The sequence below is a fragment of the Paenibacillus macerans genome, assembly GCF_050565405.1.
In the GTDB taxonomy this organism is placed as follows: domain Bacteria; phylum Bacillota; class Bacilli; order Paenibacillales; family Paenibacillaceae; genus Fontibacillus; species Fontibacillus macerans_B.
On the sequence record NZ_JBNYYG010000027.1, the window covers coordinates 1 to 57,671 of the forward strand.

Sequence of the window (57,671 nt, forward strand, 5' to 3'; positions counted from 1 at the left end):
TGATCGCCATGAAAAATGCACCCCTTATATTTCATCGGTTTACCCAAGGGGGGTTTCCAATGTCTAGTATAAGGGGTGCACTCCAAGTTCTTGAAGGTGTTTTTTTGTTGGCATCCTAGAGGAGTGAATAAGGGAGTAAATGCCCGTGCAATCTTCCCAATCAATGAAACCGTTTCCCAATACGGTGCAAATGACTTATATATTTTGGCTCACTAAATTATAATGGGCTCGAAAGCGCTTCAAAGTCTGATTGTATGTAACTTAGAAAGGGGAAGTCACCAGCATGGATGACAAAACATTGGCCCGGCAGATCGTAGAGCTATCGGGGGGCGCCGGCAACTTTGGCAGTCTTACAAACTGTATGACGAGAGTCAGGATCAAGTACAAAGACAACTCGAAGGTGGAACTGGAAAAAATCAAGGAACTTAAAGGCGTATTGGGAATTATCGAGGAGGATAGTACGCAAATTGTCGTCGGACCCGGTCACAGTAACAAAGTTAGGGAAGAGATGGAGAAGATTATCAACTTATCATCGAACGAAAATCAGGTTACGGATTCGGAAGAAAGCAAGGAAAAGAAAAAAGGCTTTCTAAAGATGATATCCAATATCTTTGTTCCGATTCTGCCGGGAATCATCGCCTCTGGAATTATCCAAGGGGTAAACAATATGATTACAAACTCCGCTGCACAGAAAGCAACGGAATTAGGGATCAAGGGCACGGATACCTTAACGGCTCAACAAGTCGTTTTAGACTCCTGGCATATTCTGCAATTGAGCACCTTATTATCCATCCTTGGTGCGGCCACATTTTCGTTTCTCGCGATTTATACCGGTATCATGGCTGCCCGGGAATTTAAAACGGATATGATTCTTGGAGGAGTCTTGGGAGCGGTTTCTATCTCGGGATCGTTTCTTGGAGTCTTGGGACTTTCCAGTGGAGAAGGCGGGCTCTTTGGGGTGATCTTCGGCGTCTATCTCCTGTCGGTCATTCAAAAGCTTCTCAGAAAAGTAGTCCCGAATATCCTGGATGTCGTCGTCACGCCAACCTTAACGTTGCTAATCACCGCAGCGATTTTCCTGCTAACCGTAATGCCCCTTGCCGGCATCCTGTCCGACTGGATTATTCAAGGAATTCTTGCTTTGCTGGAGTTTAGCGGAGTGTTAGGCGGGTTCGTTCTAGCGGCGTTATTTCCTTCCTTAATTGCAACGGGACTTCATCACAGTCTATCGGCGATCCATGCGGAATTGCTTAACACGCTGGGTACCGACCCTGTATTCCCGGTGCAAATTATGAGCAATTCCGGTATGGTCGGTGCAGGCCTCGCTATCTATTTTTTATCCAAGAACAAGAAGATGAAAGAAATCGCCAAGGGGGCTATTCCGACATCCTTCCTGGCGGTAGGCGAACCAACCATGTATGGGGTGGTGCTTCCATCCGGATTTGGTTTCATCACCGGTTCCATTGGGGCGGGAGTCGGCGGAATCATGATTCGACTTTTCGATGTACATTCTACGGCCTTTGGTTCCGCGGGCATGTCGGCCATTCCGTTAATCGCTAACGGCGATTATTTGCAGTACTTGATTAGTTATGCTATTGGATGCAGTGCGGCATTCGCCCTTACCTATTTTGTTGGAAAAGCAAAGCGGTATAGCTAGTTTCCTTCTATAGATAAAAGGAGTGGAGCAAAAATGAAGGTCATTCAAGTCATGTTTGATACCCTAAGAAAGGACGATCTTACTCCGTACGGCGCAACAGATACGATGACCCCGAACTTTGACAGGTTGGCGGAAAAATCCGTACGGTTTGATCATTTTTTTACCGGGAGTTTACCGTGTATGCCCGCACGCCGCGAGCTTCATACAGGCCGGTACAACTTTCTGCATCGGGGCTGGGGGCCGGTTGAACCGTTTGATGATTCCATGCCGGAAATTTTAAAGGCAAACGGGATTTATACCCATTTAGTCACCGACCATAAACATTATTGGCGCGATGGCGGATCAACGTATCATCCTCGCTATTCCTCTTATGAATTCATCAGAGGCCAGGAGGGGGACAGTTGGAAGGCAAAGGTAGATAAAAACGTAGATATAGCCGGTTTGGAAAACCTTAACGCCGAACAAAAGAAGAGGAAATTAACCAGTATTTCGCAAGATATGGTCAACCGGCGTTACATGCCCCGTGTAGAAGATCATCCTTTACACCGAACCGTGGAAGCCGGACTGGACTTTTTAAGGGAAAATAGAAATGCCGATCGATGGTTTTTGCAAATTGAGTGTTTCGATCCCCATGAACCCTTTTTTGTGCCTAAAAAATATCTGGATATGTATCATGTCCCGGAAGAATTTGATGGTTGGCTAACGTACACTTATGATGATTTTTCACCTGAGAAAAGGGCTATGATTTTGGGTTACTATAAAGCCTTAATTACGATGTGCGATGATTATCTGAGGAAAGTGCTGGATTTCATGGATGAAGCGAACTTATGGGAGGATACGATGCTCATTGTAAACACCGACCATGGCTTTATGTTGGGTGAACATGAATGGTGGGGAAAAAACATTATGCCCGTTTATAATGAGATCGCCAATATTCCGTTTTTTATCTGGGATCCTCGTCATAAACAGCAAGGGATCAGCAGAGATCAGTTGAGTCAAACCATCGATATCCCGGCAACCATTCTTGAATTTTTTGATATCGACCGTCCTGAGCATATGAAAGGAATACCATTAGGCCCTACTATAAAGAATGCGAAATCCAACCATGAAGCCGTATTGTTCGGCTATTTTGGCAGCAACATCAATATTGCCGATGGCGAGTATGTGTATATGCGGGCCCCCAAGCCGAATGGAGAAGAGCTTTTGCATGAGTATACATTATCGCCGATGCGTATTAATCGGCGCTTTACCACGAAAGAATTGTCCAACTTATCATTGGAGGATTCCTTTACGTTCACAAAAGGGACCAGCGTCTTGAAAATGAGATCAAGCGACATTATGGCTGAGAATTATCAAAGATTCGGCAATAAGCTTTTCAATTATAAAAACGATCCTAAACAACTGCAACCTCTCGATGATTGTGGCAAAGAGTTTGAGTTAATTGTAAAAATGAAGCAGTTGATGGAGGAAAATGAGGCTCCGCCAGAGCTCTATGCCTACTATGGCTTGGATCAAATTCATTCAATTGAAGATGTAATAAATGAGCGCAAGCTTCAAGAAGCGCAGGATCAATTATTGGTAAATGGGCTAACCTTTATGAACCGAAGTTCGAAAGAAGGGTATCTGGTGCTGGAAAAATGGCTGAAAGATCCGTTACAGCAAGAGGACTTGAAAAGCCATTTTTCCGGTCAAAACCAACCGATTTCTGCTGACGATTTGCAGAAATGGGTCGGCGATCATATAGCCAAGAATGAGCAAGCTTTTATTTATTATCAATTGAACCTGGCTATGAGGATCGATTAATTTCCTGGAAATGTCATGAGTGGAGGAATGCATCGTGTTATCTTGGATGAAAAAGAGTAGAAAGAAAACCGAAGGCTTGGTGGTCATGGCGCCTTTAAACGGACGTGCGGTGTCGCTTGACAGAGTTCCGGATGAGGCGTTCTCGCAACGTATGATGGGTGAGGGAATAGCCATCGAGCCAACGGAAGGCAAGGTCTTCTCGCCTTTTGACGGAGTCGTAGCCCACCTCATCAAATCCAAGCATGCCATAGTCCTTGAACATGATTCGGGCGCACAAGTCCTGATCCATGTCGGGATGGATACCGTTTCGTTGAAGGGAGAGGGCTTTACTCCCCGAGTGGAAACAGGAGAGCGGGTCAAGACCGGCCAAATTCTCTTGGAATTTGATATCGATCGCATAAAGGCGGCCGGACTTCCGGTAATCACCCCTGTCATCGTCCCCGGCGGCATCGATGCTGTTCTGGAGGTTGAAACGCATGAAGGACCGATTTCCGCCGGCAATGATCCTGTTCTTACCGTTAAACTGGCTTGAGCGTGTAGTCTCTAAATAAATACGACAGGTATGTCACGCTCGCAGTATAGAGCGGAGATATACCCGTCGTTATTTATATAAATCAGAGGGAGGTTTATTATTATGAAACCAAGCAAGAAAATTGTAAGAGCTTCAAGCAGGCTCTCAATACGCTCGGGATAAATTCAAATCGTTTCTCCTATACGTTCCCGGCACATTCACTGACCGCATTTAAATTTAGCAAGCGTACAAAATAGGTACGGCTTGAAATGGATGGAATGGAGTGTATAACAGATGAGCAAGGCGGAAATTGCTTTCCCGGAAAACTTTTTGTGGGGAGGGGCCGTCGCGGCCAACCAGTTGGAGGGCGCATACAACGAAGGCGGCAAAGGCTTGTCCGTGCAGGATGTGACGCCCAAAGGGCTGTTTGGCCCGGTGACGGAAGCACCGACGCCCGATAATATGAAGCTGGTGGGCATTGATTTTTACCACCGTTACAAGGAAGATATCAAGCTGTTTGCGGAAATGGGCTTTAAAGTGTTCCGTACGTCCATTGCCTGGTCGCGGATTTTTCCCAAAGGCGACGAGACGGAGCCTAACGAGAAAGGGCTGCAATTTTACGACGATTTGTTTGATGAGTGCCGGAAATACGGGATCGAACCGCTGGTCACTTTGTCCCATTACGAAACGCCGCTGCATCTGTCGAAAGAATACGACGGCTGGGTTAACCGGAAACTAGTGGACTTCTATAAGCGTTATGCCGCCACGGTTTTCCGGCGGTACAAAGGAAAAGTGAAATACTGGCTGACCTTTAACGAGATCAACTCTATTTTGGAGGCTCCGTTTATGAGTGGGGGCATCTATACGCCGAAGGACAAGCTCGGCAAACAGGATCTTTATCAGGCTGTACACCATGAGCTTGTGGCCAGCGCTGCCGCGGTCAAGCTCTGCCATGAAATTGATCCGCAAGCCCAAATCGGCTGCATGATGCTGAGCATGCCCACCTATCCACTGACGCCTAACCCGGATGACGTGATTAAAGTCATGGAGTTTGAACGCCGGAACTATTTCTTTGGCGATGTGCATGCCCGCGGCGTGTATCCGGGATACATGAAACGTTACTTTAGAGAGAACGGAATTGAAATCGAATTCGCGCCCGGCGACGAGGAGATTTTGCGGAATACCGTCGATTTTATTTCATTCAGCTACTACATGAGCGTCTGCCAGACGGCTGATCCGGAGAAAAGCGCGGCCGGCGAAGGGAATATCCTCGGCGGCATTCCCAACCCTTATCTGCCAGCCAGCGAATGGGGATGGCAAATCGATCCGCAAGGGTTGCGCCTTGTGCTGAACGCATTCTATGACCGTTATCAAAAACCGCTGTTTATCGTAGAAAACGGTTTGGGTGCGGTAGATGAGCTGATCGTGGGCGAGGCGGGCGAAAAAACGGTCGAAGACGACTACCGCATCAAGTATTTGAACGACCATCTGGTCCAGGTCGCCGAAGCGATTGCCGACGGCGTGGACGTGATGGGCTATACGACCTGGGGCTGCATCGATCTGGTCAGCGCTTCAACTGCTCAGCTCAAGAAGCGTTACGGCTTCATTTATGTCGATCGCCACGACGACGGTTCCGGCACGCTGGAGCGTTATCGCAAAAAGTCTTTCCATTGGTACAAGGAAGTGATTGCGACCAACGGCAAAAGCCTTAAGCGGTAAATGGAAAATAATGAGGAGGACGCAGCCCGAGCGAAGGCAGGGGAGCGTCCTTTTTCTTAACGAAACATGAGAAGACGGATTGAATAGCCTGACGACCCGGGTATACACGAGCCGTATAGGAGATGCAAGCCTGGCTTATTTGTCAGTCAAGGCCATGCCGGGTTTAGCGAAGTACGGATTGAGGGCAGAGAATAAGACGAAAAAATCCAGCAGGGATTCGTTAATCCCTGCTGGATTTTTTTGAACGATCTGTGTTTGAAGTATGGCTCAACCTTGAATTTAGTGCTTAATGGCTGGCAGGCCGGGAGTGGCGGCAGATCAAACAGTACTTGCAATTCCGGACGCTTTGCATGATTATCCCGTTTGATCAGAAACAGCGAAACAGACGAGTATCTATCCTAGCCTCCAACCTAGCCTCCCCCTATCCCCTGAACGAGAGGGATAATCGTGCAAAGCAGCGGGCAGGGACATTAAGGCACTGATTTTGGTTTTTGAGTCTGAAGTTTATTCGCAAATCAGCTGGTGCGCCGCACCATCAATTCCGTCGAAAACACTTCTTCGACCGGCGCGATCGGCTTTCCGTCGGTTTCTATGGATTCAATCATCAGTTTGGAAGCGGCCTCCGATGGCGGAGATGTCGTTTAAACAAAACAACGCTTGGGGCAGCTGGTTGCTTTGGGCCAGATTGACCACGGTATCGTACCCGAACTTCTCCGTCATATCGCCCGTGATGACCGTAGACGGCTTGCCGTGCTGCTGCAGGGCCTCGCTGGCTCCGTTCAACCGATCGTCGAATCCGGGGACGTGTCCGTGCGGATACGTCAAAATGATCAGATTGTCATAGCCGCGAGACAATAGGTGGTTCACCCCGGTTTGACCGCTTTGATAGTCGTTAACGCGCAGCACATGCGCTCCATAGGATAAATTGTGGCGGCCCACCGTAATGACCGGTACGTTGAGGTTCATTAATTTGGGCATGAACTTTTCCGTTTCCATCGTGGCTTTGACGATAATCCCGTCGACCATCTGGATATTCATAAAGATTTCTTCAAAGTCCAGCAGGATGATTTTGTATCCCAAGGTTTTTAACTGCTGCTTGATGACTTTGGCAAAATGGAGGAAGTATAAGTCCTCAAAGTAACCGTCGCCGTCGTAGACGCTATCGGATAAAACAAGCCCGATCGTATGCATTCTGCCGGTAATAAGACTTTTGGCCACAGGGTTCACTTGATACCCCAGCTTTTGGATCGAGAGACTGATTTTTTCTTTCGTCTCCGCGCCCATTTTTTGAAAGTTGCCGTTCAGGAAATGGGAGACCGTCGCGGGCGATACGCCCGCATCTTTGGCGACTTGAACTAAGGTAACCCTTTTATTCGTCATGTTTGAACCTCTGTTTCTTTATAAATTGCGAAGTATGTTCTCTCTCTTGCTTAACGCGGACGTCTTTCCGCCACGCCGGGCAGCTCGGGAAACGCTTGATGCGGTTCGGTCTGATACCAATACGATACGGAACTCACGTCGTCGCTTCTTTCGAATAACGCCTTGCCGTCATGTCCGATCTGTTGAACGGTAACCCGCAAATCCTCTTCAAACAAAATGGGGTCAAGTATATGCCAACGATAGAAGCCTCGCATCGGACAAGCCGCTCCATCGTAAATATGCGCTCTCGTCGTATCTTTTACCGCAAAATGCGGGAAACCCATAAATGGGGTGGAGTACGTCTGCTCCTGCACCGGGTTGCCGTTGTCGGATTTGACGAAGCCCCAAGCGCCGCCGAAGTAATCTTCCGTCCCCGTGCCGCAAATGGTCGGCCAATCCCGGTCGCCGTCGAGCCGGCCCCATACTCTTTCCCAAAACGTGCATTGGGTAATCCGGAAGCCGATACAATTCGGCCTCCCGGTTCGACTATCTTAAAAGCCCTTTCTAAGGTCTCTCCGCCAATTGTATCGTAGACTCCATCATAATTTTTCGCAACACCTGGTCAAACTCTTCCGTTCTGTAATTAATCATTCGATCTGCTCCAAGCGACTTAACCAATTTAGCCCCAGCGTGCTGAATAGGATCCGCAACCTTGGGAAAGAAAATCAAGACCACAAGGAAATCAGTTGTAAAAATTCGATTTTAGGTTTCCCGCGACTTGCTTTGCTCCCATTCCTTTCCCCGCATTATCCCGCAAAGTTTGCTAAAGCTATTAAACCAAAAAGAGAAAAATATATAAAACCGTTATTTGTCCATTTTATAAAATAACGGAGCGTGCCCGGTGACTTGCTTGAATACTCTGCCAAAATGGGTGACGCTGCCGAACCCTACCTTTTTGGCAATCAGGTTGACCTTCAGGGAGGAGTGTACCAAAAGTTTCTTGGCTTCCTTGACCCTAATGCTGTTCAAATATTCCACGAAAGTAAAGCCCGTCGCTTCTTTAAAACAGCGGCTTACATAATAGGGACTAACGTAAAACTTCTCCGCCAGCAAATGAAGCGACAACTTCTCTGAATAATGGTCGTTAATGTAACGAACAATCTCCGAAATCCGTTCATGCATAGGGCTTGGAAATACCGGCGGCTCCGGACTGCTTTGTTTCACATGCCGGCAGCAAATGATGAGAAGCTGCAGCGTTAAAGTTAGCGCATACATCTCGAAGCCGGGTTTCGCCTCGCGCATCTCCAGTATGATTTGCTGCGCCAGCGACTGGATGGATACTTGGTCAAGCTGCGAGCTTCTTATAAGGATATATTCCTTCTCAAACAACGGCTGCAGGATGTCCGGAGAAGAGTTTTTCGCCGGAATCATTTCCTTTTCATGAATATTTACGATAAGCCGTTCGTGTTCGGGTATTTTCGCATTGGTGGTCCGATGCAGCATATTCGGAGGGATGATGACGATATCCCCCGCCTCAATCACGATAGTCCGGTCCTTAATAAAAAAATCCCGTTTGCCGGCCAGCAAATAATAGATTTCGTACGTACTGTGAAAATGGCTGCTCGGCATATGAATACTCAATGCCTTCCGGTGGGATACCGAGAAGGTTCTTTCATCGTTGTCGTATAAAATATCTCTCAAAACGTGCACCGCCTCAAATCCGATTGTCTATTCATTATACCTTCGATTCGCGCAAGATATAAGAAGAATTCATGGTTTATTGCAAATAATGTACATATTATCGTGCTAGTATGTGGCTTAAGAACATAAAAGGAGGAATGAGAATATTGAATTCAGCACAAACCGATTTCGGGAAGACGAAGCAAGAAGCGCCGACTCCCCTTCAATGGGCGGAGAAAGCCTGCGAAGCGTTGATGGCCAAATACGAGCCGGAACAGCTTCCGCCGGACTGGTTCCATTATCATCAGGGGGTTTTTCTGTCCGGCATGGAGAAATGCTGGCGGGAGACCGGGAAGCAAAAATATTTCGATTATATCAAGCGTTGGGTGGACAGCCAGGTTCTCGAAGACGGCGGCATCAAGAAGTGCCACACCGGAGAATTGGACGATATTCAGCCGGGCGTACTGCTGTTTAACTTGTATGAGCAAACGGGAGACGAACGTTATAAAAAGGCCTTGGATAAGCTGGTCCCCTTGCTGAAATCCTGGCCGACCAACCCTTCGGGAGGGTTCTGGCATAAGAATCATTTTCCGAATCAAATGTGGCTGGACGGATTGTATATGGCCGGGCCCATTGCCGTCCAGTACGGCAAGACTTTCGGTGCAAGCGAATATTTCGATAGGATGACCTATCAGGCCATTTTGATGGCGGAGCGCACCAAGGACCCCGAGACCGGCTTGTTGTACCATGGCTGGGACGAGACGAAGGAAGCTGAATGGGCGGATCCCGTTACCGGCTTGGCGCCTGAATTTTGGGGCCGCGCGATGGGGTGGTACCCTGTGGCTCTGCTCGAAATGTTCGAATTCCTTCCTGAAGATCACAAGGACAAGGCCAAGCTGATCGACATCCTTCGGGATTTGCTCGTCTCTCTGTCCAAATACCAGGATGCAACCACCGGCTTATGGTACCAGGTCGTCGACAAAGGCGACCGGGCGGATAATTGGGTGGAAGTCTCCTGCTCTGCGATGTACGTTCTGTCTATTGCCAAAGCCGTGCGCCTGGGTTACCTTGACGCCAAGTACTTGGATGTTGCTCGGAAGGGCTACCAGGGCGTGATTGATACTTTAAAATTCGATGAGCACGGCAACATGATCCTCGGCCGTATTTGCGTCGGGACGAACATCGGCGATTACGCCCACTATATTGACCGCCCTACCAGCGAGAACGATTTGCACGGCGCCGGGGCCTTTACTCTTATGTGTATGGAGATGAACCGGGCCACGCTGTAAGCCCGACGGGAAAGGGAAGCGCAAAAAAGGACGCGAGCGAATTCGCGTCCTTTTTCTGTACGCGAAAAACAAAAAAATCTATAGAAAAAACTAGAGATTCTTAAGGTATGCACCGGAGGGACTGCGGTACAGTATACACATCAGCGAAAAGCATTCAACCAAGAAAGAAGGTTAGAACATGCCAACTACACCTGCGACCGCCGGAACGGACAGCGTGCCGAAGGCCAAACAAGCCTTTTACGAGACCAAGAGGTTTCGGCAGAATATTCCGCTGTTCCTCATGCTCGTACCGGGGATCCTGTATTACGTGATATTCCGGTATTTTCCTATGGGCGGGCTTGTGATCGCTTTCAAGGATTACAACTTCCGCGATGGCATTTTGTCCAGCCCCTGGGTGGGACTCAAGTATTTCAAGATTTTATTTCAGTCCGACGCTACGCTGCAGATTATCTGGAATACCCTCGAACTTAGTATTCTGAATCTGATCTTCGGTTTTCCCGCGCCGATCATTATCGCCATCGCGTTGAATGAGGTTCGAAAAAGATGGCTGAAGCGCTGGATTCAAACGATTATTTATCTGCCTCATTTTCTGTCCTGGGTCATCATAGCGGGGCTGGTTCTCACCTTGTTTTCGATCGACGGCGGCACCGTCAACAAGCTGCTGGAGCAATGGGGAATGGAGCCGGTGCCGTTTCTGTACCGCATCGAATCCTGGGTCACGATCTTTATCGGCTCCGGGATGTGGAAAGAAATGGGGTTCGGCGCCATTATCTATCTCGCCGCCCTTTCGTCCATTGATCCCAGCTTGTACGAATCCGCCGCCCTGGACGGCGCGGGCAAGCTGCGACAGATCTGGCATATTACGCTGCCGGGTCTCCGTCCTACGATTATCCTTCTGTTGATCCTGGGCATGGGCCGCCTGATGGAGGTAGGGTTCGACCAGGTTTACAACTTGCAGAATCCCACGGTCCTGGAAAAAGCCGAGGTCATCAGCACCTATGTGTACAAAGTGGGGCTGCAGAAGGCCCAATTCAGTCTGACCACGGCCATGGGCCTCTTCGAGTCCTTTGTCGGCCTGGTGCTGCTGTTGTCGGCTAACGCACTGGCCCGGAAATTCGACCAGGGATTATTCTAGGGGAGGGAAACGCACTTGAGAGAGTCGGCTAGCGGAAAGGCTTTTTCGGTCTTCGTGCACACGGTTTTGGTAATCATTGCACTCACCTGCATTCTGCCTTTCCTGCATTTGATCGCTTTGTCCGTAAGCGAAGGGCATGCGGTGGATCTGGGACAAGTCTGGTTCTGGCCGGTGGGCCTTGATTTCACCGCTTATGAATATTTTTTTCAGAACACGCCGGCCTTGCGGGCGTTTGGCAACAGCGTCATCATCACATTGGGCGGAACGGCGCTTAGCATGCTGACCACGGTGCTGACGGCGTATCCGTTGTCCCGCCGCTATCTGTATGCCCGCAAGCCGCTCACAACGGCCGCGCTCTTCACCATGTTGTTCAGCGGCGGCATGATTCCCACTTATCTGGTGATGAACAGCTTGCATTTGACGAACACCTATTGGTCCTTATGGTTCGTTGGGCTGGTCAGTACCTATAATATGCTGATCATGAAAAGCTTCTTTGAAAACATTCCGGGTGAAGTGACGGAATCGGCCCAGATTGACGGCTGCGGAGAGATGCAACTGCTTTTGCGCATCATTTTGCCTTTATCCCTGCCCATGCTGGCCACATTGACGTTATTCTACGGCGTCGGTTACTGGAACATGTTCGTGAACGTCATTCTTTACATCAATCGGACGGAACTGCAGAATCTCACGGTCGTCGTCCAGAGCATGCTGCAGATTCAGAGCATGGACAACATGATGGCGATGGATATCATGCAGCAGCAGGAGCTAATCTCCGAGAAGCTGAAGGCGGTAGGCGTTATGGTGATGGTGGTGCCGATGCTGGTGGTCTATCCGTTTCTGCAAAAGTATTTCGTTCAAGGAATCATGCTCGGTTCCATTAAAGGTTAGCGGCAACACTTCCATTCATTATAGATCATAGATCGAGAGGAGCTTGCAAATGATTGAGCAAACATCCAAGTGGAACAAAAGGGTCTGGTCATGCGCATTGCTGGCTATCGTGTTGACGGCGGGGGTTGCCGGCTGCAGCCAGCCAAAAGAAGGGGGAGGAAGCGGAGATAAACCCGTCATTACCGTGTCCAACTATGACAGAGGCAATATCCCGGCCGCGGAGGGAACCGTGGAGGAGAACCGCTGGACCCAATGGATCAACGAACATTCTCCGGTCGAGGCCAAGTTTATGCCTGTGCTTCGGTCGGAGGCGGTCCAGAAGTTGAATGTGATGTTCGCTTCAGGCAGTGCGCCGGATATGGTCAATGATTATGATACGGGCTTCCGGGATTCCCTGTACCAGCAGAAGCAACTGCTGCCCCTGGACGATTACTTGCAGTATGCCCCCGAATACGAAAAATTGCTGGAGAAGTATCCTGAGCTGCGCGAGGTGGGCACCAAGCCGGACGGCAAGCTTTACGAAATCGGCAAAATTAACGAGCCCCATCTGCAAAGCGTGGCGTTTATCCGGGTGGATTGGTTGAAAAAGCTGAACCTGGAGGTGCCGAAAACGACCGAAGAGCTGTTGACAGTCTTGAAGGCTTTTGTAGAGCAAGACCCCGACGGCAACGGCAAGAAGGATACGTACGGAACGAATATCAGCTATACCTCCGGCGGCATGGTGGATTCCATGTTCGGCGCGGGCGGCTGGGCCATCTCGGCTGACGATAAAATCATCCGCAGCTGGGAGAATACGCTGGAGGCGACGAAATTCAAGAAGAGACTGTTCGAGGAAGGACTGATCGACCCGGATTACCTGGCGGACACGAACGGCTCCAAGGCAAAGCAGGATTATTTGAACGGCAAGGTGGGCGTTTTCCTGCCTCCGCAAATCAATAACTGGTTTGAGAGTACGGTTACCGATATCAAGACGATCAGGAGGGTGGTTCCGGATGCGGAAATTACCCCGATGATGCAGCCCGAGTCGCCTATGGGACGGTTTACCCATCACGTGACCAACCCGATTCAGATGACGACCGTGGTTAATGCCGCGGCCAAAGATCCCAAGGCGGTGATGGAATATATCAACTTCATGCTCCAGCCGGATACGGCGCTGACGCTGAGAAAGGGGCTGGAGGGAGAACATTGGAACAAGGGAGCGGACGGTGCGCCCGTCGTGATTGATCCCGACAAGAATACGAAGGAAGTGGACTGGGCTGCGGACTATACCATGTTCTATTCCCTCCCTCAGAATGAATTTTTGACCTCCGTATCGGCATTTAATGTGGAGGATCCGGATCAGAAGGCGGGGCTGGAGATGATGAAGCAAGCCGACCAGTTCCTGCTCAATCCGGACGCCAAATATCCCGCTCTAAGTCACTACGAGCATATGCCGGTTCTGCCAAGCGACCTGGTCGTTATCAATACCAATGTGGACAAAGAAGTGAAAGACATCATTGTCAAAGGAATCATCGGCGGGTCCAAATATACGGCCGAGCAAGCGATTGCGGATGCCAAAGCGGCCTGGGAGAAAGGCGGCGGCAAGCAGATCGAGGAATATATGAATACATGGTATCAAGAAAACAAAGAAACGGCCTTCCTGGGCGATGATGTACTGGAAATGGTCCGGTCTCAACTAAAGTAAAAGCAAATAAGGACTTGGTCCGGTAACAGCCGGGCCAAGTTTTGTTTTAAAATTACGATGAAAGGGTTTACAATCGGATTACATCATCGTTTCGGGGAGGGAGCCGGACTGAATCCGATAAGCTGGCCGGGGAGAATTGCCGGAAAAATGAAGGGCAGCTTCAAGTTGAAGCTGATTGTACTGCTCTCGTGTATGGTCACATTAGCCTTCACCTTAGCGGGGTGGCTGGTCTACCGCTTAAATGTCCAATTGATGGAGGACGAGATCAGCAAGCAGTTCTCCATTGCCAATGAACAGGCTTTGGCCAGATTGGAACTCACCTTCCAGGAGGTAAGCTGGGTATCCCAATCCATTATCCTGAACCCTTCAATAGAATTGTTTGTCACAGAAAGCCTCGATCCCGGAGGGGATCTCTATACTCAATTCAAGAACCGTAAGTACGTGGAGGAGCAACTGATCACGCTGCAAGTGGATACGCCGTCGATCCGTTCCATCTTTCTGTTCAATGAAAACGGAGACTTGGCTATTCTCTCCCAAAATGGGGCGTCAGGAAAACCCGGGCCTGAAGAAATGGCCATGGTGATGGGCAAGCTGGAGTCGCATCGGGGGAATTTGGTCTGGGGGCGGGCCAGTCTGCCCAGCGCCGTCGATCCCGGCGGACGCCGGACGGTGCTGATCGCCGCCAGACGGATGCTCAATGACAAGCTGATCCCGTATGGAACCATGGTGGTGGTGATGGAGGAAAGCCTGGTATCCAAAGTGCTACGGGATCTTACGGCGAACGGCAACGGCAAGGTGCTGCTGCTGGAGCCTCTGGGAGGAATGCTCTACTCCAATACAGATCAGGAGGAGACGGCGCAGCTCATGCGCTTGATCGATGCCGGCGATCCCCAATATGCCAAGATGAATGGGGTCACCTATTTATTTGTCCGCCATCGTCTGGAACCGGCAGGTTTTACGTTATACGGAGGGGTTTCTCTGGAGGAGATTCAACGCAAAAACAAAGACATCATCCATATCTTTGTGGTTGCCGGAATCGGCGTTGTGCTTCTTAGCGCGCTGCTGATTACGATTTCTACCAGAACCCTGCTGAAGCCTCTGGCGGATCTGATGCGGGGGCTGCGCAAATTGCGTGCGGGGGATTTCTCGGCCCGGATCAGCGTCCGTTCCGGCGATGAGCTCGGGTTTATCGGCGAGAGCTTCAACAGCATGGCGGAGCAAGTGAGCACGCTGATCAACAAAGTGTACCTGGCCCAGATCAGTCAGCGGGAATCGGAATTAAAAGTGATTCAGGCGCAGTTGAATCCTCATTATCTGCATAACCTGTTCAATGAACTGTATTGGAAGCTGTATAACGACGATCAGGCGGAGGCGGCTCTGCTGATCAACGCCATCTCGGAGATGCTGAAGTATTCGCTTCAATCCGTCAAGACCGATACGACGCTGGGAGAAGAACTGCAGCAGGTACGGAATTACATTAAGATTCAGACCGAATTGTTTACCGGCGAGATGGAAACGATCATTCAGGCCGAAGAATCGTTGCTGGGTCTGCGGATGATGAGATGCCTGCTGCTGCCGGTGGTGGAGAATGTTTTTGTGCACGCCTTCCGCGATATGGATGAAGACCGGGTGCTTAGGGTGAAGGCGGCTTTACGGGATGGAGCGCTGCATATCGAGGTGGCTGACAACGGCTGCGGCATGGATAACGACACTTTATATGCTTTGACTGAAGCTAAGGATGCGCTGCCGGAGAACAACAAAACCGGAATCGGCTTTAAAAGCGTGCTGCGGCGCATTGAGTTGGTGTACGGGGCTCCTTACGGAGTAGAAATTGCTAGCGTCAAGGGAAAAGGAACGACCGTTCACATCAGGCTTCCCATTCAGACGATGCCGCAAGCGTATTTAGAGGGGGGAAACGGATGAAAGCCAAGCTGTTTATCGCCGAGGATCAGCCGAATTTTCGCAAAGGATTGCTCAAGCTGGCCGGGAAACGGTCCGACGAGTGGGTGGTGGCGGGAGAAGCGGCCAATGGCCGGGCCGCCCTGTCTTCGATGGAGCAAAACATCCCGGATTTGCTGTTAACCGATATCCGCATGCCCCATATGGATGGGCTCGAGCTGGCCGAGGAAATCAAGGCCCGCGGCTGGGGGACCAAGATTGTGATCATCACGGGCTTTAAGGATTTTGCTTACGCCCAGTCCGCCCTCAAGTTCGGAGTGCTGGACTTTATCACGAAACCTTGCGTAGAAGCGGATATATTAAGCATGCTCGACCGGACCTATGTACGGCTGATCGAAGAGAAGCAGTCCGGGCGGCTGGTGGAGGATTGGAAGCGCCAGCACGAGGACAGCCAGCTTCGCTCGGCGATTATGGGCATGTCCTGCAACAACGGAGAGGTGGAGGCTTTACTCGGGCGGATGAAGGAATGCGAGCTTTACTTTCTCAGCATCCCCACCTATATTTCCGCGGAAAAACACTATTCCGCCCAGGATATGCCGCTATTGCAATTTGCTCTCGGCAACATTGTCAGGGAGCATTTGCAGAAATGGTATGGCGGCGGCTTCCGGCTTTTTTCCTTGAGTTCATCGGAATGGGCTTTATTGGCGGACCGGACGGCTTCCCGGCCGGAAATGCCTTCTCCCTGGCTGCAGACGCTCACCGATTCGATTCAGCATTATCTGAAACTGGCGTTTGCCTGCAGCGGACAAGGACGATGCCGAACGGCGGAGGACCTGCGCCAGGCTTACGAGCGGTATTGCGACGGACCGGGCCGGGAGGCGGCCTCTGAGCGCAGTACGGCCTATGAATCTTTGCTTAACCAGACGGCGCTTTACGAAAAGGAGAAGGAAATCGTATCCTGGCTGATGTCGGGAGACAACGGCCGGCTGAACAAGGAGCTTCTGGATCAAGTGGTGCGGATTGGCAATATGCCCCCGCAAACCGCCAAAATCGAAGCCCTGCTTCTGGCCGCGGCCCTGCTCCGGCTGGTGCAAGTACAGTTTCCCGAATGGCGGATGGCCGCACGTTCCATCGAGTGGAGTTCCGTCTACAAATGCGAGACGCCCGAAGAGATTGCGGCCTGGCTGCAAGTCTACATCCATGAATTCCTGCGTTCCCATAACCATTGGCTTGCCGGCAAGAACGACAATCCGGTCAAGCAAGCCATCCGGTTTATCGAGGAGAAATACATGGACGAATGCGGATTGGCCGAGGTGGCTGCCCATGTTCATCTCAACCCCAGCTACTTCAGCAACCTGTTCAAGAAAGAAACCGGCGAAAGCGTCACCGGCTATATCCAAAACCTGCGCGTACAGAAAGCGAAGCTTCTGCTCAAAAGCACCGACATGAAAATTTTCGAAATCGCCCAGGCCATCGGCTTCAACGATTCCAATTACTTCACGCATATGTTCAACAAAATAGCAGGGCTCTCGCCAAAGGAATACCGCAAACGGACGGCAGAGCCGCTGCATTTATGATCAATACATCCCGTTCTATAAATTTCCTGCAAGCGGCTCTTTCCGAGCCGCTTTTTTTTTCGTTCGACGGGCGGGACGCCTATTGGATGAAGAATTTGGTGCTGCCAAGGTGTCGAGACGTTCATAGTTTCTTCTTTTGTCATAATTCTCGCAAGCCTTTATATGAGTGTGGTTTCCGACAGATACGCAGCACAAATCTCGCCTATATCTCTCATAACTAAGATATTTTAGAAAAATATAGCAGGAACTATGGAGAAATATGTAAAATATATCAATGGCAATCTCTTTTTTAGGGGTATTTTACGAGATTGACGATCTATGGAAAAGGAGGCCGACTGACAGACCGATAGTTTCGGTTCCCTGGTTGGGAGCCGCAATATTAAAACTGCGGGGAGGAATAAACATTGACTCAGGCAAAAGTATTCCGTAAATCAAGTATTTGGTTGCTCGCTATGGCTCTTATTGTTCCGCTATTTTCGTTTTCCGCATTTGTTGACGGCAAGCCGGCCGGAGCTGCGGGAGACCGCAAGCTGGTTGGCTACTGGCACAATTTCGACAATGGTTCCAGCAATATTCGGCTGCGGGAGGTTTCCCCGGATTTTGACGTCATTCAGGTAGCGTTTGCCGAGCCGACAGGGGGATCGACAAGCGGAAATATGGCGTTTCAGCCTTATAACGCTTCCGTAAGCGAATTTCAGGCCGACATCCGTCAACTGCAAGGGCAAGGCAAAAAAGTGTTGATCTCCATCGGAGGAGCCAACGGAACCGTAGACTTGTCTTCCGATCAGGCTCGGCAAAATTTCGTCAGAACGATGAAGGGGATTATCGACACTTACGGCTTTAACGGTTTGGACATTGATCTGGAAGGAAGCTCGTTGTCCTTGAACGGCGGCGACGCGGACTTCAGAAACCCGACGACGCCGAAAATCGTGAATCTGATCTCCGCGGTGCGGGACATTCTGAACAGCTACGGTTCGGACTTCATGCTGACCATGGCTCCGGAAACGGCGTACGTGCAAGGCGGCTATGTGGCGTACGGCGGTCCTTGGGGCGCTTATTTGCCGGTGATCTACGCTTTGCGCGAGCAATTGGATTATCTGCATGTTCAGCATTACAACTCCGGCCCGATGACCGGACTTGACGGCAAATCCTATGCTCAAGGCACGGCGGATTTTCAAGTGGCCATGGCCGAAATGCTGCTGCAGGGATTTAACGTAGGCGGCAATGCGAATTATAAATTCCCGGCGCTTCGCCCGGAACAGCTGCTCATCGGCCTTCCGGCCACGCAAGCGGCGGCGGGCGGCGGTTATACGACGCCGGCCAATGTGCACAAGGCGCTAGATTATCTCATGAAAGGCCAATCGTTCGGCGGCAGCTACACCTTGCGCAATCCGCAAGGCTATCCCGGCTTCAAAGGTCTGATGACCTGGTCGATCAACTGGGACAAAGTAGCCAACTATGAATTTTCCCGCTCTCACCGGGCTTATCTGGACGGTCTCGGGACGGACCCGGGACCTGGTCCCAACCCGAATCCCGACACGACGCCGCCAACCGCTCCGAGCCAACTTCGCGTGACTGCGACTACGCCGAATAGCGTCACTTTGGCGTGGAACGCTTCCACGGACAACGTGGGCGTCGCCGGATACTCCGTCGCCTACGGCGCAGGCAGCGTGAACGTCAACGGTACCACGGCGACCATCAGCGGCTTGTCTCCGAATACGACGTACACGTTTACCGTCACCGCCAAAGACGCCGCCGGCAACGTTTCCGCGGCCGCCTCCGTCCAAGGAAAAACGGCAGCACAGGACACCCCGGGCGAAGCTCAACCATGGCAGCCCTGGGTTTCCTATAGCGTAAATGACCAGGTAACCTACAACGGCAGCGTTTATACCTGCATCCAAGCGCATACTTCCCTTCCGGGATGGGAGCCGGCCAATGTGCCTGCTTTGTGGCAGTTGAAGTAGGGGATGGGGCAGCGTAATATTTGATTTCATAAAAAAGAGAGACCCGCGTCTTGGTATAAGACGCGGGTCTCTTGCAGTAAATTCAAACGTGGCACTTCTAATCCAACCGCCGGCATCAAGTGAGCTAGACCCGATGCGTGAATACGGTGTTATCTATGTTATAATGGTGACAATTAATTCTTGAAAGGAGTTGGGCGAATTGGCTATTAGTAAGGAACGACTTCATGAGCTATTAGGTCAGTTAACCGATAAAGACCTTGAGTTGGTCTCTGAGCTTGTAGAACGTCTTTCTCAAACTTCAACGAAAAGGGAAATTCCTTTAGATGATGAGCCAACTACTCAAGATGACTTGGATGCCATTAACAAAGCCCGCGAAGCTTACTTAAAAGGTGAATTAATCAGTCTTAAGGATATTGAACATGAAATACGAAATTAAATTCCTTAAGGATGCCTATAAGTATCTTCAGAGGCAAAATTCTTCAACGAGAAATCGGATTCTTGATCATCTGAAAATTCTATCCGAAAATCCCAGACATCCAGAGCTGGATATCAAAAGAATGCAAGGAGTAGAAAATCAATTCAGACTTCGCGTCGGATCCTACAGAGTGGTTTACTCTATTGTAGACAATGAACTTATCATTATTGTCATTAGAATTGGCTCGCGCGGAGATGTATATAAATCTTAAGGGCACTTGGGGTTCCAGTGTCTTTTTAATTTTTGTGTTCCGCGAATATGGACAAGCCCATTGAGCATCAAACTTGGGCTTGTCTTTTTTCATTTGGCTAGGTTAGTTGAGTCCCTTTAATTTGGTTTTGCATTGATTTCCGTTAAAGTTCATGCATCACGTAGTCTCACCGAGTTAAGGCAGCTTGCTGCCGGCCGCGATGCGGTTAGTCGGTGCGGATGCGTCCCGGCAATTACTTCCTCGTTCCTTGTTTCCGGGATCGAGGGTCGCCCAGACCCGGAGCGTGAATGCGGTGTTTATCTCTAGTAATGTATATTTCAGTTAAGTCTTCTTTTAAACGTCACTTATTTATTACCGAGTTGCTCCGCCAAACCGATTAGAAGTCCTTCATTTCCACGAATGTAGCAGAGCCGATACGAGTCCTCGTACTGAACCACTTCGCCAACGAGCTGAGCGCCATACTTAGTGAGTCTGGATACCATTTCGTCAATGTCTTCAACGGTGAACATGACGCGTAGATAACCGAGGGCATTTACAGGAGCAGTTCGGTGATCTGATATAGCAGGCGGGGTGAGAAATCGCGAAAGTTCAAGTCGGCTGTGGCCATCTGGGGTAACCATCATAGCAATCTCTACACACTGTGAACCCAACCCGGTTACGCGACCAGCCCATTCACCTTCGACAGTTGCTCGCCCTTCGAGCTTCAAGCCAATCTCCTCGAAGAAAGGGATCGCGTCATCAAGGGATTCTACAACGATGCCAACATTGTCCATTCTTAGTAATTTGTTTTTTGCCATAGTTTTATCTCCTTATGTGTACATATTTATTACCTAATCATCTTCATATTTACTCTATCAAGAATTACTAATTCCTCCCAAACGATTAACATCTTGTCACAGTTCATGATAACAGAGATAAGTCACAGGATAGTAAAATGTGAAATTTGGTCTTCGAACATATTTTGGAACGTACGCTATGTTGACTATGAAAGCGTATCCATTAGTTATAGATTGCTAAATTATTTATCAAATTTTACATGGAAAGGAAAGATGGAAATGAATGGTTTGCTCAGAAAGGCAAGCGCAATGATGCTGGCATTTACTCTGGTATTTAGTTTGCTGCTTGGATTGATGACAGCGCCCGTTCATGCAGACAGCGCACTTTTCACGATGGAAAGCGAAAATGCTCAACTCACCTCCGATCTTCAAGTGGCGACAGAAATTTACGGACAACCCAAGCCCGGATTCTCGGGGAGCGGATTTGTCTGGATGCAGAACTCCGGCACCATCACGTTTACGGTAACCGTCCCGGAAACCGGCATGTATGCGATCTCCACCCGATATATGCAGGAGCTGAGTCCTGACGGCAGGCTTCAATATTTAACCGTTAACGGCGTTACCAAAGGTTCGTATATGCTGCCCTACACGACCGCGTGGTCGGATTTGATTTTGGCTTTCATAAGCTGAAGGCAGGAAGCGACACCATACAACTGAAGTCCGGTTGGGGATTCGCTTATTTTGACACCTTCACCGTGGATTTCGCCGATCTTGATCCCTTGGATGTGCAGCCTGTTCTTACCGATCCCGAAGCTACACCGGAAACGCAGGTTTTGATGAATTATTTGACGGAGGTTTACGGCAACCATATAATCTCCGGCCAGCAAGAGATTTACGGAAGCGGCAATAACGGCAATTATGAGTTGGAGTTTGATTGGATCTACAATTTGTCCGGAAAATATCCGGCCATCCGCGGCTTCGATCTAATGAACTATAATCCGCTCTACGGTTGGGAGGACGGCACCACCGACCGGATGATCGACTGGGTGAATAACCGGGGCGGGATCGCGACAACCAGCTGGCATATCAATGTGCCCCGAAATTTCACCGCCTATCAGCTTGGACAGTTTGTGGATTGGAAGGACGCCACCTACAAGCCGACGGAAACCAATTTTAATACAGCCAATGCGGTGGTTCCCGGTACGAAGGAATATCAATACGTGATGATGACGATTGAGGATTTGGCGGAACAACTGCTGATTCTGCAAAATAACGAGGTGCCGGTGATTTTCCGTCCCTATCATGAGGCGGAGGGCAACGGCGGGTTGAATGGGGAAGGCGCGTGGTTCTGGTAGGCGTCGGCAGGCGCGGAGGTATACAAAGAGCTGTGGGATCTGCTCTATACCGAACTGACGGAGACGTACGGCTTGCATAACTTGATCTGGACCTATAACAGCTACGTGTATAGCACTTCTCCCGCATGGTATCCCGGCGACGATCAGGTGGATATGGTCGGCTATGATAAATACAATACGATCTACAACCGCTATGACGGTTTGTCCGGCGTACCCAATGAGGATGCCATTACCTCGATTTTCTATCAGCTTGTGGATTTAACCGACGGCACGAAAATGGTGGCCATGACGGAGAACGACACGGTCCCAAGCGTACAGAATCTGACCGAGGAAAAAGCGGGCTGGCTCTACTTCTGCCCCTGGTATGGCGAGCATCTCATGAGTTCCGCCTTTAATTTTCCGGCCACGCTGAAGACGCTTTATCAAAGCGACTATGTCATCACATTGGATGAGCTGCCCGATTTAACGGTTGAGAATTCAATCCCAAGCGCGTCCATCACACCGACAAGCGTCGAATTTGACAAAAATACGCCGGCTCAAAGCGATAAAGCCATCACCGTGAATTTTAACGGCAATACGCTAACCGCTCTCCGGGCAGGCTCCAATGCATTGACCGCGAATCAGGATTATGCCTTGAACGGAAGTACGCTGCTGCTGAGGAAAGAATTTCTGGCCGGCCTGCCGGTTGGCACGCATTCGATCGTCTTTGATTTTAATCAAGGACAAGATCCCGTATTAAAAGTCAAAGTTGTCGACTCCACGCCAAGCGCGTCCATTTCGCCCGCGAATGCGACCTTTGATCAAGCGGCAAACCTGTAGCAGGATATTTCCGTATCCCTTGCTTTAAACGGGCACCAGCTTGCAAGCCTAACGAATGGAAATGTTACGCTAACATCGGGCCAGGATTATACGGCATCAAGCGCTGCCGTCGTTCTGAGCAAGTCCTATCTTTCCACGCTGCCGCTGGGCCAGCATGCGATCACCTTTCATTTCAGCGGAGGGAATAACGCGGTTCTTACCGTCAATGTAGTGGACAGCAGCGTTCCCGTACCAGCGGGAGACTTGACGATCCAAGCCTTTAACGGCAACACGAGTGCCTCCACCAACGGAATTTCACCCAAGTTCAAAGTCGTCAACACCGGGGATTCGGCGATTCCGTTAAGTGATGTAAAACTCCGGTATTACTATACGATTGACGGGGAAAAGGCACAGAACTTCTGGTGCGACTGGGCCAGTATCGGCAGTGAGAAGGTAACCGGCCATTTCGTTAAACTGGCGTCCCCGGTTGCCGGAGCCGATTATGCTCTGGAAATTGGCTTTACGAGCACGGCCAGAACGCTGAATCCCGGCCAGAGCGCAGAAATTCAAACCCGCTTCTCCAAAACCGACTGGTCCAACTACAACCAGGCTGACGATTACTCATTCAAAGCCTCCGGCAACCAGTTCGCCAACCATGAACAGATTACCGGGTATATGAACGGTCAGCTTGTATGGGGGGTTGAGCCGTAAGGAGGGAAAGAAAAGGGGTTGGAGCAGGGGTTATACCCTGGTCCAGCCCTATTTTGAATGGTGGATGGCCATATGTTCAACAAAATCGAAGGGCTTTTTACTAAAGGAATGTAGCATGTGGACGGTAGGGTCAGCGGAGGGAATTACGATGGATTTTAATGCGTGCCACGAAGACCCGATGCGTGAATACGGTGTTACCTGATGCTATAATGGTTATGATTAGTTCTTGAAAGGGGTTGTTAAAATGGCTGTATCCAAGAAAGATCTTGCTAATCTCATTCAACAATTACCAGATCAAGATATCCCGCTCGTAGCTGATTTCTTAAAACGCCTCATTAGTAATCCCCTTGATACCCATATCCCCTTCGATGATGAAGAATTAACAGAAGATGACCTAAAGGCAATTGAGCAAGCGGAATTAGAGTTCCAACAAGGGAAAACCATTCGCCTCAAGGATTTCGAGCATGAATTACGAAATTGAGTTAAGTACGGAAGCGACCAAGTACCTTCGCAAGCTGGATAAACCAACCAGAATCCATTGTTTAACGGGAGTGAACATCGAGTTTCATGGTCCATGAAGTTCCGGAAAGGCCCCAATAGACAAATCCCAATTTCTGATATAACTTCACGGCGGAAGTATTCTGAGGATCGACGCTCAAGGAAAGCGATTTGTATCCATCATTCGCTGCTTGCTTTATGATTCCATGCATTAAGATTCGTCCGATTCCGGTTCCTCGATATTCTGAATGTACTGCGATGCCTAGCTCTGGCGTATTGCTATCGACGAACCCATAACCTTTATACGTTTCGTTGAACAATCGATACCATACAGCCCCAGCAAGATGATTATTCATCAGTGCAACGAACGCTCTATCTCCTTTTCTGCCCCATTCTTCATGGTATTTTTTAAGATGGGGAGCATTCAAAAGCTCATGCTTTGCCGGTTTCCCCTGCAACATGTGAATAGACTCATAGTGCATATCCATAAAAAAATCAAACTCATGACCTTCCAGTGGTTTAACAGTAATCATATGTCCATCCCCAGCCTTTAGATTTGTTTATACCGCCCATTTTAACATAAGTTATTTTGGAAAAGTCTGGTTTATTTAAACTCTCCAGAATTTTTGTTGAACAAAAAAGGACGCTCCCTCGCTACTAGTATGGTATTAACAACAATATGCAAATATCGCATAAAATTCGGCTTGCTCTAATCGTTTAGGTTAAACTTGTCTGGGGGAGTTTAATAAGCTACTCCTTACTTGAATAAAAACAAAAGAGGGCAAGCTAATGAAGAATATTATAGAAGAATTATTTTACGGCAATCTGAACCCTGAAGAACGTATTGTCCCCACTGATCCCGAATATCGTTCGCTCAATAGAAAGATTTCCGATTTGATGGAGGAAGTTAAACAGAGATTTTCGGAGAGAGATTTCGCAGCCCTTGAGGAAATTTTGGATCTGAACGGTGAGTCTAATTCCATGGTTATAAGTGAGGCTTTTGTCCAGGGGTTTAAGATGGGGGCTTTGGTGATGATGGAGGTGTTTTGTGGGGAGGGGAAGGTAGGGAAGTAATTGTTGGAAGTTGGACTGAAAAAGCTATTAATTATTTTGTGTGAGTCTATTATAGAAAATGCTTTCGCAACTCAAAATAGCGGAAGCTTTTTTATTTTCGAGCAAATAACTATTCAATCGTCATATTATTCCAATTTGTAGTAGAATATGACTATGGGTCATATGGACTAACCAAAATTCGAATTATTCATTAATTAGCGGATTCTTGGATAAAGGGTTAGTCGAAATTATTGTAATTATGAAAGGAAGAATTGTATGTATCAAAATGAAATTTATATATCACCAAAATATATTTTGGAAGACTATCTGGATTTGAATTTGTCTTTAAATAGTAATGATCAGGATTGGGATAAAGCAATTGATATATTTGCCGATCGAATTGAAGGGAGATTTCTACTATTAATTCAGCATTACTCGGATAACATTAGATTAGATAATAGATATATCGATTACAGTTTTAGTTCCATGGCATTATGTTGTTTGCTTATAGAAACTCTTCATCAGTTTTATAATGGACTTGACATAACGGTTTTTAGAGGACATAAAGAAGCGTTTGTGAAGTTTTTGACTAGAAGCTTTTTCTTCAGTCGGCATTTTACGTGTAGAACTGCTAGTTTTTTCTACTCGGACATCCGAAATGGGATACTTCATCAAGCACAAACAAAACGAAATACACAACTTTCTTTTAATCAGGAGAATATGGTTACCGAAATTGATAACGGCATTCGTCTGGACGTAATTAAATTTAAAGACGAATTATTAAGCGAATACCAACACTATTTAGATCTTTTAAAACAAAGGATGAATAGTGAATTAAGAGATAATTTTATAAGAAAGATGAATTACATAACGACGGTCAATAATTATGTGGGTGATACGGGAAGAAAATAACATCGACTAACACTGTATATCCACGTTTCAGGGTGACTCTCCAAATGCAGAATAGAATTACGGACTACCCTTACGGGGTTAGTTAAATAAAGTTGTTACTTCTATTTGATGGGCTTCTACGACTTAAACAATTATCCTAAAAATTTATGTTAGGACATCATACTAATTTGCTGGGGGGAAGAAACATGGATGCCAATGAAGTAAAATAACACATAAACAAACTTGAACGAATACGAATGTATTACTCACCCAGTAAATATCTAAGAAAGTTTGTGAATACAACAACTGATATTTATAATGAACGGCATCTATTAAAGTCGATTTCATTTGATAATAATCAATTGAATATATTGTGAAAATTATTGTTGATGATATTGCTTCAAATAGAAGATTTCGAAGAGTGGAATGTTTAAAAATTCTAAAAAAAATGAATAAAAGTCGCAGGCCTGATGAACCTTACAATAAAGAGCTTTTAAGGAATTTATTCTTTCTCTACCAACAATTTATTTTTCTTGGTAATGAAGAGGTTCAATGGGCGGTTAGTACATATATAAAAGATCATCTACTAGATGAAGAACATATAAATTGGTTAATCGACAACTATCTAGAGTCAGAACACATTGTTAATCGATTGCTGAGATATCCAGTGAAAAATGGACAGGTGACTGATTGGGCTCATGATGTTCTAATGTCTGGCAAGCTTCGATCTCGAATCTCTGAGATAGTTGGATTTTTAATTGATGAGAAAGTCCCCGACTTTGTTAAGGAAGACAATACAACTATTATGTGGGCGATATATTATTCTAAATGTTCAAAAGCTAAAAAAAGAAAATTGCTATTAAAACATCTTGATTATGAGAACTACTTAATGGCACTAGAAGTTGCTAATAGGTTGGATATAGGGGAGGTATCCTATGAATTACTTAAACATTATCGAGGTCTCTCTTTAAGTAATGTTGATGTTGTATAACGAAGTATTCATGCAGCGGCCTCTGGTTTTGGATCTCCAGAACTGAAGAGTCGAACAACTATTAACCCTGAAAGGCTAAGTGATGAAGCCACTTGATGTTGATGCACCCTTAATTTATCGGGTTCGTGAATGCAACAATGATAGGCAAAATTATTGTAAAGGATGAAATAAATGACAAGTTTTATTTGGGGACGATCACCTCAGGAAGCATATGAAAATCCGTATGAATACGAAGCTCAGGAACAGTTTTCAAGAGAAGCCAGAGTTTTGATTAGCGAACTCTTCGCTTTTCTAATGAAGAATAATGGAAAATACCCACGGGATGATCGAACAGCAGACAAAGCTATATGGATGCTTTTTGTTGATGGTATAGAGACAATAAACGATTGTCTTAAATTAATTGATTCCAAACAGCATAGGTTGGCTTGTAGATTATTCAGAGATGTTGTTGAGACAATTGACTTGGCTTCGTATTTCTCTAGCTCGGATAAAGATAAAGAAAAGCACTTAAGGAGTTGGTATGACAATGAAATTATTCCAAATAGAGTATTTCGTAATTATGTTTCTGTTACTGTTAGTGAGACAATCTCTCGAGCATATAAAGAATTATATAATGATCTATCAAAACTTAACCATAGAACATACAGATCACTGGCATATTCATACATACTAAGAAAAAGAGAATTCCTTGTTTATGAAGGTGAAAATAACACTGAATTGCTAACGTTACCTCATCCAGTCGCAATGTGCTATGCGTTGCTGGCGGATATAATTACAAGGTATTCAGATAGAATGCTTGAATGTGACGTGATTACTCTTGACGAAATAACATCAGTATGGAATAAAGCTTTAGAGAAAGAAACAGTACCACGTAGGTTCATGACTAGAGATGATTATAGAAGAATGTTTGAGCAAATTAAGAAAGAAAATGACTTCAACTAACATTATATTCACGCTGGGGAGTCTGATTGCTCCTTGATTCGCCCGATGAGATTAAACTGAGCAATGGAATCAGGCACCCCCCCCCCTGTGGATCAAACCTAACTGCAGTCGCGACCCCTGCTATCCTATTGATTTCTAGATAGCGCTTAACGAGATTTTATTAACTATAAATTGACAAATTACTCTATAGCAATGCCTAAATAGGTTAATGGTATTAATTTAAGGGAAGGAAGGGGAACTAATGATTGATCATATCAAAGAAATTAATAATTTTGGTATTTATCATGCATTCTCAAAAAATGCTACGTTATGCTGTTTTAAACAGTTTAATCTCTTCTATGGTTGGAATGGTAGTGGGAAGAGTACCTTATCAAGATTGTTCAATATTTTAGAGAAGAAGGCTATTCCTCAAGAATTTATTAATTCTGATTTTAAAATTATCTTGGAAGATGGATTAGTCATTACCAAGAACAACTTAGTTGATTTTTCTAGAAAAATTTTTGTTTTTAATCAAGAATTTATTGGAGAAAACATTAACTGGAACGAGTCACTCAAGAGTTTATTATTAATCTCAGAAGAAAAGATTGATGAACACAACTGTCTCCAAAAACTAATACAAAAAAGGCAGGAACTACTTCATGAAGAACAACAACTTCGAATCAGTATAGATAATGAGAATAAAGAGATTGATTCTTTCTTATCTGCAACCGCGAAAAAAATCAAACAACATTTTCAAGTTATTGATACTAGCGATCGATACTATTTTAATTATAACAAGACAAAACTAGAAGGAATTATTACAAACATTGATCACTCAACGAAATTCAAAGTATTAAGTGAAGATGAAGTCGCAAAAATAACTACCTCTATTAATCCAACATCAAAAGATACTATTGACCTATCAGTTAGTGGTCTTTCAATTGAGAATTATCAAGAAGCTGCTGGTAGACTAAGCAAGCTTATTAAGACTAGTGTAATTACATATAGTATTGAGAGACTAAGAAATAACTCGGAAATAAATAAATGGGTCGAAGAAGGTTACCATTTACATAAAAATAATAGGAGCACTAATTGTGAGTTTTGTGGTCAAAATTTACCCAAAGAACGGATTCAGGAACTAGATAATCATTTCAGCGATGTATATAAAGAGTTTCTAAACAAATTAAACAATGCTTATTCTTGGATATTATTAAATAGAATTAAAGGTGAATTGCCGGTAACTTCTGCTTTATATGAGGAATTAAAAAATGAATATAATGAAGGTGTTAATGAAATTATCAATATTACGAATAAAATTAATGATTTACTTGACTCTTGGAACAAGATCATAGAACAAAAAATAAAAGATCCGTTTAATACGAACTTTCAAGAAATAACTTTTGATGAGAGCGTATTTCTTACATACAATAAAAGTTTGGGGAAAATAAAAAAGATTGTTGAATCTCACAATAACAAAACAAATAATTTTAAATTGGAAACCGACCGTTTGAAGAAGATGCTCGAGTACCATTTTATGTTGAAAGCCATTGATGATTTTAAATTCATCAGTCGACAAACAAAGATTCGTAATCAACAAGAAAAAAAGAGAGGTATCGAAAACTCTATTAAAGCAAATAATAAAGAGGTAGCTGATTTGGAATCACTTTTATCTAACGAAGTATTTGGAGCTTCGGTTTTTAATAAGCTCATTCATAGTTTCCTGGGTCATAGTGAGTTATCGCTTAGATTCGATAACCGAGATAAAGGATATCGAATTATCAGGAACAATAGATTGGCTAAAAATTTAAGTGAGGGAGAAAAGACTGCAATCGCCTTCGTGTATTTTATTGTTAAGTTAAAGGAAAACGGAAATAAAATAAGTGATAGCATTGTTGTAATCGATGATCCTATTTCTAGTTTTGATTCAAACAATCTATTTCATGCTTACTCATTTCTAATTAACGAGTTTCATGAAGCGCACCAACTCTTTATATTAACACATAATTTTGTTTTTTATAAATTGTTAAGAGATTGGTTAAGCTTTCGTGATAGAAAGGGGAAATCTAGTTTTTATACTATAGAAACTGTTCATTCAGGGGATGAACGAGGATCTCAAATAAAGAACACAAATTCAGCTTTGTTAAACTATAATTCAGAGTATCATTATGTATTTTCAAGAATTTATGACTATAAAAATAAATCAGACTTAAATCTTGACGATGCTTTCCTTGTTTCTAATTTATGCAGGAAATTACTTGAAAGCTTTTTATCGTTTAAATTCCCTAAAAAGAGACGTAGTTTTAATCAACTGGTGAGTGATGCTATATCAGACAGGACTCGGCGCGAAAGAATTTATAGATTTATCAATAAATATTCTCATAATGAGACTATTGAGTTTGAAGATAACACTATTGATAATCTACTGGCTGAAAGCTCTAATATTGTTGTTGAAGTTTTAGAGTTAATTAAAGAACTAGATCTTAATCATTATACTGAACTAGAGAATATAATAACGGAAGGAAAAATTAGTTAGGGTATGTTCCTAAGTTCCATATGACAACCTAGTTAATAGAGCTAAATCTCGTAACCTTTCGATGACGCTAACTATGGGTTCTCGGAATATGTGAATACCAGAATAATATCCCAAAAATTAATTAGAAAGTACCAGTGAAGGGGGAGCCAAATGAAATATGAAGAAAAAATAAAAATTGTGAAATCTCTAGACGAGAGAACTTTTCGAAGTAATGTATTAATACCACTTGTTAATTCAATGGTTTTAATGATGTCAGAGATAATCATGGGGTTTATGAGAAGGGGAAAGATATAATTTTTCGTTCTTTGACACCTTGGGGTGATGTGGAATTTATGCAGCTGTAGTAACAATGAATGATGTTACCGGAAATGTAAGTCATGATAATTTTGCTCGAAGGGCATTAGATCAAATTAAAATGGCCTTATCTCAACCATATACGGATATTTATACAGGAAGAACTAATAAAGTGGACCTATGTTGGTTTATTAGTGCGGGTAACATTAAAGGTGCAAATGGAAAGCATATCAGGTTAATTGGATTCCTTATATTTGGATAGAATCATTACATTTTTTGATATTGATAGAATTATACAATTGATTGATAAATACTATCCTCAATATTGGTTTAGAAAGGAAGAATTAGTTTAGGGCTTTATATATAGAGTGTACGATATCTCTTCCAACGTACTAGATGCACCATACAATAATGAAGAAAATGAGTTGCCCAACATTGGAAGTCTCAAGGAAGCTATTTATAAAATTAAGAAACTTACTTATTCTTTAATGAATGAAATAGAATTTGAATTGCTTGAAAAACTTGAAAAAATAATAAAAAGTAACAATCCATTTGAAATATATGCTTTGTGGGAACAACTCGATTCTGATCGAGCAAGGATAGGGCCAGAAAGTTTCTTAATTGGGTGCAGTAAGATCAGGGAGTTAGATAAGTACATGGAATATCTTTGGGACGATTTAAATGAATATGAAGAGAAGCATAACGTTGAAAGAAGACAATTTAAGAAATAGAGAAGTGGCCGAAAAGTATGGATTTATTAAATTAAAAGAATCTAAGAGAAGAACGTTTCGAGTTAATCTTTTCGGTCAATGGGGGGAAATTAGAATATGAAAGATTTATCACCTACTATTATTTCTTCAATTATTTCTGGGGTTATAGCATTAGCGGCATTGATAGTCTCGACTTTAGTAACAACGAACAAAAATAGAAATGAAGAAAGAAATTATTTTGAAAAAAATCTTAGGGAAAAACTCGAGAACATCTATCTTCCTCTGAAAGTAACCTTCTATTCAAAGAGTATAGAAAGTGCTCTAAGTAACAATGAGGTTGCAAATATAGTGAATAAGTACGGCTATCTTTTAAATCCTGAGACACTAAATGAAATTACAGATTTAATAATCTTCGAACAAAAAAGAAATAATTTTTTTGAGGATGAAGAATATCAAGTTTTAAGAGGAAATGTGATAAACAGATTTAATAAGGAATTTACGGAACTTCAAGAAGTCTATAATAATCACTTCGAGAACTATAAAAAGAAGTATGTAGAGAAAATGTATGAAAAAATTTTAAAAGTATTAGGTAAATTTTTTGTTGGTATTACTATAATATTTTACTCATGCATAATTAGTATTTTTTTATACTATTATCTCAACAAGGATACCACAATAATAAATAATCCTATTTTGAACGTGTTATTTATTGTTGTAGTTTTTATTTCAGTTTCTACAACAGTATCAGGAATTGGGCTGATTCCCGCCAAATTTTTAGAACCTATTCTTAAGAAAATAGGAAAAACAAGAGGATATTTCACAACAGAAGATAAGGTCCCCCAATCAGGGTTTTATATTTGTAGAGCATGTAACAATATTAGAAAAAAAACAAAGTATATGAAGTTTGGCTATTGTGAAGGACATAACAAGAGGGAGATTTTCAAATCTATAATATTAACTAATTTATGGAAATCTAGTAATGAGAAATCTAATAACTCTGAAAACGAATCCCAAGCAAATTTTGATCTGTAAATGATTGATATAGTGAATCTGTTAAACACCTTATTAAACCTAAAAACTACTAGAATAACTGAAAGTTTACCAAGGGAACCTAGTATTTTACTGACCCCAATTTATTCGTAACTAAGTGTTGCCAAATAAATTTCCATACGATTCATATCAATAATCATATTGCCGCTCTTCAAAACATCCAACCCAACAAGCCCATTGATTTGATCGATATCCTCATGAAAAACACCAAAATCAACATAAGTATTGTTCATAATGTAATCACCTTGCTGAACTTGATCGATCAGCTTTTGGAAAGAGTATTCATCTCCTCCAATTCCAAAGCTTCGTACAAGTTTGGCTCCATTTTCAAAGTGAATACCGATCTGTGCCGCGAAATCGGAAGAAATGAGAGTATGGGCTGCTCCGGTATCGATGAATAGATGATCTATGGTCAAGGAGCGTCCTTTATAACGGATCGTCATGGAGGTTTGTAGCAGGTTATCGATATATTCGATCCGCATGTTATCGGCTCCTATAGAATGGAGGTTTTCTTAGCTCGATCGCAATTTTTTCTTGGCCGGTGTGGTAAACGATGTTGTTGTCCTTGCATTTCAGGAGCTCTTTGGTCGCTTCGGAGGGGTCTTGAATGGCTCGAACCAGAGCTACCTCTTCAACGTACTGAATGTTATCTTCCATATAGGAGTCGAGAATTTCGAGCAGTACATATTGATCGGGATAAACCGTACGAACTTCCTGCCATTGCATAAAATCACCCCATTCGTAGTATTTCATCTCTAAAATTATATCATGTTTTGAGAAATAGGAGATAATGGGACGCCTTGGTTAAAGAAGAAACGGGGCTTACCATTTCAAGTTTCGAATTGATTATTGGTGGCCGTATTCGGATTGAAGGAATCTTGTTTATTGTCCCGAAACCCATCGTTTTGAGCCTGCGACAATTTTATTAGCCTCTTCATAAGTTTAAAGGTATTTTCTTGATTTGTAGCATCTATTCGAATCACGGCTATTTTTACTGTGCCGGTGATTTGTACGTGATTAAATATGCGACTATCGCTTATATCGATCCCGTAAAGGTGCTCCTCCAAGTCATCTTCGGATTCTCCCCAGACCATTTTATCGGCTGCGAAAGATGGATCTAGCGAGCCTTCAAGCTCGTTCAGTTTGAGAAAAGCCCTTGATTCATCAGCTTTTTAAAATTGTGCCGGTCCACAACATACATATCTGGATGGTCGGTAAAGAGCGAAATCATGCTTTTTTTCATGCCGGCAACATGATCGAGGTTTGGGACGGGCGAATGAAGTAGTTCGTGCTGAGCAAGAGCAGTTGGGGCGTAACAAAATGAAGGGAGGAACCGGGGGATAAAGTGATTTTGCTTTAATAAACCACAAAGTCTTTGAAGTCGATAATTGCTTGACTTCTTGTGAAATAATCAACCCCGAGTATTGCATCAAAACCGTAAGGGATTTTTGTCATTGCTAATTGTAAAGTGTAATTTGATAGATTGTTTGAATCGATAGAGATTTCGTCTACTGTTTGTTGAAATGCTAGTTCACTTTTGCCGCCAATCCCATACATTCGGACAGCTCTGCCGATTTCGGTGTTAATCATGAGACCGATCGTAGACATGATGTCAGTATCAAATACCGAAATTGCACAGCCCGTGTCGAGGAGAACGTTTTCTAGAGTAATCGTGCTAGATTTATAGCCTAATTTAACGGAAACAAGCGGCAGACCATTCTTCATGACAATCTTCATTGTAAGCCACGTACTCCAGTAAAGGGTTGCTCAATAATCTCAAGATGCTCATGTGAGGTGTGGTAAATGTAATATTCCCGACTGGGATCAGCAAGGTGGTGTTCTTTGTAGGCTTGCCAGGCGCAATTCGTATCATCAAAATCAGAAATAACTGCCAGTTCCTCAACTTGCCGCTGTTTATTGGCGGATTTTGCGGAGATGGCTTCAAATAATACCCAACGATCAGGAAACTGTTTTCTAACCTTAGGCCATTTCATATATAACACCTCAAATCTTTTTTATGATACTTTTATTTTACTATAACAAACATAGAGTTGAAATCAATTGAAAGTAGATCGAAGGCATATGGGAGAAAAAATCATGTTCAATTCCCAAAAGCATACAACCTGTAATAGTCTCGAAGGAGTACATCAGCGATAGCCAAGAGGAAGTGAAAAAAATGAACATCCCTATATTAACCACAAAGCTGCATATTCCTCCGGCGCGATCGAAGGTGGTCCAACGCTCGCATTTGTTCGAACGCTTGTATGAGGGGCAGCAAGGAAAGCTAACGCTAATCTCCGCTTCTGCAGGCTATGGTAAAACCACGTTGGTCAGCGAGTGGCTGGCTGATTGCAGACGTCGGGCCGCTTGGTTGTCGCTGGATGAGGGTGACAATGATCCTGGGCGATTTCTCCTTCATCTTACCGCTGCAATAAAGAAGATCGCTAACATTAACGACCAAGGTGTATGGAAAGCGCTGCAAGCTCCGCAACCGTTGCCGGTCCAATACATACTAACTGCTTTAGTGAATGAAATATCCTCCGGTTCAGATCCATTTATTCTCGTGCTTGATGACTATCACGTCATTGAATCTCAATCCGTGCATGATGCGCTGTCTTTTCTGATCGATCATCAACCCTTACGGATGCATTTGATCCTCATGACGCGCGAAGAGCCGCAGCTGCCGATCGCCAGATTACGGGCAAGAAACCAAATGACTGAACTGCGCGGAAACGACCTGCGTTTCACCCGGCATGAAGCGGCGTTATTTTTTAACCAAATCATGGGGCTTAATTTATCATCTGCAGAGGTACTTTCTCTGGAGGCACGTACAGAAGGATGGATTGTCGGGCTGCAATTAGCTGCGATCTCGATGCAGGGCTGTTCGAATACGACCCAATTCATCTCGTCTTTTACCGGCAGCCACCGTTTTGTGTTGGACTATTTACTGGAGGAAGTCCTTATGCGGCAGTCCGAAAAGGTTCAGACCTTTTTGCTGCATACCTCCGTTCTTGATCGATTTTGCGGCTCCCTCTGTGATGCCGTTCTGCAGAATGGGATGGGAGGAGTTGAAATTCTGGCGTACCTTGAGCGTTCCAACCTCTTCATTATCCCGTTGGATAGCGAGCGTCATTGGTACCGTTACCATCATCTTTTTGCCGATTTGTTGCGGCAGCATTTGTATCATGCCAACAAGGACAAGGCCGAGGAGATCGCCGTTCTACATACCAGGGCAAGCCATTGGTTTGAAGAGAATGACCTTGAGATCGAAGCTTTTCAGCACGCTGCGGCGGCTCAAGATGTGGATCGGGCCGCAGCACTAATCGAAGGAAGGGGAATGCCCCTACATTTTCGCGGCGCCGCTCAGCCTGTATTAAACTGGTTGAAGCGCCAGGACGAGTCCACGCTGAACGAACGGCCGTCGCTCTGGGTGATTTATGCCTCTGCCTTATTGATGATCGGCCAAGTGGACGGGATCGAACAAAAACTATCCGCTGCCGAAGCGGCCATGAAACCTATCGATCCCGATGAGGCAGATCATGATCTAATCGGGCATATGGCATCGATCCGGGCCACGCTTGGAGTCATTCGGAACGAGACGGATACCATTATTGCCCAATCCCTTCTCGCACTGGAGCATCTGCATCCGAATAATCTGCCTGTGCGCGCAGCGACAAGCTGGACGTTAGGCGTTGCCTACCAGCTGCAGGGCGATCGCGCAGCCGCCAGACGAGCTTATACCGAAGCCTTATCGATAAGTCAGCGAATGGGACACCTGATTATTACGCTTATGGCTACTTTAGGTACAGGCCAGATCCAGGAGCTCGACAATCAGTTGAACCTGGCCGTGCGAACCTATAAACAAGTCATTGAGCTGGCTGGCGAACCGCCACTGCCGGCCGCTTGTGACGCATACTTAGGCATGGCTCGAATTTTCTATGAATGGAACGATTTGGAGGCAGCCGAACAGCATATAGGGCAGAGTATCCTGTTGGCCAAGCAGATCGAGAACACGGATAGGCTATCCGCTAGTGAATTATTTGCGGCAAAATTGAAACTCGCCAGACAAGATGTTTCGGCATCGGAAGCTTTGTTAACTAAAGCTCGTCATGAAGTGCAAGAACGATCCTTTACTCATCTTTTGGGCGAAGTTCAACACTTGGAACTGCTTATTTCTCTTCATCGCGGCAGCTTTCCGGAAGCCGTAAAGCATCTGGAAGCTAGTGAATGGCCTGTTCTGCAGTCAAGAATCCATATGATCCAAGGGAACGCAAAAGCGGCTCTGGCCATACTGGGTCCTTTGTATGACCAAGCGAAAGCAAAGCAATGGAAGAACGAACAGCTTAAGCTTCTTGTACTCCAAGCATTGGCCTTTCAGGTCCAAGGCAATATGGAGAGGGCGCTGCAAAGATTAAATGAGGCTTTGACACTAGCGGAGAATGAGGGTTTCGTTCGTCTTTTTGTAGACGAAGGGAAGCCCATGCTTGATTTATTGACGGAAGCGGCTACCCGCCGCATCCAGCCGGATTATACCGGGTTTTTACTATCTCACATGCATCATGGACAGAAGCTCCATGATTTCGCTATTCACAGTCCCCCCATCCGCTTCGAGCCTTTAATCGATGGCTTAAGCGAGCGTGAACTGGAAGTTCTGCAACTGATCGCCCAAGGCCTCTCCAATCAACAAATAGGGGATCGGCTTTTCCTGGCCTTAAGTACAGTGAAGGGGTATAATCGCAACATTTTTGACAAATTACAGGTTAAACGGCGAACCGAAGCGATCGCGCGCGCCAGAGAGCTCGGACTGATATAACCTACTCCGGTCTTAAGCAATGCCTAGAGGCAAGGCTTGGGCCTTTTTTATTTCGAACCCTACTTTAGTATCTACTCGGTCATGCCTTGCGGCAAATATACTATTCATAAAAACACTCTGGCTGATCATCGGGTAAACCTGCATTAGAACGTTCCGATTACCTTGTAAAGTTGTCGGAGATTGAAAGGCAAGTTTTGATTGCAACCTTTTTTCAAGCGGCAATGGCTGTAGGTTGAGCCAGAGTTCTGCAGCTGCCGGCCAAGCTGACGCATTGGATTTTGGTTATCGCTGAATTGCTTAGACAAGGCAGAGATATTTTGGATCATATAGGGATGATATTGCCCTGGAGTATTGGCGGCTTGATCCTCTAGTATGGTCTATACAAAATTAGACTTATCCCAAGGTGGATCTCGATAGGGGGATAATCGGTTCTGCCTTAACTCTTCTGGCTACGTTACTGTTGATGTTGAACATCATCAAATTAGCGAGCCCGGTCTACTTTATCCTAAATGAGCCAATAGCTATTTGCGAGATGTTTCTCGCTATACTTCTAATATTCAGAGGATTCAATCAAGTTGAAATAAAATCTAATGATAACGGAGATGGAATATGAGAGTATTAGTGCTTGGGGCAAGCGGTGCTACCGGCAAACAAGTCGTCAGGCAATTTATCAAAAGACAAATCCATACTCGGATGCTCATCCGAGAAAGTGCGGTTCTCCCCAAAGACGTACAAGAACATCCATTAGTGGAGATCGTAAAGGGGAATATCAACGAGTTAAATGAGGCTGATATGAATCAGCTTCTACGTGATTGTGATGTCATAATCTCCTGTCTTGGTCACAATCTTACGCTCAAAGGGATGTTCGGCAAACCTCGTTATTTGGTATTTGATGCAATCAAAAGAATCTGTGAGACCGTCCCCAAAAGGGCCGACAAAAGGGTGAAACTCATCCTGATGAGTACAACAGGTTATACGAACACGGCATCGGGAGAGACAAATTCACCGGGAGAAAAAATCATCTTATCCTTACTAAATCGCTTGCTTCCTCCTCATCGAGATAATGTTAAGGCAGCAAATTATTTGCTTGCCAAAATGGGTAAAGAAAACGAAAATATCGAGTGGATTGCCGTACGGCCGGATACCTTAGTCAATCAGGATGAAGAGAGTCCATATGAAGTTTGTGAATCTCCGGTAAGAAGCCCCATTTTCAATGCGGGTAAAACAAGCCGAATCAATGTAAGTCATTTGATGGCTGAACTGGCGACGGATGGTAAGCTGTGGGAAAGTTGGGAATTCAAAACTCCGGTGATTTATAATAAATAGAGAGACTTGCTTTCGCTGTTGATCGCCGCGGGTGCGTTGGGGAGCTGCTTCTTGTATTTTAAAAGGCAGGATCGCACGATGGAGGAAGCCATCTCACAAATCTGCCACACGGTGAACACGTTGGCAATGTTAGAGGAATCAATAGGAGGTACTAGATCTACTATCATATTTTAAATAAAATCATTGCAGTCCGCATAATGAACAAGCGGGGGGAGTTATGGAACTGTTAATAATAGTAATTGCTGTAATTATTATTGCCTTTCTAATAGGTATCGATAGAAGCCTACGTATGCAAAATCTTTACAGCAATGAAATAATTAAAAGGTAGGAATGTTACTTAAAAAAGATTACCTTGTTCTGCAGTTGCCGGCCAAGCTGACTTATCGTATTTTGAAGTTATCGCTGAATTGCTTAGACAAGGCAGAGTAGTTTCCTTATCTGCGCTTAGTGTTTGATGTTGTGTAAGCGTTGAAAATTTATATTAGGCGAGTTAAGGAATAAAATATATCCTCTCTTATCCGCAAGTAAAATCAAGCAATGCCATTTCCATTGCCCTATATTGACTATAGAGTGGTTGAAACGAGGTGAACAGACGAATGTACGAGTGGCACAAGCAAATCCAAATCATCGTTGATGAAATTGACGAGTGTATTAAAAATCGTAACGGTGAAGCAATAACGCTACGATTTCTTTCTCGCAAGTTAGGTTATTCTGAATTTCATACTACGAGAAAATTCAAGGAAATATCGGGTATGCAATTTAGGGATTATCTGCGGCATAGAAAATTAGCCTTTGCACTAAAAGAGGTTCGGGATAGTGAAAAAAGCATGCTGGATATTGCTTTTGATTATGGGTTTTCATCCCATGAAGCATTTACCAGAGCTTTCAAGGGGGCCTATGGCGTAACTCCGAGCGAATACCGAAAAAAGCCTAAGCCTGTCGTTCTTCGCACAAAAATACACCCTTTCGACCGTTACTTTTTCGGATTAGGAGAGATTGGAATGATGAAATCCACGGATGATATTAAGATTTATTTTATAACCATTCCCGCACACAAATTTTTGCACATTAAAAACTATGAGAGCAATGGGTATTGGGATTTTTGGCAAAAGCAAAGTCTTATACCGGGGCAGGACTGCGAAACCATTTGCGGTTTGCTTGATAGTATCAAGGGCAAATTGGATGACGATGGTGAAAGCGAGCCTAACTGCAGCAGCGGTCAGATTATGGCGTATATCAATGACCCGGACGGGAGGCTCTGTGATTGGGGGATTCCTCGTACAGAGTGTTGGGGGGTACGACTCCCTGCTGATTATGAAGGCGAAGTACCGCCACAAATGCTGATGATCGATGTTCCCGAGGCCGAGTACATAGTTTTTGAACATGGCCCTTTCGATTATGAGCAGGAAAATCGTAGTGTGGAGGAAAAGATGGAAAAGGCAATGGCAACTTTTGATTTTACAGGCTCTGGTTACTGCTTTGATACTTCCCCCGGTAGAATAATTTATTTTTATTATAATCCGGAACAATTTTTTAAGTATATCAGACCCGTGCAGGTTGGATGAAGCTCGCAAGACGTACAAGAACCTAAACCCCTTTGACACAGACACCGTGTCGTACTTTATGATTAGGTTAAGGAAAAAGAAAGGAGGTTACATCGTGGAGCTGCAAAAAGCAAGTCAAGTGTCAAAGGATTACGGAATTTCTACAAGAATGCTACGTTATTACGAACAGGTGGGATTAATCCAGAGCCTGCGGAAAGACGATTATGTTTATCGGGATTATGACGAAAGCGCGGTAATCCGTTTACGGCAAATAATAGTCCTACGTAAGCTGCGTGTTCCCGTGAAGCAAATCATAAGCATACTTAATAATTCCGATGCAGTTCAGATTGTAGAAATTTTTAGGCAGAATATAAGTCAGCTTGATAAGGAAATCACGGCACTTTCTACGGTCAAATCCATATTGATGCGCTTTGCGGAGGAAATTAACGAAAAAGCCGATGTCAATTTAAAATTACTCGGCGACGGAGATTTGTTTTCTATTATAGGCACTCTTTCTTTTCCTAATAATCAAATTAAGGAATTCAAGGAGGAATTATCAATGGAAGAATTGAACAATGCAAGCGAAACGCTTAGCCAAATGATGGACAAAGACGTGCGTATTATTTTTCTGCCGCCAATGACCGTAGCAGCTTATTGCGCGAGCGGCGAAGGATGCGAGGGAATTGCAAATGATGTAATCAATAAGTTCGTCATGGAAACCGGTCTGACAAAAATCAAGCCGGATTTACGTCAGTTCGGATTTGACTGTTCCGATGGGAAAATAGGCGTAGGGGAGCCGTCGCATGCTTATGAAATATGGGTTTCTGTTCCCGACGACATGGAAGTACCCGAACCGCTTATAAAGCGGAAGTTCAACGGCGGTATGTACGCTGCACATGTGTTGAGAGCATGGGACTTTCAGGATTGGCGTCTTCTGAAGGAATGGGTAAATTCAAGCGGCAAATACGATAACGCGTGGGGCGAACCTCGATGGACGCCAGACGAAACTGGTTCGGGGCAGGGATTTGAAGAACAATTGAATTACTGGGGTAATTCTAAACACGGATTTAAAATGGAAGATATGCAGTTGGATTTATTGTTTCCGATTAGGGAAAAATAAATGAGATGTACATATTTTAAAATTGACTCAATCCTATCATTTGGTGGTTACAACTGGCGCGTACTTGACACACAAAGCAACGCGGCTTTGATTATAACCGAAGATATTATAGAACAACGTGCTTACCATGATGCTTATAAAGATATAACATGGGCTGACTGCGCGTTAAGAAAATATCTTAATGGTTAAATAAGCATCCTGCGTAGTTCTCCTTCGAAATATCAGATGAATGAGCAAGTGCAGAATGGCCCGTACATCAGACCGCTACGCCAATCCAGCCAGTCAAAGGGCGAGTAGTATTTTGCTGGCGCAAAATCTCCACTCTTAAACCCATTGACTGGCTGGATTGGTGGCAATCGTTAGCATTTGCGGTGGCTTTGCCCCCGCACCCCGGCCTCCTCCAAAGAACAGAGAAACCCGAACAGCGAAAGGCGTTTTCATGGCAACGCCGACAGAGCGTATAACACACAATACTTTGCTTCGCAAAGACCCAAAGGCGCGTTGCCCCCTTTGGATTCCCCCACAACAAACGGCGGTATGCTACCCTTTTCGGGAGCATATCGCCGTTTGTTGTCAACAGCCCGTTTCACGGTCTGCGTGTAGTTCCTTGTAAACTGACAAAAGGGTAAAGCTCATACTGATGAGTACGATATGATGGCTGAACTGGAGACAGATGATAAGCTGCGGAAATATTGGGAATTCAAAACTCCGGTGATTTATAATAAATAGAGAGGCTGCGCATGACGACAATATCACGGTAACATTTTGAAACGGGCATAGTGTTCGGTAACTTTTCGGGAGGCTTTTCCCATGAACTCGCCTAAAGGAGTGGATGATATGAATTCGGATTGGAAACAAGCGGAGGAAGCATTAAGGCTTGTTGAACTGGAAGGACAAGAAAACAATAAGCCGGTTTCCGTCATCCGGTTTCCGGAAAATTTGCGCTGCATCGGTATCGGTACGGATGCTGCCGTCTTTTATGATCCGGCCACCCCTGATTACGCTTATAAAGTGTATACCGCGCAGGCTTTAGAAAAGAAGGATGTTGAGGCAGGGATCTATGATCGGTTAAAAGGGTCGAGTTATTTTCCCAGGTGTTATGGTGTTGGTCCTAATTATTTGGTTCTAAGTTTAGAACAAGGTATGACGTTGTACGATTGTCTTCTGCAAGGTGTACCGGTTCCCGAGCAAGCTATCCAGGACGTGGAGGAAGCCCGTCGGTTCGTCCGAAGTCAAGGGCTGAACCCAAGGGACATTCATCTTAAGAACGTCCTCTTGCAAGAGGGAAGGGGAAAAGTCCTCGATGTTTCGGAATATATCAAAGAGGGCAACGACAACAGGTGGGAGCACTTGGTCTGGGCGTATCAGCACGTTTATCCGCTCATCGGCGGGGTAAAGGTTCCGTCATGGATGCTGGAAACTGTAACCAACTGGTATAACCGGATTGATACGGCAACCTTCGGTATCGAGGACTTCGCTAAGCGAGTGAGCGGGTTATTTTTCGGTGAGCGGAAATAAACAAGGGGTAAAGGCTAACCGAGCGGTTAGCCTCTTTCGTTTCGCAACGCTTCCGATTCATTCGCTTTTCGTTCTAAAAGGTCTGAAGAATGCGCGAATGTCATCGGCTAACAGCTCCGGTTCCTCCAAAGCGGTAAAATGTCCGCCGCGGGGCATCGGAGTCCAGCGGGTTATATTCAGGTTGCGCATGGCCCATTCCTTGGGCGGCAACAGGATATCTGCCCGGAATAGGGCAAGGCCTGTCGGAACCTTGATGTAGCCGAGTGGCGGCAAAGAATGCGCATTTTCATAATACATATGTGCTGTCGATCCTACGGTGTTCGTCACCCAATACATCATAATATGCGTAAGGAGTTCATCCTCGCTGAATTTTTGCGCAAGGTCGCCGTTACAATCGCTCCATGCCCGGAATTTCTCCATCATCCAACCGGCCAAACCTACGGGCGAGTCGGAAAGTCCATAAGCCAGCGTTTGGGGGCGCGTCGATTGAATGGACATGTAGCCACCCTCCTGAGCAATCCATGCCGAAGCCTTATTCTTGTATTGCCGTTCTTCTTCCGAAAGCTTGGCCTGATCCGATGCAGCTATGAGATCTCGGATAATCCCGATATCGGTTAGATGGATTCCGTATAACCGTTCGGGATGGTTTGCCGCCAGGTATCGGGTCACACCGGAGCCCATATCCCCGCCTCCGGCAGCAAATTTTTGGTAGCCTAATTCTTCGGCCATGAGCTTAACCCACATGTCGGCGACACGAAAATTGTTGACGCCGGATTGTTTAGGACGGCTGGAGAATCCAAAGCCGGGCAATGAAGGGACGATGACGTCAAAAGCGTCCTCGGGGTTGCCGCCATGGCTGGCCGGATCCGTAAGCAGCGGGATGACTTTTTGGTAACGAAGGTAACTGTCGGGCCATCCGTGGGTAAGAATCAGGGGTAAAGGATTAGGTCCCTTACCGCGTTCATGCACAAAGTGCACGTCGATCCCGTCGATCTGGCAGCGAAACTGGGAAAAGCGGTTCAACTCGGCTTCTTGTGCGCGCCAATCATAATGGTCCCTCCAATACGAAACCAGCGATTTTAAGTCATTTAATTCCGTGCCCCGTTCCCAACCCGTATTTTCTAATTGATCCGGCCAACGGATGTGTTGGAGTCTATTTTGCAGATCGTCCAGGATTTCATCAGAGACGTGAATGTGAAAACGTTCAATCGTCAAAACGATTTCCCTCCTCTTCTTAATACATCGTAATTATATCCCTCAAGCTTGTGTGGTACACTGGCATAAACGAAACATCCAACTATACTATTTGATAGGTGACTGCCGTGCCGCAATTGGACCGATACAAAAACCGTACCGTAAACATTGAATTTGTTGCAGCAGAGGATTTTTGTCAACTACCTTATCCTGAACGTCTTTCTCTGATTTTCATTACGTCGGGAAGCATAAAAGGGTTTCTGAATGAACGTCCCATATCGATTGCCGCTCCCGGCGTCCTTTGCCTTGCTGAAGACGATGATCTGAAAGTCATGGAGAAGCAAAACGTTGCCGCGCAATCCTTTCAATTTCATCGCGCATTTCTGAACAGCGTAACTTTTTCCGAATCGCAGGTTTACCTTCCGAATCCTCCGAGAACACAAACGGGTCTTTCCCTTTTTCAAAGAGATCATCCCTATCCAGGCGTACCCCGCATAACCGAGAAAGCGTATCCGCTTTTATTTGAATGGTTTTTTATCCTTGGCACGGAAGTGCAGGCGCAAAGTGATGAACGGTGGAGGTGCAGAATCAAAAAATACCTTATCCAAATTTTAGGTATGCTTGAGGATATAAATCGAGACAGCGAACAATCGCCTGTTGACTTGGTTTTAGAATATATACATACCCATTATTCGAGAAAGATATCATTGGAAGATTTGACGAAGTGCGCTCATTTGAACCGCGTGAGTCTGAATAAGATGTTTCAGGAAAGATGCGGAACTACCGCCATCGGTTATTTGCTGTCGCATCGCTTGAAAGTAGCGGGTGATCTGTTAACCCATACGGATATGAACCTGAATGATATTGCGCGCGCCACCGGATTTGAGTATGACACCTACTTCATCAAACAATTTACGTCCAAAAGAGGGATGTCGCCGACAACGTATCGGACGAGCCCCGCAAGTTCTCTACTGTTCATTAGAGGATGAGGGCACGAGGGGGAAGTGAAATAATGAACAAAATCCTGCTGCTGGAGGATGATTTGAGCCTAATTGACGGGCTTTCGTATTCGCTGAAGAAGCAAGGGTTTGATTTGGATATGGCCCGGACGGTCAGGGAGGCGGAGGCTCTTTTTGCGGAAGGGAAAGCGGACGGTACATATGATTTGCTGATTTTGGATGTGTCCTTGCCGGACGGTTCCGGCTTTGAGGTATGTAGGAAGGTGCGGCAGGTTTCGAAGGTTCCGATTGTTTTCCTGACGGCGTCGGACGAGGAAGTGAATATGGTTATGGGATTGGATATGGGCGGCGACGATTATATTACTAAGCCGTTTAAGCTAGGGGTGCTGGTGTCGAGGATCAATGCCGTGCTGCGGAGGACGAAGGATTTTGGCGCGGCGGAGGCGGAAATGACGTCGAATGGCATCAAGGTGCTGCTGCTGCAGGGACAAGCTTATAAGGACGAGACGGCTCTGCCGTTGACGGCCGCGGAGTATAGGCTGCTTTGCTTGCTCATGAGTCATCCGAATCAGGTGCTTTCCAAAGAAATGATCCTGGACAAGCTGTGGGATGGCCAGGGAAGTTATGTCGATGACAATACGTTGGCGGTTTATATACGCAGGTTGCGCATGAAGATCGAGGAGGATCCCAATCATCCGCAAATCCTGTTGACGGTCAGAGGCATGGGCTATAAGTGGAAGGTGACGAATTGAGGTGGGATGATGCGCATTTTTACTAATCAGGATATTAAAAAGCTGTTTATTTCTCTGTCTTGCCACTTATTGTTGTTTATGGGGTTGTCCCAGCTTGTGATCTGGCCGTCCAGCGGCTTTATGCATCTGGGCCTTTTCTTGCTTTCGCTGTTGATCGCCGCAGGCGTGTTGGGGAGCTGCTTCTTGTACTTTAAAAGACAGGATCGCTTAATGGAGGAGGCTGTTGCTCAAATCTCCCGTTTCCTAACGGGCAACCCCCAGGCACGCATCGAATGCGATAGCGAAGGAAGCCTTTATAAGTTGTTTCACGCGGTGAACACGCTGGCTACGACGCTGGACGCGCATGCCGCCAAGGAGCAGAAAACGAAAGAGTTCCTGAAGGACACGATCTCGGATATTTCTCATCAGCTAAAAACGCCCCTGGCCGCCCTCAATATCTATAATGGGCTCTTGCAGGACGATAGCGAGGATCCGGCCGCCCTGCGGGAATTTGCGGTCAAGTCGGAACGGGAAATCGACCGGATCGAAACGCTGGTCCAAAGCCTGTTGAAGATTACCAAATGGGATGCCGGTTCGATTATGCTCGAGAAGTACCCCGAAAACATCGCCGATCTGATGAATGACCTCCGGCTGCATTTTGAAACGCGCGTCAAGCTGGAGCGGAAAACCATGACCCTGTCGGGACCGCCGCGGGCCGAACTGGTTTGCGACCGGGGCTGGATTCTGGAAGCCGTAAGCAATCTGGTGAAAAACGCGCTGGACCATACGGAAGCCGGCGGTCATATCGCCATCGAGTGGAACGAGTTGCCTTCCATGACGCAAATTACGGTCAAGGATGACGGAAGCGGCATCCACCCGGAAGATATCCACCATATTTTCAAGCGGTTTTACCGCAGCCGCTTTTCGAAAGATACGCAAGGCATCGGCCTGGGCCTGCCGCTGACCAAGGCCATTGTCGAAGCGCATGACGGCAATATTACGGTGGACAGCGCAGTAGGGAAGGGCACCGCTTTTGTGCTGAGTTTTCTTAACCTTACGAAACCGTAAGCCGGGATTCATGGGAGCGTAAGCCGCGAATAGTAAACTCCGTAATAGAAAGGAGTGAGCGAATTTGAATTTGCTGGAAGTGAATTCCGTATATAAAACCTATGGAACCGGCGAAACGGCCGTGAACGCCTTGAGAGATGTAAGCTTTACCGTACCCAAAGGCGAGTTTGTCGCGGTTGTCGGGGAGTCCGGCTCCGGAAAAAGCACGCTGCTGAACATGATCGGAGCCCTGGATACGCCCACGTCAGGTAATGTGAAGATCGACGGGAACGATATTTTCCGTATGAAGGACGAGAAACTGACCATTTTCCGCCGCCGGAATATCGGCTTTATCTTTCAGGCGTTTAACTTGATCCCGGAACTGAATGTAGAGCAGAACATTACCTTTCCTTTGCTGCTCGATTATAAGAAGCCGGATCAAGCGTATGTGGAAGAAATCCTGGCCGTTTTGTCCTTAACGGACCGGCGCAAGCATTTGCCCCGCCAGTTATCCGGCGGACAGCAGCAGCGCGTGGCGATCGGCCGCGCCTTGATTACCCGCCCGATGCTGATCCTTGCGGACGAACCTACCGGCAACTTGGACAGCCAAAACAGCAACGAGGTCATCTCCCTGCTCAAAACGGCATCCAAACGCTATCGGCAGACGATTATCATGATTACGCATAACCGGAGCGTGGCTTCGACGGCGGATCGGGTGCTGCAAGTGTCGGACGGCGTGCTTACCGATTTAGGAGTGTATGCCGAATGAAAAGCTATCTGGGTTTGGTTTCGGAACATGCCAAAGTCCATCGCAAGAAAAACCGGCTCACCGTGGTTTGCATCGCCATCTCGGTGATGCTGGTCGTGGCCGTGTTCGGGATGGCCGACATGAGCGTGAAAGCCCAAATCAACGAGAATATCCGGCAAAAAGGGAATTACCATGCCGTCATTGCGGGGATCTCGGACGTCACCGCCGGGCAAATCGCCGGCCGGAGCGATGTGAACGTATCGGGTTGGGTCGGGATGGCCCAGGATACGGTTTTTCAAGGAAAAAAACTGCTCATTCAAGGCGGCGAACAAGATATCGCCGAACAGATGAATCTGGTTGTGGCCGAGGGAGCGTACCCGGCTACCGAACAGGAGGTTTTGCTTGACCGGCCGGCTCTTGAGCAATTCGGCCTATCCCTTGGGGATACGATCGAAATTGCTTTGAGCGACGGGCAGAAGCGGCCATATCGGATTACCGGGACGTACAACGATTTTTCCAGTTTGAAAGGGACGGACTCCCACGGCCTGTATCTGTCAACGGAAGGGATTCGCGCGTTTCCATCCGAGAAAAAAGAATATTATTATATTCAGTTTAAAAGCAACGTGAACATTAACCGGGCGCTTTCCGCGATCAAAGCGGAGTTTGGACTGACCGATAAACAGGTCTCCACGAACCTGATCCTGCTTGGGTTGATGGGACAAAGCAACGACAGTTCGATGCTTGGTCTCTACCTTACGGCGGGCATTCTCTTTGTCCTGATTACGATGGCCGCGACGTTTATGATTGCCAGCAGTTTTAATATGAGCGTGCTGGAACGGACGCAATTTTTCGGCCTGCTGCGTTGTCTTGGCGCCACGAAAAAGCAAATCAAACGGTATATCCGGCGGGAAGGTTTGCGGTATTGCCTGAAAGGGATCCCGATCGGGCTCTTGGCCGGATGCGGCGTGATGTGGGCGGCGGTTTTATCCCTGAACGCCTTGAATAGTAAGTATTTGCCGGAAATGCCGGTGTTTCAAATCAGCTGGCCTGCTATGGCCGCCGGTACGATAATCGGGTTCTTAGTGGTCATGCTCGCTTCCAGGTCGCCGGCCCAAAAGGCGGCGAAGGTATCTCCGCAAGCGGCCGTAACCGGAAATATCAATCAGGCGAATCATCAACCTATCCACCGGGCGGCGAACACCAAATGGTTTCGCGTGGATACGGCGATGGGGTTTAGGCACGCTTTATCCAATAAAAGGAGCATGGTGCTGATATCCGGTTCTTTTGCGCTAAGTATCATCCTGTTCTTATGCTTCACGGTCTTGATCGCCTTCATGGGCCATGCCTTAAGGCCTTTGAAACCTTACGCGCCGGATATCTCCATCACGGGCATGAAGGACTCCGTCTTGCTTAGCCGCTCCCTGATGGAAGAGGCCAAGGCGCTTCCGCATATCAAGAATATCTATGGACGGATGGTTTCTCGTGATATTCCGGCCAGCCACCAACAGGGGGACAATCAGGTTACGTTGATTTCCTATGACGAACCCCAGTTTCAATGGGCGGAAGACACACTGATTTCCGGAAATAGGGATCAGGTGCAAAACGGCAACGGGGTATTCGTCAGTTATTCGGAAGATTTGAAATGGAAGGTAGGGGACACGATTACCCTTTGGTTGCCCGGGGGAACTTCTAAGGTTCAAGTTGCCGGGATCCTCTCCGACACGCCGTTTGTGGCCACGAAAGGCGAATGGATCCTGATTGGCTCCGAAGCCACCTTTACCGCGCTGACCGGGATGTCGGACTACGCCATTATCGACATGCAAGTCGAAGAGGATATTTCCGACCAGGTCCGAAGCCTGATCACACCGCAAATGCGGCTGCTCGACAAACTGCAGGGCAACCGCGAAACTCGCTCGGCCTATTACGCCATGGCGGTTTTCGTTTACGGGTTCTTGCTGGTGATTGCGCTGGTCGCGCTGATTAACATCCTAAATACGGTAACCGCCAGCGTTTCCAGCCGCATGGGCCACTATGGCGTGATGCGCGCGGTAGGCATGTCCGGCAAACAACTGAAAAGGATGGTTACGGCCGAAGCCGCCGCTTACTCGATATCGGGCAGTCTGGTAGGCGGTATTTTGGGATTGCTGCTGCATCGCTTCTTTTATGGAATGATGATCACCTCCAACTGGGGCGATCCTTGGCAGCCGCCGATCCCGGTTTTGGCGGTCGCTGTTATGGCGGCCATCCTCACGACGTTTGTGGCAGTGATCGCACCGACCAAGAAAGTTGCGGGAACGAGCATCGTCGATGTGGTGAATGCGCAGTGAAAGGGAGTTCAGAGTGAACTTAAGCTAATAATAGAAAAGCAAGGAAAAGGGCACGAGCGAATTCGCGCCCTTATTTTACCTTCCAGAGTGCTGGGGTAGGTGTTCGGTCTTTAAGCGACTCCTATGGGCTTGAAAGTAGCTTGTATAAAGATAAAAGCAGAACAAACATTCGCAACATTTGCCGTAGCTCTTTTAACATACATCGCGAATGAACAAGCAGCATCAGAGAATGAGAGCAAACAAACCATTTGGTCAATTGTGAATCATCTTATTTTTTGGAATGTGCAGTGGCTTGAGCGATTTAACACTGAGAAATTTTTAATAAACAGTACATTTAATAACGATGAAACTTTTTATTTGGAGCCGGATAGTATTAACGAAAATAGATGGAAGGAGACATTGGAAAGACTTCAGAAAGTTTTTAGCAATTGGAGAAAGGCACTTGAAGAATGTGACGAATCAAAGTTTAGTACAGAAATTCCTGCATATTTTAACGCTCCTTGGTGGGGAGTGGTGTCAAATTTATGTATCCATAATGCATATCATATTGGTCAAATAATGTTACTAAAAAAACAAATAAGAGATAAATAGAATCAATTTTGAATAATTAATATTCTTGCTCATATGTGAGAAAAAGCTTCCACTATACGTGCGGATTGCTTAAGTATTTACTCGCAAAGGTATGACGAAACGTATGGCAGGAATATTGACTCCGCTGCTGCATTTATTCCTTTTTCCCGTTATGATAAGAGTAGCAGTAGCTTATCCAACATATGGGGAGTCAAATGGATATGAGTAATTATCTGGAAATTCCGGAGTTTGAGGATCCCATCCCGTTTAGAACATTTTTGAATGACGGTATGACGATTGTCTATCCTCATTGGCATAAAGAAATTGAAATCATCTATTCCCGATAAGGCAAGGCGGTTGGGCAGTCGCCCTTGCAGTACAAGAAGAATTTGAATAACAACTAATGCTAAAGAGGCTTTAAACAAGAGATTTTTGCTTAGGCCTCTTTTTTAGTGCATCCATGACGGCGCAAATTCGGAAGTTTTTTGCGGGAAAACGGGAAGAAAGAGGCTGCGGATGAACATGCGGCTCCTGCGAATTAATGCTAAACTGCAAACCTGATCGACCGCTTCGGCGTATTCTGGTGGATTTCCATATGACAAAAGGAGGCTGGCGTGTGCAATGAAACAAGATTTTTCCCTGGTAACAGAAGAAGAGCTTGCGCAGCTCTTTCCCATTCTACTGGAGCCCTATAATCCAAAGTGGAAAATATATTTTTTACAAGAGAAGAAGTATCTGCATACCGTTTTCGGCGATAGCATTGTACGGATCAATCATATCGGCAGCTCATCCGTTGAGGGGCTTATGGCAAAACCGACCGTGGATATCCTGTTGGAGGTAAAGGAAGACACCGATATTGAAAAAGCAACGGAAACTTTGCTGGATGCCGGTTATATCGTCAATACTCCTAAGCGCGATATCATCATGTATTTAAAAGGCTATACACCTAAAGGATTTCAAGGGCAGGCAGTACATATCCATGTTCGGCATCCGGACGACTGGGGCGAGTTGTACTTTCGCGACTATTTATTCACCCATCCGGATATAGCGGCAGAATACGCGAAACTGAAAGTATCCTTGAAGGAAAAATATCCTCATAACAGAGATGGATATACAGATGCAAAAGGTGAATTTATCAGGAAATATACGGATATGGCCAGACAAGAGTATGCGGGGAAATATCAAATCGGATGAAGCGCTGAAGGAAACTATTACGAAGAAAATGGAGAGCGTTTTCAATTTAACGGCTACACCTTAGGACAGCGGGAGTACTACTCAAGATAATTTCCGATGTCACAAATCAGAGCTTTACGTTGTTATATGTGCAAACGTAAAAGGAGCTGAGGAATGATGAACGACTTGACATGCATCATCATCGGAGGTGGCCATGCAGGGCTTGGGGCGCTCAAAATATTAAAGGAAACGACCCAGGGCATGGCGAACGGTCGGCGGATTCGGTTTGTTCTGATCGATAAACAGCCCGGTCATGTGCGCAAAGTGCTGTTGTTCCGGCCGGCTGTAGGCGAGGAAGAGATTATGATTCCCTGGAGACATTGGTTTCCGGAAGGCGTCGAATTCGTGCAGGGGACGGTCACGTCCGTGGATAGCGGGGAAAAACGGATTCGTTATACGGACTCGCAAGGAAATGATGCCCGAATTCACTATGACCTTCTAGTTGTGGCGGTCGGCAGCATCGTTCGGCGACCGGAGCCCGATCAGGGCGGCATCGCTTTGACCGACCCGCAGGCTGCGGCAGATATCCGGGAGCGCTGGCGTACCAATCTGCGGAAGGCTGCCGATGAGCCGAACCCGGAAGAACGAAAGCGACTGATGTCGGCAGCGATTGCGGGAGCGGGCATCAGCGGCATCGAGACGTCCGCCGAACTGGCGCTCGCCATGCGGGAGGAAGCGTTGGCGCTGGGATTGAATTCGTCCGATGTCTCCGTGTATCTGCTGAATGCACAGGAGCGGCTGTTTCCGGAAGCGCCGGATATTGTCGGCCGGAAGTTGGAACTGACGCTGGGCGGATGCGGCGTGACCGTGCTTCATCATCGTAAGGCGGTGCGGGAGGAAGCAGGCGTGGTGACGCTCAGCAATGGCGATTGCCTGGCTGCCCGCCTATGTATATGGACGATTGGCCTGATACCGAATCCGGCCCTTCGCAGCATGGGCCTGCCGCTTACTCCCGATGGTCAAGTGCTGGTGGATGAATGCTATCGCGTCAAAGGGGCGCCGGGCGTATACAGCATTGGCGACTGCGCGAGAATCGTCGATCCGAGAACCGGCAAGGCGGATCAGATGACGTGCAAAGAAGGCGGGATACAGGCAGATCGATTGGGGAAAATCGTGATGGCCGATCTGGAGGGCCGCCCTGCGCCGGTTCATAAATCGGTACCGTTGGATTTCTTCTGTATCGGCCTGGGGGAGCATCATGGGTTAGTGTGGGGACGCAAATGGGGACTGAATATGATCATAACGGGAAAACCTGCGTGGAAATTGAGGAATATTGCTTGGAAAGCAGGCAGTAACCTTCGATAGAAATCAAGAGACCAAGTGCTAATCGCTCGGAAAAGGAGAGACAGCGAATGGAAGAGCTGTACGCTCAATATAGAGCACTGCTGTTCACGCTTGCCTATCAGTTGACCGGCTCTGCGGCAGACGCGGAAGATGCGGTGCAGGACGTGTTTTTTAAGTCGTTCGACGCGCACCCCGAACGTTTGGAGAAACCGAAGGCGTATTTGTGCAAAATGGTGACCAATCACTGCCTCAATCAGCAGAAGTCGGCGCGGAAGAAGCGGGAAGTATACGTCGGTCCGTGGCTCCCCGAACCGGTTCGGACGCCGGAGACGGATACGCTCGAGACAACGGTCGTCCGCCGCGATCTGCTGTCTTACGCCATGCTCGTACTGTTGGAGAGATTGACGCCGACAGAGCGGACGGTTTTCGTCCTGCGTGAAGCGCTGGGTTTCGACTATCCCGAGATCGCGGAACTGCTAGGCAAGCAAGAGGCGAATTGCCGCAAGCTGATGAGCCGGGCAAGAAGCAAGATGGGAATATCCGAAGATGAGCCTGTCGCGGCCGAAACGGTGGAATTGGAATGGGTTAGCCGGTTCCTCATCTCCCTCGAGCAAGGCGACGTTGATCATGTGATGTCTTTGTTGACCGAAGACGTCATGTTTGTCGCCGATGGAGGCGGCAAAGTACTTGCGTTCAAGCGCCCGGTACAAACGCGCGATCAGGTGGCCCGAGTGCTGCTTGACGGGTTCCAGAGCATTCAGGGGAAATTTCACTTCGAGGCTGCTCCTCTGAACGGTGAAACCGGTATCGTAATCCGTTCGGGAAACGAAACCGTAGCCACTCTATTTATACAACTTCGACGCGGAAAGCTTGCCAGAATGTATGCCGTACGCAACCCGGATAAGCTTGCCCGGGCGTAGGCAGTTTAATGAATCAACGAGCCTCGGTAAACCGCGGCTCGTTAATTATTTCCAGCATTTAAGAATAATAAGGAACTCCATGCTCCCTATTCGATCTGGCTCCCCTAATATTCCAGCAGGCGCCCATGATCATGCCATTGACCGTACATTTTATTTTCTCTCGTGTTTGTTATAAATTTGTCTAATCTCCTCATAAATAATTCGGGTTGGTTTTTGACGCTTTGGATCGTGTCGATCCGAACTCTTTGGTAAAGAGCCGGAAAGGCCAAGAACTGCTCATATACTTGCTGTTCCCCTTGTAGCCTTTGTTCTATAACCTTGTCTATTTTGAAAGAATCGGGGTCCATATCGGGAAGTGACTTTCTTCCTTCGTCTGTCATGAACCCCAGCTTTTCGAGGCGGCGGACGCGTTCTTTATTTAATTCGGTCCATGAGCTTTTTGGGCTTCTGGGAGATAGTCTCTGCGCCAGCTCCGTTTCGGATGTTTTCTTCTTGATACTATCGATCCATCCATAACACAACGCTTCTTCGACCGCGTCCAAATATAAGAGGGTATCCGGGTTGGGTTTCATGCTAGCTACGACCCAGCAACATTGTTCTGTCTTGCTATGCTCATGCAGCCAAATCCTCAATTCATCTCTCGATTTTACGGGAATTAGATTTTCGATTTCCATAGATTCATTTCATGGCTGCCTCAGGTTCCTGATACCAGAAAAGGGCGTAGTCGTTCATGGCGGATGCGTGGCCCAATTGACGCAACATAGTAGAAACATTGCCCCTGTGGTAAGATCCGTGATTGACAACATGCAGCACCATTTCCGATAAGCGGGTTTGGCGGATACCGGCGAATGGATTATCAAGCAGAATGGACTGCTCCAAGTCGGTTTGGCTTCGGAACCAATGTCGGTATTGTTCGGCTAACTCCTCAAAGGCGTTGGCGTATTCATCCACCGAATCCAGGATCCGCTCATTTAGCGGTCTCGTGGCTTGAAACGCCTCCGGCATCCCCGTAGCCGTCAATACCAGATACCACATCTTATCTACCGCATAGATATGGCTCAGGGCATGGGCGATGGTGGGGAACGAGCTGTTCACTTCTTGACTCAGCACGGAGGACGGGAGTTCCTTGATTCTCCCCAGGATCGTTTGGTTGGCCCAAGTGTGGTATTTGTACATTTCTGCTGGATGATTCGTCATTCGTATCGTCTCCTTTTGATTTGCTATGGATTTGTTTTTGTTGATACCCAGATTATAAAAAAAGAAGTATGACAACAGTCTGTCATACTTCTTCATAAAGTTTGATCGCATTTTGCAGCTGTTCTTTGATCATGCCTCGAAGTAGAGGAGGCTCGAGGACTTCGGCGCCGCTGCCGAAACTCAGCAGAATGGTCCAAAGCCATCGTGCGCGGAGCGGCTGATATACGGGAATTCGCACGGTCATGCTTCCATCGGCATGAAATTGCTTATCCGCCTGGTGAAACTGATCCATCACTTCCGCCAAAGCCTCGGGTCTCACCCGGATCACAACATCCTCTGTCTCACCATCCCATGCTGTTTTTGAAGAGTCGGCCTCTTTGGGCACCTCTTGATGCGGCTGAAAGGTATCCCGCGCCAGGAACACATTCATCATCCGGGAGAGCCGGAACTCTCGATATTCCCGCCGTGACCGGCAGAAACCATAGATGTACCAGTTGCCAAATTTAAAATGAAGCCGGATCGGTTCCAAATCACGGGTTGTGCGTTCGTTCTGTGCATTGATGTAGTCAAAACGGACGATATTTCGCTGCGTAATGGCCGTGCGTAATAGAGGGAGCACGTCAGGATCCGTCCGGCGGGTTTCCAGGTTCACCGCCAGGCTGGGAGTCTGATGATCCGCTTCAATCGTCTGCAGCCGTTCGATGGTTCCCTGTGCACGCTCGTCTTCAAACACGGAGGAGAGGCTGTTCAGCACGGTGATCAGGGAGGCGACGTCGTACGAACCGAGCAGGCTTTTATCCATTTTATATCCGTCCATGATGCCGTATCCGCCGTTCGTCCCCTGATACGATACGACCGGGAAGCCCGCGGCACAGATTGCGTCAATATCCCGATAGATGGTTCTTTGGGAAACTTGATATTCTTCGGCCAGCATGGAGGCGGACAAAACTTCGTGATTCAGCAGCTTATAAATGATGGAGATCAATCGCTCCAGTTTCATAGGTATCCCCGCCCGTTAATCCATTTCGTATTGCTGCTCATGATTATATCATAGACTGCGGATCCAATTTAGTCGGACTGCGAAGCCGGCAAATTCAGCAGCTCGGAAACCGTCACGAAGGAATACCCCTCCGCTTTAAGTTCGGGAATCATTTGCTTCAGCGCCTCGATCGTATTGGCGAGATGGTTTTTTCCATTGGCGGTATGCTGCAATACGATCCCCCCGGGATTTAATTGCTCGTGGACCAGCTTCATGATCTCCTCTGAGGAATTCCCCGACCAATCCATCGTATCCACCGTCCAGTTGACCACTGCCAAATTCATTTGGTGAAGCTGATCCCGTTTATCGTCACTCAGTGCGCCGTAGGGCGGCCGAAACAGGCTGGGGCGATATCCGATCGCGTCCTCGAGCACTTCTTGCGTATCTTCGATCTCCTTCATCGCCTCGTCCATCGAGATTTCGTCAAAATTCGGATGAGACCAGGAATGGTTGCCGACGGCATGGCCATCCTCGGCGATGCGCCTAACTAGGTCGGGATTGGCTTCGGCTCGATTTCCCAAGATAAAAAAGGTCGCCTTAATGTCATTTTCTATCAATACCTCCAGAATATTGGGGGTAACGATACGATCCGGACCGTCGTCAAACGTTAAAGCCACTTGCTTCCCGTCCTTTGCCGAACCGTTGAAATAGATTTTGTTTTCAATTTGCTGATGATCCTGATTCAGGGATGCCGGCGGAACCTCTTTAAATTCTTCAGTTAGCGTATGGTTACGTGGAGTGCGTTGGCTAAAATATTTCTTTAACCCCTCCACGATGGCCCGGGCCGCCCGATCCTGTCCGTCGCTGCTTAGCAGCTTATTCTCCTCTTCTTGATTGGTCAGGTAGCCCATCTCCACGATCACTGCCGGCACTTGCGCCTTGGACAAGATAACGAGCTGTTCCTTTTTCACGCCGCGATCCCGAATATCCAGCGCTGTTGCGACCTGTTCCTGAAGCGTCCCGGCAAGCGCTTTGCTATTGTTATGATAATATAAGGCTTCCGTCCCGGAAACCGACGGATCCTCGTACGTGTTGGCGTGAATTGAAACCAGCGCATCCGCATTCCAATCGTTGGCGATCGCCGCTCGATCCTCGAGTTCAATGAATTGGTCGTCCTCACGGGTCATACGCGTTTCGAACATAGGGTCCTGCTCGAGCAGTTGGTATAGATGCTGTGCCAATGACAGGTTAAACTCCTTCTCATAGGCTCCGCTGTTTCCTGTTGCTCCCGGATCTTTGCCGCCATGGCCCGCATCGATCACGATCCGGAATTTCGATGGAGCGACCTGATTAGTTTCCGACAGGGGAGAAGGGAGCTTTACGACGGAGGACCCGCTGCTCCAAGCCATTCTAATTCCTATAAGCATGACAACGAATAATAGCAGTAAAATATACACCCTTTTGACAGCTTTGTTTTTCATGATTCACTTTCCCTTCTACTGTTCAAAGGGAATACTACATGATAGAAATAAAGATCATATGCAGTCGATATAAAGAACATATAAAAAAGCGCAGAATGTGAATTCTACGCTTTCCATCTTGATCTCCATGATCCATCCGGCTCACAGGCTGCGGATCCAATCGGCCTGCGAGCCGATAAAGCGGCATACGGCCGCGGATTTGCTCGTCTGGTCCCGGAGGACGTGAACCGGATCGAGTCCGGCCTGAT

At 46.5% G+C, this 57,671-nt stretch carries 51 protein-coding genes and 2 pseudogenes (1 of these 53 running past the window's edge); 38 read left to right on the top strand and 15 right to left on the bottom strand.

The window, feature by feature from the left end:
- Positions 1-283 precede the first annotated feature (283 nt).
- From ACQ4N8_RS16440 to ACQ4N8_RS16455, 4 genes are all read left to right on the top strand, one after another.
- Positions 284-1,657: a PTS transporter subunit EIIC gene (locus ACQ4N8_RS16440; protein ID WP_430705436.1), complete on the top strand. Its 1,374-nt coding sequence runs from the start codon at positions 284-286 to the stop codon at positions 1,655-1,657.
- A gap of 33 nt (positions 1,658-1,690) precedes the next feature.
- Positions 1,691-3,460 carry a sulfatase gene (locus ACQ4N8_RS16445; RefSeq protein ID WP_430705437.1) on the top strand — a complete coding sequence of 590 codons (1,770 nt, stop codon included), beginning with the start codon at positions 1,691-1,693 and terminating at the stop codon, positions 3,458-3,460.
- 34 nt (positions 3,461-3,494) lie between these two features.
- The gene (locus ACQ4N8_RS16450) at positions 3,495-3,992 is read left to right on the top strand and encodes a PTS sugar transporter subunit IIA (RefSeq protein WP_430705438.1); all 498 of its coding nucleotides are present in this window, start codon (positions 3,495-3,497) and stop codon (positions 3,990-3,992) included.
- A gap of 273 nt (positions 3,993-4,265) precedes the next feature.
- Positions 4,266-5,690 (top strand): glycoside hydrolase family 1 protein, encoded by a 1,425-nt coding sequence (locus tag ACQ4N8_RS16455; protein ID WP_430705439.1) that lies wholly within the window; start codon positions 4,266-4,268, stop codon positions 5,688-5,690.
- Positions 5,691-6,287: 597 nt separating this feature from the next.
- Here ACQ4N8_RS16455 and ACQ4N8_RS16460 read toward each other — a convergent pair.
- From ACQ4N8_RS16460 to ACQ4N8_RS16470, 3 genes are all read right to left on the bottom strand, one after another.
- Entirely contained in the window at positions 6,288-7,070 is a 783-nt protein-coding gene (locus ACQ4N8_RS16460) for a LacI family DNA-binding transcriptional regulator (protein WP_430705440.1), read from the bottom strand.
- 50 nt (positions 7,071-7,120) lie between these two features.
- Positions 7,121-7,573: a DUF2961 domain-containing protein gene (locus ACQ4N8_RS16465; RefSeq protein ID WP_430705493.1), complete on the bottom strand. Its 453-nt coding sequence runs from the start codon at positions 7,571-7,573 to the stop codon at positions 7,121-7,123.
- 340 nt (positions 7,574-7,913) lie between these two features.
- Positions 7,914-8,759, bottom strand: coding sequence for an AraC family transcriptional regulator (locus tag ACQ4N8_RS16470; RefSeq protein ID WP_430705441.1), 846 nt, complete (start codon positions 8,757-8,759; stop codon positions 7,914-7,916).
- Between the two features lie 137 nt (positions 8,760-8,896).
- Between ACQ4N8_RS16470 and ACQ4N8_RS16475 the strand changes: the two genes are divergently transcribed.
- The 9 genes from ACQ4N8_RS16475 (at position 8,897) to ACQ4N8_RS16515 (ending at position 19,851) form a co-directional block, all read left to right on the top strand.
- Entirely contained in the window at positions 8,897-10,018 is a 1,122-nt protein-coding gene (locus ACQ4N8_RS16475) for a glycoside hydrolase family 88/105 protein (protein ID WP_430705442.1), read from the top strand.
- A 178-nt stretch (positions 10,019-10,196) separates the two neighbouring features.
- Entirely contained in the window at positions 10,197-11,153 is a 957-nt protein-coding gene (locus tag ACQ4N8_RS16480; RefSeq protein WP_430705443.1) for an ABC transporter permease, read from the top strand.
- A 15-nt stretch (positions 11,154-11,168) separates the two neighbouring features.
- The gene (locus ACQ4N8_RS16485; protein ID WP_430705444.1) at positions 11,169-12,041 is read left to right on the top strand and encodes a carbohydrate ABC transporter permease; all 873 of its coding nucleotides are present in this window, start codon (positions 11,169-11,171) and stop codon (positions 12,039-12,041) included.
- A 49-nt stretch (positions 12,042-12,090) separates the two neighbouring features.
- Positions 12,091-13,725, top strand: a complete 1,635-nt coding sequence (locus ACQ4N8_RS16490) for an extracellular solute-binding protein (RefSeq protein ID WP_430705445.1) — start codon at positions 12,091-12,093, stop codon at positions 13,723-13,725.
- Positions 13,726-13,872: 147 nt separating this feature from the next.
- The gene (locus ACQ4N8_RS16495) at positions 13,873-15,648 is read left to right on the top strand and encodes a cache domain-containing sensor histidine kinase (RefSeq protein WP_430705446.1); all 1,776 of its coding nucleotides are present in this window, start codon (positions 13,873-13,875) and stop codon (positions 15,646-15,648) included.
- Entirely contained in the window at positions 15,645-17,201 is a 1,557-nt protein-coding gene (locus ACQ4N8_RS16500) for a response regulator transcription factor (protein ID WP_430705447.1), read from the top strand. The genes ACQ4N8_RS16495 and ACQ4N8_RS16500 overlap by 4 nt, the downstream gene beginning before the upstream one ends.
- A gap of 452 nt (positions 17,202-17,653) precedes the next feature.
- A complete protein-coding gene (locus tag ACQ4N8_RS16505) occupies positions 17,654-19,165 on the top strand; it encodes a carbohydrate-binding protein (RefSeq protein ID WP_430705494.1) in 1,512 nt (503 codons plus the stop codon).
- Between the two features lie 199 nt (positions 19,166-19,364).
- Entirely contained in the window at positions 19,365-19,601 is a 237-nt protein-coding gene (locus ACQ4N8_RS16510; protein WP_430705448.1) for a hypothetical protein, read from the top strand.
- Entirely contained in the window at positions 19,585-19,851 is a 267-nt protein-coding gene (locus tag ACQ4N8_RS16515; RefSeq protein WP_430705449.1) for a type II toxin-antitoxin system RelE family toxin, read from the top strand. Before ACQ4N8_RS16510 ends, ACQ4N8_RS16515 begins: the two co-directional genes overlap by 17 nt.
- A gap of 344 nt (positions 19,852-20,195) precedes the next feature.
- On the opposite strand, the gene ACQ4N8_RS16520 is transcribed toward ACQ4N8_RS16515, so the two are convergent.
- On the bottom strand, positions 20,196-20,648 hold the full coding sequence (locus tag ACQ4N8_RS16520) for a VOC family protein (RefSeq protein WP_430705450.1): 453 nt from the start codon (positions 20,646-20,648) through the stop codon (positions 20,196-20,198).
- Between the two features lie 258 nt (positions 20,649-20,906).
- Between ACQ4N8_RS16520 and ACQ4N8_RS16525 the strand changes: the two are divergent.
- Both ACQ4N8_RS16525 and ACQ4N8_RS16530 read left to right on the top strand, forming a co-directional pair.
- Positions 20,907-23,491, top strand: a pseudogene (locus ACQ4N8_RS16525) (X2-like carbohydrate binding domain-containing protein).
- Between the two features lie 244 nt (positions 23,492-23,735).
- Complete coding sequence (locus tag ACQ4N8_RS16530) at positions 23,736-23,972, top strand: hypothetical protein (RefSeq protein ID WP_430705451.1); 237 nt, start codon at positions 23,736-23,738, stop codon at positions 23,970-23,972.
- 61 nt (positions 23,973-24,033) lie between these two features.
- On the opposite strand, the gene ACQ4N8_RS16535 is transcribed toward ACQ4N8_RS16530, so the two are convergent.
- Complete coding sequence (locus ACQ4N8_RS16535; protein WP_430705452.1) at positions 24,034-24,522, bottom strand: N-acetyltransferase family protein; 489 nt, start codon at positions 24,520-24,522, stop codon at positions 24,034-24,036.
- A 256-nt stretch (positions 24,523-24,778) separates the two neighbouring features.
- Between ACQ4N8_RS16535 and ACQ4N8_RS16540 the strand changes: the two genes are divergently transcribed.
- The 7 genes from ACQ4N8_RS16540 to ACQ4N8_RS16570 all read left to right on the top strand — a co-directional run bounded on the left by ACQ4N8_RS16540 (position 24,779) and on the right by ACQ4N8_RS16570 (position 32,414).
- On the top strand, positions 24,779-25,063 hold the full coding sequence (locus ACQ4N8_RS16540) for a DUF6809 family protein (RefSeq protein ID WP_430705453.1): 285 nt from the start codon (positions 24,779-24,781) through the stop codon (positions 25,061-25,063).
- Between the two features lie 255 nt (positions 25,064-25,318).
- Positions 25,319-25,954 (top strand): hypothetical protein, encoded by a 636-nt coding sequence (locus ACQ4N8_RS16545; RefSeq protein ID WP_430705454.1) that lies wholly within the window; start codon positions 25,319-25,321, stop codon positions 25,952-25,954.
- A 400-nt stretch (positions 25,955-26,354) separates the two neighbouring features.
- On the top strand, positions 26,355-26,924 hold the full coding sequence (locus tag ACQ4N8_RS16550) for a hypothetical protein (protein ID WP_430705455.1): 570 nt from the start codon (positions 26,355-26,357) through the stop codon (positions 26,922-26,924).
- Positions 26,925-27,095: 171 nt separating this feature from the next.
- Entirely contained in the window at positions 27,096-27,866 is a 771-nt protein-coding gene (locus ACQ4N8_RS16555) for a hypothetical protein (RefSeq protein ID WP_430705456.1), read from the top strand.
- 241 nt (positions 27,867-28,107) lie between these two features.
- Positions 28,108-30,378 (top strand): AAA family ATPase, encoded by a 2,271-nt coding sequence (locus ACQ4N8_RS16560; RefSeq protein WP_430705457.1) that lies wholly within the window; start codon positions 28,108-28,110, stop codon positions 30,376-30,378.
- A gap of 662 nt (positions 30,379-31,040) precedes the next feature.
- On the top strand, positions 31,041-31,403 hold the full coding sequence (locus tag ACQ4N8_RS16565; RefSeq protein ID WP_430705458.1) for a hypothetical protein: 363 nt from the start codon (positions 31,041-31,043) through the stop codon (positions 31,401-31,403).
- Between the two features lie 96 nt (positions 31,404-31,499).
- Positions 31,500-32,414 (top strand): hypothetical protein, encoded by a 915-nt coding sequence (locus tag ACQ4N8_RS16570; protein ID WP_430705459.1) that lies wholly within the window; start codon positions 31,500-31,502, stop codon positions 32,412-32,414.
- A gap of 101 nt (positions 32,415-32,515) precedes the next feature.
- Here ACQ4N8_RS16570 and ACQ4N8_RS16575 read toward each other — a convergent pair whose 3' ends face one another.
- The 4 genes from ACQ4N8_RS16575 to ACQ4N8_RS16590 all read right to left on the bottom strand — a co-directional run bounded on the left by ACQ4N8_RS16575 (position 32,516) and on the right by ACQ4N8_RS16590 (position 34,426).
- The gene (locus ACQ4N8_RS16575) at positions 32,516-32,914 is read right to left on the bottom strand and encodes a retropepsin-like aspartic protease (protein WP_430705460.1); all 399 of its coding nucleotides are present in this window, start codon (positions 32,912-32,914) and stop codon (positions 32,516-32,518) included.
- Position 32,915: 1 nt separating this feature from the next.
- The gene (locus ACQ4N8_RS16580) at positions 32,916-33,158 is read right to left on the bottom strand and encodes a hypothetical protein (protein WP_430705461.1); all 243 of its coding nucleotides are present in this window, start codon (positions 33,156-33,158) and stop codon (positions 32,916-32,918) included.
- A gap of 630 nt (positions 33,159-33,788) precedes the next feature.
- On the bottom strand, positions 33,789-34,169 hold the full coding sequence (locus ACQ4N8_RS16585) for a hypothetical protein (RefSeq protein WP_430705462.1): 381 nt from the start codon (positions 34,167-34,169) through the stop codon (positions 33,789-33,791).
- Complete coding sequence (locus tag ACQ4N8_RS16590) at positions 34,166-34,426, bottom strand: hypothetical protein (protein WP_430705463.1); 261 nt, start codon at positions 34,424-34,426, stop codon at positions 34,166-34,168. The genes ACQ4N8_RS16585 and ACQ4N8_RS16590 overlap by 4 nt, the downstream gene beginning before the upstream one ends.
- A gap of 182 nt (positions 34,427-34,608) precedes the next feature.
- Here ACQ4N8_RS16590 and ACQ4N8_RS16595 point away from each other — a divergent pair, with 182 nt between their 5' ends.
- The 6 genes from ACQ4N8_RS16595 to ACQ4N8_RS16620 all read left to right on the top strand — a co-directional run bounded on the left by ACQ4N8_RS16595 (position 34,609) and on the right by ACQ4N8_RS16620 (position 42,753).
- On the top strand, positions 34,609-37,245 hold the full coding sequence (locus ACQ4N8_RS16595) for a LuxR C-terminal-related transcriptional regulator (protein WP_430705464.1): 2,637 nt from the start codon (positions 34,609-34,611) through the stop codon (positions 37,243-37,245).
- A 609-nt stretch (positions 37,246-37,854) separates the two neighbouring features.
- Positions 37,855-38,571, top strand: a complete 717-nt coding sequence (locus tag ACQ4N8_RS16600; protein ID WP_430705465.1) for an NAD(P)-dependent oxidoreductase — start codon at positions 37,855-37,857, stop codon at positions 38,569-38,571.
- Between the two features lie 596 nt (positions 38,572-39,167).
- Complete coding sequence (locus tag ACQ4N8_RS16605) at positions 39,168-40,136, top strand: helix-turn-helix transcriptional regulator (RefSeq protein ID WP_430705466.1); 969 nt, start codon at positions 39,168-39,170, stop codon at positions 40,134-40,136.
- A gap of 94 nt (positions 40,137-40,230) precedes the next feature.
- Complete coding sequence (locus tag ACQ4N8_RS16610) at positions 40,231-41,235, top strand: MerR family transcriptional regulator (protein ID WP_430705467.1); 1,005 nt, start codon at positions 40,231-40,233, stop codon at positions 41,233-41,235.
- Complete coding sequence (locus tag ACQ4N8_RS16615; RefSeq protein ID WP_430705468.1) at positions 41,236-41,424, top strand: DUF6273 domain-containing protein; 189 nt, start codon at positions 41,236-41,238, stop codon at positions 41,422-41,424.
- Between the two features lie 648 nt (positions 41,425-42,072).
- Positions 42,073-42,753 (top strand): serine/threonine protein kinase, encoded by a 681-nt coding sequence (locus ACQ4N8_RS16620; RefSeq protein ID WP_430705495.1) that lies wholly within the window; start codon positions 42,073-42,075, stop codon positions 42,751-42,753.
- A 57-nt stretch (positions 42,754-42,810) separates the two neighbouring features.
- Here the strand turns inward: ACQ4N8_RS16620 and ACQ4N8_RS16625 are convergent, their stop codons facing one another.
- Positions 42,811-43,968: an epoxide hydrolase family protein gene (locus ACQ4N8_RS16625; RefSeq protein ID WP_430705469.1), complete on the bottom strand. Its 1,158-nt coding sequence runs from the start codon at positions 43,966-43,968 to the stop codon at positions 42,811-42,813.
- A 107-nt stretch (positions 43,969-44,075) separates the two neighbouring features.
- Between ACQ4N8_RS16625 and ACQ4N8_RS16630 the strand changes: the two genes are divergently transcribed.
- The 10 genes and pseudogenes from ACQ4N8_RS16630 to sigJ all read left to right on the top strand — a co-directional run bounded on the left by ACQ4N8_RS16630 (position 44,076) and on the right by sigJ (position 53,766).
- Positions 44,076-44,936 carry a helix-turn-helix domain-containing protein gene (locus ACQ4N8_RS16630; protein WP_430705470.1) on the top strand — a complete coding sequence of 287 codons (861 nt, stop codon included), beginning with the start codon at positions 44,076-44,078 and terminating at the stop codon, positions 44,934-44,936.
- Between the two features lie 23 nt (positions 44,937-44,959).
- Positions 44,960-45,658: a response regulator transcription factor gene (locus ACQ4N8_RS16635; protein ID WP_430705471.1), complete on the top strand. Its 699-nt coding sequence runs from the start codon at positions 44,960-44,962 to the stop codon at positions 45,656-45,658.
- Positions 45,659-45,667: 9 nt separating this feature from the next.
- Positions 45,668-46,705, top strand: coding sequence for a sensor histidine kinase (locus ACQ4N8_RS16640; protein ID WP_430705472.1), 1,038 nt, complete (start codon positions 45,668-45,670; stop codon positions 46,703-46,705).
- A gap of 64 nt (positions 46,706-46,769) precedes the next feature.
- Entirely contained in the window at positions 46,770-47,453 is a 684-nt protein-coding gene (locus ACQ4N8_RS16645) for an ABC transporter ATP-binding protein (RefSeq protein ID WP_430705473.1), read from the top strand.
- Positions 47,450-49,759, top strand: a complete 2,310-nt coding sequence (locus ACQ4N8_RS16650) for an ABC transporter permease (protein WP_430705474.1) — start codon at positions 47,450-47,452, stop codon at positions 49,757-49,759. Before ACQ4N8_RS16645 ends, ACQ4N8_RS16650 begins: the two co-directional genes overlap by 4 nt.
- Positions 49,760-49,882: 123 nt before the next feature.
- Positions 49,883-50,350 carry a DinB family protein gene (locus ACQ4N8_RS16655; protein WP_430705475.1) on the top strand — a complete coding sequence of 156 codons (468 nt, stop codon included), beginning with the start codon at positions 49,883-49,885 and terminating at the stop codon, positions 50,348-50,350.
- 200 nt (positions 50,351-50,550) lie between these two features.
- Positions 50,551-50,670, top strand: a pseudogene (locus ACQ4N8_RS16660) (AraC family transcriptional regulator); the annotation flags it as partial.
- Between the two features lie 280 nt (positions 50,671-50,950).
- Complete coding sequence (locus ACQ4N8_RS16665; RefSeq protein ID WP_430705476.1) at positions 50,951-51,523, top strand: GrpB family protein; 573 nt, start codon at positions 50,951-50,953, stop codon at positions 51,521-51,523.
- 156 nt (positions 51,524-51,679) lie between these two features.
- Positions 51,680-52,867, top strand: coding sequence for an NAD(P)/FAD-dependent oxidoreductase (locus ACQ4N8_RS16670; RefSeq protein ID WP_430705477.1), 1,188 nt, complete (start codon positions 51,680-51,682; stop codon positions 52,865-52,867).
- Between the two features lie 47 nt (positions 52,868-52,914).
- Positions 52,915-53,766 carry an RNA polymerase sigma factor SigJ gene (gene sigJ, locus ACQ4N8_RS16675; protein WP_430705478.1) on the top strand — a complete coding sequence of 284 codons (852 nt, stop codon included), beginning with the start codon at positions 52,915-52,917 and terminating at the stop codon, positions 53,764-53,766.
- Positions 53,767-53,870: 104 nt separating this feature from the next.
- On the opposite strand, the gene ACQ4N8_RS16680 is transcribed toward sigJ, so the two are convergent.
- The 5 genes from ACQ4N8_RS16680 to ACQ4N8_RS16700 all read right to left on the bottom strand — a co-directional run.
- Positions 53,871-54,440, bottom strand: a complete 570-nt coding sequence (locus ACQ4N8_RS16680; protein WP_430705479.1) for a YdeI/OmpD-associated family protein — start codon at positions 54,438-54,440, stop codon at positions 53,871-53,873.
- Positions 54,441-54,444: 4 nt separating this feature from the next.
- Entirely contained in the window at positions 54,445-54,963 is a 519-nt protein-coding gene (locus ACQ4N8_RS16685) for a DinB family protein (protein WP_430705480.1), read from the bottom strand.
- 82 nt (positions 54,964-55,045) lie between these two features.
- Positions 55,046-55,963 carry a helix-turn-helix transcriptional regulator gene (locus ACQ4N8_RS16690; protein WP_430705481.1) on the bottom strand — a complete coding sequence of 306 codons (918 nt, stop codon included), beginning with the start codon at positions 55,961-55,963 and terminating at the stop codon, positions 55,046-55,048.
- 68 nt (positions 55,964-56,031) lie between these two features.
- Positions 56,032-57,423: an N-acetylmuramoyl-L-alanine amidase gene (locus tag ACQ4N8_RS16695; protein ID WP_430705482.1), complete on the bottom strand. Its 1,392-nt coding sequence runs from the start codon at positions 57,421-57,423 to the stop codon at positions 56,032-56,034.
- Positions 57,424-57,564: 141 nt separating this feature from the next.
- A protein-coding gene (locus tag ACQ4N8_RS16700) for a phosphotransferase (protein ID WP_430705483.1) crosses the window boundary here: on the bottom strand, positions 57,565-57,671 show its final stretch. 886 nt of this gene lie beyond the right edge of the window; only the last 107 of its 993 coding nucleotides appear in the window; its start codon lies beyond the right edge, outside the window — the gene reads right to left on this strand; it ends in the stop codon at positions 57,565-57,567.

Bases quoted from the DNA above. Each gene is read 5' to 3' on its own strand.
- ACQ4N8_RS16440 (WP_430705436.1), top strand. From the start codon at position 284: ATGGATGACAAAACATTGGCCCGGCAGATCGTAGAGCTATCGGGGGGC.
- ACQ4N8_RS16445 (WP_430705437.1), top strand. From the start codon at position 1,691: ATGAAGGTCATTCAAGTCATGTTTGATACCCTAAGAAAGGACGATCTT.
- ACQ4N8_RS16455 (WP_430705439.1), top strand. From the start codon at position 4,266: ATGAGCAAGGCGGAAATTGCTTTCCCGGAAAACTTTTTGTGGGGAGGG.
- ACQ4N8_RS16460 (WP_430705440.1), bottom strand. From the start codon at position 7,070: ATGACGAATAAAAGGGTTACCTTAGTTCAAGTCGCCAAAGATGCGGGC.
- ACQ4N8_RS16480 (WP_430705443.1), top strand. From the start codon at position 10,197: ATGCCAACTACACCTGCGACCGCCGGAACGGACAGCGTGCCGAAGGCC.
- ACQ4N8_RS16490 (WP_430705445.1), top strand. From the start codon at position 12,091: ATGATTGAGCAAACATCCAAGTGGAACAAAAGGGTCTGGTCATGCGCA.
- ACQ4N8_RS16495 (WP_430705446.1), top strand. From the start codon at position 13,873: ATGAAGGGCAGCTTCAAGTTGAAGCTGATTGTACTGCTCTCGTGTATG.
- ACQ4N8_RS16500 (WP_430705447.1), top strand. From the start codon at position 15,645: ATGAAAGCCAAGCTGTTTATCGCCGAGGATCAGCCGAATTTTCGCAAA.
- ACQ4N8_RS16505 (WP_430705494.1), top strand. From the start codon at position 17,654: ATGGCTCTTATTGTTCCGCTATTTTCGTTTTCCGCATTTGTTGACGGC.
- ACQ4N8_RS16515 (WP_430705449.1), top strand. From the start codon at position 19,585: ATGAAATACGAAATTAAATTCCTTAAGGATGCCTATAAGTATCTTCAG.
- ACQ4N8_RS16520 (WP_430705450.1), bottom strand. From the start codon at position 20,648: ATGGCAAAAAACAAATTACTAAGAATGGACAATGTTGGCATCGTTGTA.
- ACQ4N8_RS16530 (WP_430705451.1), top strand. From the start codon at position 23,736: ATGGCTGTATCCAAGAAAGATCTTGCTAATCTCATTCAACAATTACCA.
- ACQ4N8_RS16535 (WP_430705452.1), bottom strand. From the start codon at position 24,522: ATGATTACTGTTAAACCACTGGAAGGTCATGAGTTTGATTTTTTTATG.
- ACQ4N8_RS16540 (WP_430705453.1), top strand. From the start codon at position 24,779: ATGAAGAATATTATAGAAGAATTATTTTACGGCAATCTGAACCCTGAA.
- ACQ4N8_RS16545 (WP_430705454.1), top strand. From the start codon at position 25,319: ATGTATCAAAATGAAATTTATATATCACCAAAATATATTTTGGAAGAC.
- ACQ4N8_RS16555 (WP_430705456.1), top strand. From the start codon at position 27,096: ATGACAAGTTTTATTTGGGGACGATCACCTCAGGAAGCATATGAAAAT.
- ACQ4N8_RS16560 (WP_430705457.1), top strand. From the start codon at position 28,108: ATGATTGATCATATCAAAGAAATTAATAATTTTGGTATTTATCATGCA.
- ACQ4N8_RS16570 (WP_430705459.1), top strand. From the start codon at position 31,500: ATGAAAGATTTATCACCTACTATTATTTCTTCAATTATTTCTGGGGTT.
- ACQ4N8_RS16575 (WP_430705460.1), bottom strand. From the start codon at position 32,914: ATGCGGATCGAATATATCGATAACCTGCTACAAACCTCCATGACGATC.
- ACQ4N8_RS16580 (WP_430705461.1), bottom strand. From the start codon at position 33,158: ATGCAATGGCAGGAAGTTCGTACGGTTTATCCCGATCAATATGTACTG.
- ACQ4N8_RS16585 (WP_430705462.1), bottom strand. From the start codon at position 34,169: ATGAAGATTGTCATGAAGAATGGTCTGCCGCTTGTTTCCGTTAAATTA.
- ACQ4N8_RS16590 (WP_430705463.1), bottom strand. From the start codon at position 34,426: ATGAAATGGCCTAAGGTTAGAAAACAGTTTCCTGATCGTTGGGTATTA.
- ACQ4N8_RS16595 (WP_430705464.1), top strand. From the start codon at position 34,609: ATGAACATCCCTATATTAACCACAAAGCTGCATATTCCTCCGGCGCGA.
- ACQ4N8_RS16600 (WP_430705465.1), top strand. From the start codon at position 37,855: ATGAGAGTATTAGTGCTTGGGGCAAGCGGTGCTACCGGCAAACAAGTC.
- ACQ4N8_RS16605 (WP_430705466.1), top strand. From the start codon at position 39,168: ATGTACGAGTGGCACAAGCAAATCCAAATCATCGTTGATGAAATTGAC.
- ACQ4N8_RS16615 (WP_430705468.1), top strand. From the start codon at position 41,236: ATGAGATGTACATATTTTAAAATTGACTCAATCCTATCATTTGGTGGT.
- ACQ4N8_RS16620 (WP_430705495.1), top strand. From the start codon at position 42,073: ATGAATTCGGATTGGAAACAAGCGGAGGAAGCATTAAGGCTTGTTGAA.
- ACQ4N8_RS16635 (WP_430705471.1), top strand. From the start codon at position 44,960: ATGAACAAAATCCTGCTGCTGGAGGATGATTTGAGCCTAATTGACGGG.
- ACQ4N8_RS16640 (WP_430705472.1), top strand. From the start codon at position 45,668: ATGCGCATTTTTACTAATCAGGATATTAAAAAGCTGTTTATTTCTCTG.
- ACQ4N8_RS16650 (WP_430705474.1), top strand. From the start codon at position 47,450: ATGAAAAGCTATCTGGGTTTGGTTTCGGAACATGCCAAAGTCCATCGC.
- ACQ4N8_RS16655 (WP_430705475.1), top strand. From the start codon at position 49,883: ATGGGCTTGAAAGTAGCTTGTATAAAGATAAAAGCAGAACAAACATTC.
- ACQ4N8_RS16665 (WP_430705476.1), top strand. From the start codon at position 50,951: ATGAAACAAGATTTTTCCCTGGTAACAGAAGAAGAGCTTGCGCAGCTC.
- ACQ4N8_RS16670 (WP_430705477.1), top strand. From the start codon at position 51,680: ATGAACGACTTGACATGCATCATCATCGGAGGTGGCCATGCAGGGCTT.
- sigJ (WP_430705478.1), top strand. From the start codon at position 52,915: ATGGAAGAGCTGTACGCTCAATATAGAGCACTGCTGTTCACGCTTGCC.
- ACQ4N8_RS16680 (WP_430705479.1), bottom strand. From the start codon at position 54,440: ATGGAAATCGAAAATCTAATTCCCGTAAAATCGAGAGATGAATTGAGG.
- ACQ4N8_RS16685 (WP_430705480.1), bottom strand. From the start codon at position 54,963: ATGACGAATCATCCAGCAGAAATGTACAAATACCACACTTGGGCCAAC.
- ACQ4N8_RS16690 (WP_430705481.1), bottom strand. From the start codon at position 55,963: ATGAAACTGGAGCGATTGATCTCCATCATTTATAAGCTGCTGAATCAC.
- ACQ4N8_RS16695 (WP_430705482.1), bottom strand. From the start codon at position 57,423: ATGAAAAACAAAGCTGTCAAAAGGGTGTATATTTTACTGCTATTATTC.